Raw genomic sequence first — 52,301 nt, forward strand, 5'->3', positions numbered from 1 at the left:
TTTATGGCAAAGGCCGTTGGCATGCGAATGCAGCCATGCGACGCCGGATAGCCCGGCAGCACGCCGGCATGCAGCGCAATCCCCGACCAGGTGATGCGCTGCATGTAAGGCATCGGCGCGCCGCTGTAGATGTTGGAGCGGTGCATCTTGTGCTTCTGGATGACGCTGAATACGCCCATTGGGGTCGAATGACCCTTCATGCCCGTCGACACCGGGCTTTCGGCAAACAACCCGTTGGCGTCGTAGACGCGGACCTTCTGCTGCTCGATCGAGACCGCGATAATCAACGGCCCCTGCGGTTTGGCGTTGGTCTCCTTGATGACCGCCTCGGTCTTTGCTGACGGTCGCCGTACCTTCGGTTTGCGCGGCTGCATCGGCGGCAAGGGCCGGTAATAGCCCGGATCGGAATCCTGCCAGTAGAACAGGGCCGCGGCGTCGGCTTGGGGAGCGGCGACGACGATGCCTGCCGCGGTCAACATCGCAATCTGCCAAAATCGCTGCTTCGAAATCGTCGCGCCCGCAGTACTCGCACTGAAATACCGATGCCCGCTCACGCGCATAATCCTCAAATCCGGGTACTCGAATCCACTGTCTTGCCTATTCGTTTGTTGTCGCAAAGGCGAAAAGCGTTCACCAGCGTAAGCCTTCTAATTCCAGCCCTTTTCGCCCCGATCGTAGCAAAAAAGCCTCACATTCCGTTAAACCGCCTGCTTGATCAGACGCCATCCATAAGGCGGTACTGCGGCCTTCAAATCCGCTGCGGCCTTCCTGTTCCACTTTCTGGCACTACATAGGCGGCGAGCCCTTCAGCGGAGATATCAATGACATCCAAGGCCATCGTTAAGTGCGACAGGAAGTGGAGAAGCGTGGCCTTGGTGGTGTTGGCGCTGACATTGTGGCACGCGGGCCCGGCGTCGGCCGCCGATGAGCCCGACCTGATCTTTCGCCGCTCGACCGTATTCAAGTGGCTGAGCCCCAACGATAAGCTTGCGACCTATGCGGTCGACGACCCCGAGGTCGAGGGGGTGGCCTGTCACTTCACGGTGCCGGAAAAGGGCGGCTTCAAGGGCTGGCTTGGCCTTGCCGAGGAAGTCTCGGATATCTCGCTGGCGTGCCGCCAGATCGGCCCCATCAAGTTCAAGCACAGCCTGGAGCAGGGCGACGATATGTTCCGCCAGCGCCGCTCGCTGTTCTTTAAGAAGATGCAGATCGTTCGCGGCTGCGACGCCAAACGCAATGTACTGGTCTACATGGTCTATTCGGACAAGCTGATCGAAGGTTCACCCAAAAACTCCACCTCCTCAGTGCCGATCATGCCCTGGGGTGCCACTGAGGCAGCGGTTCAGAAATGCGGTGAATTCATCCAGTAAGTCCGATACCGCCCGGATCCGAGATCGGATCCAGGATGAGGGTATCAAGCTTACCGCTTGAGCGGATTGGAATATTGGCGGGCCTCCAGGCCGGGCCCGACCTTGCGGTCGCGGCAGCCGACCAGATGCACGAATTTCTGCGGCGCAGAGACATTGCCGCGAAATTCGCCGCCTTGTTGTGACATCGCGCCACAAAGGCTCACAGGATGCTCTGAGGCTTTTCCGTGGCGCTCTGTCTTCGAGGAAGGATTGATCCGCTGTTCGGAGCCGTTACTTCCAGACCAATTTTCACTTCCAGACAAATTTTCACCCACCGGCTGGCCGGGTTTGCGGGTCGGGGGTGCACTGTTGCCATTGCCCACGACTACTGTCCTTTGTTGAGGAAGGCTCACAACGCACAGGCACGCGGAAGGTTGCGTGGCATTCGCTGAGTCGGACGAATCGAAGCTTCGGTTCATCCGATCTGCCAGCGAGCGAGGCAGTTCTCGTCCATTGGACGGAGGCCAAAGTGGCCGCAATGGCCAGCTTGCGGAGTTCCGCCTGAGCATCTCAAATACGAGCGTCCCGGCTGAATTCATTGGATTTTTCCCGCTATTGTTTCGTCCGACAGGGCCGACGAAACAATTCTCCTGCGCGACGAAACCATTTTTCGTTTTTGGCGCAGATGTCTGGAAACAGCCGAGACCTATTAGGTGGCCAACGAGACGGCAGGCACCGCCAGCCACTGATAACCGGAGACAGTCAGATGCGGACCATCAGCTTCATCCTCGCCTTGGTCTTCATCCTGGCTGGTCCCTCGATGGCTGGTTCTTCGGATCAAGGCCTGCCGGGGATTGGCACCTTCGCCTATAACGGTTCGCCGGTTGCGGCTCCGATGGTCGTGGCGGCCAACTGAGCGTAGCGGATCCTTTGCAACGAGATCGCCGATAAAGGCTCGGTATGTTCGTACGCATCTGTTCTGCTGTAATCTTTGCGTCTCTTCTTCTCAGCGGCGCGGCGCAGGCTCAAGTCCAGTTTCAGCCGCCGCAGACCTCGTTCCGTTCCCTGTTCAAGCTGCCTGATCCGCGCGGCGAATTCGTGCGGCTCTGCGCGCCCCACATGGTCGGACGCTGGGCGCATCCCGAAAGGGTTTGCGGCTGCCTGCACGACTACGCCGCCGCGACCGTGGAAGATGCCGACCTGCGCGAAGCGCTGCTGCGCGGCATCAGCGAGACCGGGGTGCCGACGATCGAGACCGCGTGGGTGCCGGCGTCGAAGCGATCCGAGATCGGCCCGACCTTCACCAAGATCGCCAAGCCGACGCTGCAATGCATGTTCGAGCCGGCGACGAACCAGTAAGCGCGGCTCGCAAATACTTTCCGCCCTTAAGTCTACCGCGTAATAGCTGCTCAGAGCTATTCGCTCGGCGACTTCCTGGCACACCAGCGCGCGAACGCGATGCGCTGTGGCGCGGGGTCGTCGGTCGATACGGAAGCTGGTAGGTTGGGCTCCGTATCGAGACCGATTGCACAAGGGAGTTGTCATGAAATCTCTTTTTGTCGGCCTGATCGGCCTATTGTCGCTGGCCATATCTCCGGCGGTCGCCGCCGACGCTACGACACAGGAAGCCAACAAGAAGTCCGTGCTCGAATTTTACGATGCGGCTCTCAATCGGAAGGATTTTGATGCCGCGGCGAAGTTTTTCGGGCCGCATTACATTCAGCACAATCCGACGGCGCCGGATGGCATCGAGGGCTTCAAGGCCTTCCTCGGTTTCCTCCGCGAGAAATTTCCGGACTCCCGCAGCGAGATCAAGCGCGCTTTTGCCGATGGCGACTACGTGATCGTCCACGTCCATAGCGTGCGCGAGAAAGGCACGCGCGGCCGCGCCATCGTCGACATTTTCAGGCTGGAGAACGGCAAGATCGTCGAGCACTGGGATGTCGTGCAGGAAATTCCCGAGAAGGCCGCCAACACCAACGGCATGTTCTAGGCCGGTGCGATCGCCGCTAGCGCTTCTTCGTCCCCAGCCGCGGAATGCACTTGCGGGTGCGGAGCACGCCTGATGTCGTCATTTGCGAGCCCTGGACTTCCTTGATTTGTCCCGTCGGACACGATCCATCATCGACGAGGACGCGCTGGCCGAGCCTGAGGTCGACAATGTCCTGCTCGCGTGAGACCGTTTGGGCGAGGGCCGTCGTTGCATGGCTGACCACGCCTGCGATCAATGCACCGATGACGAGATACGAGACGTTGCGATGGCCGGGCATTGGGTATTTCCGTTCGTGAAGTTGATTTTGACTATCGAGCTTAGTGACGCGGCCGCGATTCTGATAGGGTGCCGGCCGGCGCGAGTGGTCACGTCACGGCCTTCAGCCGTTTGACCTTGCCAGTTCCAGCGTTGTTCGGCTTGCCGTTTGCCTGCAAGGCGGCCAGCGATGATTTCGCGAGTCGCTCGGCCGACGCGATCAGTTGTGGCAGCTTGTGGCCGGCAAAGCCGAGGACGAAGCCGGCAAGCGGGCGTGCGCGGAAATAAGTTTCCGCCAGCAGCCAACCTGCGACGCCGGCCTCGGCCTTTGCCTGTGCGGCAACCAGCGGATCGGTCGAGGGATCGAACCGCGCGACCAGATGCAGGCCCTGCGAGGGCACCGGCACCGATAGCGCTCCATTCGACGTGGTCGACAGGGTCGAAGCCAGCACGTCCCGCGCTTCGCGATAGATCCCGCGCACCCGGCGCAGGTTGGCCGCGAACGCGCCGGAATTCAGCATGTCTGCGACGGCGCCTTCGAGCAGCGTGCCGGGAAAGCGGTCGAGCGCGGCACGGGCTGTCGTCACCGGCCCGACGAGCCGCTCGGGCAGCGCGCAGTAGCCGATGCGCAATCCAGGGAACAATGTCTTTGCAAACGTGCCCATGTAGATGACGCGCGAGAGATGATCGATGCCGGCGAGCGACAGCAGCGGCGCGCCGTCATATCGAAATTCGCTGTCATAGTCGTCTTCAATCACGAAGGCGCCGGCATCCCTTGCCCAGTCGAGCAGTTCGAGCCGCCGCGCCATCGACATCTGCACGCCGAGCGGAAACTGGTGCGACGGTGTGACGTAGGCCGCGCCGGCGGCGGGCCCGAGCGCGCGGCCCCTGGCTATGATCATGCCGGAGGCGTCGACCGGCACCGAGATGGGGCGCAGGCCGCAATGCTCGATCGCCCTTCGTGCGGCGGGATAGCCGGGGTCTTCGCACCAGATCTGATCGCCGGATTTCAGGATCGCGCCCAGCACGATCCGTAAGCTATGCTGCGTTCCCGACGTCAGCATGATCTGGTCGGGATCGCAGCGCAGCCCACGCGCCGACAACAAGTGATCGGCGATCGCGGCGCGGAGTTCGCGGCTGCCCCTGGGGTCGCCGTATTGAAGGTGCTCGGTGCCGAACGCGCGCATGCGCCGGCCGGCAAACGACCTGAAGCGCTGCAGCGCCCGTTCGTCGATGTGCGTGCAGCCGAGCGCCAGCGGGCCTTGTTGCGGCGGCTCGATCGCGATCTTCGTCCTGCGAGCGTCATGGACGCGGGCGGGAATACGCGCGGCGACGAAAGTGCCGGATCCGACGGTGGCTACCGCAAAACCGTCCGCGATCAGGCGCTCATAGGCTGACGTGACGGCGTTGCGGCGGAAGCCGGTCTGCTTCGCAAGCGTGCGCGACGGCGGCAGCGGCTCGCCGGGCTTTGCAATTCCGCCCGTGATGGCGTGGCACAGCGCCTGATAGAGCCGGTGCGGGGCCGAGGCGCCCGGCGTCACGTGAGGGCCGGAGAGATCGAGCGCGAGCTCGGCCTTGCGTCGCGCCGGCGGAGAATTGGTCGGAATTTTTCGCATCGAATTGGCACTATCGCAGACCAAATTGGCCGGTACAACTCTCAACGACCGCTCACCGATCCAACAGGAGCTGCCGTGACCGAAGCCGTGACCGCCGACGTATATCCGTTATCGCCGCGCAACCAGGTGAAGCGCCGTCATGATCGCGGCTTCTACGACCACGCCACCGTGCACGGCCTGCTCGACGCCTCGATGCTGTGCCACGTCTCCTACGTGATCGACGGCCAGCCCTATTGCACGCCGACATTCTTCTGGCGGGAAGGGAGCAAGCTGTACTGGCATGGCAGCAGCGCCAGCCGCATGCTGCGAAACCAGTCCGAGGGCGAGAGGGTCTGCCTCACGGTTGCGCATCTCGATAGCCTGGTGCTGGCCCGCTGCGGCTTCAACCATTCGGCGGATTACCGCGCCGTGATGGCCTTCGGCATCGCCTATCTCGTCACCGATCCGGTGGAGAAGGAGCGCGCGCTCGTCGCCATGGTCGACCGGTTCTTTCCCGATCGAACCGCGACGTTAAGGCAAAGCACGGCACAGGAGATCAAGGCGACATCGGTGATCGCGATGGAAATCGAGCAGGCGTCCGCCAAGATCAGGTCGAAGGGTGTCGCCGACGACGAGGAAGACTATGAACTGCCTGTTTATGCCGAGCGTATTCCGGTGCGCACGGTGCTGGGCCGGCCGGAACCCTGTCCGCGGCTTCTCGACGGCGTCGAGCGGCCGGCCTCGCTGAACGGCTATTCAGAAGGCCGCCTGCTCGAAGATGCATTGCGGGATGCGCATTTTGCGCATTACGCCGGCGGCTGAGATCGGGGTAGGGTGCGCACTCCCGACTTCCTGGAATTCCTTTACTGGAGCTGCCGCATGACGACCGATACGCAACAAAGAATCCTCGACGCCGTCGACGCCGGCTTTGATGCGCAACTGGCGACGACGAAGGATTTCGTTGCGATCCCCTCGACCCGTGGCGCCGAAGGACCGTGCCAGGACATGATCGGCGATCTCCTGCGCCAGCGTGGCTACGAGGTCGACGATTGGCATATCGACGTCGAGGATTTGAAGGATCTGCGCGGCTTCGGCCCGATCGAGCATGATTTTTCCAAGGCGCGCACGGTGGTGGGTACGTACCGTCCCGCGAACATTTCAGGCAAATCGCTGATCCTGCAGGGCCATTGCGACGTGGTGCCGGCAGGTCCCCTCGACATGTGGGAAACGCCGCCGTTCTCGCCCGCCATCAAGGACGGCAGGATGTACGGCCGCGGCGCCTGCGACATGAAATCCGGCACCATCGGCGCACTCTATGCGCTGGATGCGATCAAGGCCGCTGGGCTAAGGCCAGCGGCGCGCATCCATTTTCAATCCGTGATCGAGGAAGAATCGACCGGCGTCGGCGCGCTCTCGACCTTGCAGCGCGGTTATCGCGCGGACGCCTGCTTCATCCCGGAGCCGACGGGCGAGACCATGGTGCGCTCGCAGGTCGGCGTGATCTGGTTTCGCCTGAAGGTGTGCGGCTTCCCGGTTCATGTGTTCGAGGCCGGCGCCGGCGCCAACGCGATCATGGCGGCGTATCATTTGATCCACGCGCTGCAGAAGCTCGAGGCCGACTGGAACGAGCGCGCCAGGGCGGACCGCCATTTCAAGGCGGTCGCCCATCCGCTCAACTTCAACCCCGGCATCATCAAGGGCGGCGACTGGGCCTCCAGTGTGCCGGCCTGGTGCGACGTCGATTGCCGCATCGCAGTCCTGCCGGGCTGGTCGATCGCCGAATGCCAGAAGGAGATTTTGGCCTGCGTGTCGGCGGCGGCGCGCGATCACCGATTCCTCTCCAACAATCCGCCGCAGGTCGAATGGTCGGGCTTTTTGTCGGAGGGTTATGAGCTGACGAACTCGGCTGAGCCGGAAGCCGCCTTCGCAAAAGCGTTCGACGCCGTCTATGGCGGCGTGGTGCCGGATCGCGCGTTCACCGCGCTGACCGATACCCGGTTCTACGGGTTGAATTACAACATCCCGAGCCTCTGCTTCGGTGCGAAGGGCGCCGCGATGCACGGCTTCAACGAATATGTCGAGCTGGACTCGTTGCGAAAGTCGACCAAAGCAACCGCGCTGTTCATCGCGGAATGGTGCGGTGTGGAGAAGGCTTAAACTGAGCCACGAAGTTCGATGTCGTCCCTGCGAACGCAGGGGACCCATAACCACCGGCGCTGATTGCAGCGGGAGGCAACTTCCACATCGCCACATTGACAGGCCGCGGCGTATGGGTCCCCTGCGTTCGCAGGGACGACGGCTAGATTGCCGGTCACCCCCACAACGCCTTCACAATCGCATCCAACCCATCCGTCAGCGCCGCAGGTCCCGGCTGCAGGATGATGGTCGACTTGATTTCGACAATGCGGTTGTTGCGCACGGCAGGAATCTCGCCCCAGCCTGGACGCTGCCGGATGCGGTCGGGCACGACTTTCTTGCCGCACCAGGACGCGAGGATCACGTCGGGCGCGGCGTCACGCAGCGTATCCGACGAAATGATCCGGTCCTTGGCGGCCTGCTGAAACCGCAGCTTCGGCAGCGCGTCCTCGCCGCCGGCGATCTCGATCAGCTCGGAAACCCAGCCGATGCCGGAGATCAGCGGATCGTCCCACTCCTCGAAATAGACTTTGGGCTTCGGTGCGGGCCGGGGCGTCGCGGCGATCCGCGCGAGGCGCTCTTCAAAGCCGCGCGCGAGTTGATCCGCGCGCTCCGCCGCACCGACCATAGCCCCCAGCGTCCGGATCATCGCGAGGATGCCCGCGATGTCGCGCTGGTTGAAGACATGGACGGCGACGCCCGTGCGCACGAGGTCGGCAACGATGTTTGCCTGCAGATCGGAAAAGGCGAGCACGAGGTCGGGCTCAAGCGCCAGAATCTTTGGAATGTCCGCCGATATGAAGGCCGAGACCCGCGGCTTGTCGCGACGGACGCCCGGCGGCCGCACCGCATAGCCGGAGACACCGACGATGCGGTCCTGCTCGCCGAGCAGGTACAGCGTCTCCACGGTCTCCTCGGTCAGACAGATGATCCGGCGGGGCGGGAACTGGCGCATGCCGACGGTATGCCGAATTTCGCGCGCCATGTCACGGCGGCCATTACCTCGGAGGTCATTGCCTGATTTACCGGCAGCCTCCATTCTGTTCAGGAAATCACTTCAAAGAAAAGCCGGAGGACGAATGACGCCGCTCGAAAAGATCCAGTCGATGAAGATGCCGTTTGCGGAACTGAAGGGGGTAACCTTCACCGAAGCCGGAATGGATCGGGTGGTCGCCAGGATGCTGGTGCGGCCGGACCTCTGCACGCTGCGGAATACGATTCACGGCGGCGCGATCATGGCCCTTGCAGATTCGGTCGGCGCTGCCGCGACCTTCATCAATCTGCCCGAGGATGCCAAGGGCACCACCACGATCGAGAGCAAGACCAATTTTATCGGTGGCGCCAAGGAAGGGTCTACGGTGATAGCGACCGCCACACCGGTGCATCGGGGGCGCCGCACCCAAGTCTGGCAAACGCGGCTGGAGACCGAGGACGGCAGGCTGATTGCGGTGGTCACGCAAACCCAGATGGTGCTGTAGCCTCAGGCCATCTCCACCGTCTGCACGGCGTTCAGCATTCCGGTTTGCGGGTGACAATCCACATATTCGAAAAGCTGTTCGTCGGCGCGGGCGACGGTGACCTCGTGGTACAGCCGTAGTTTTGCGGCCGGTCCCAGGGTCGACAGGTACTTCATGGCAGCGCCGAAAATCCTGACATGGGTCGGGTGCGATTCAGCCCAGCGCTCCAGCGCCGACAGGCTCTTCCACCAGCTCATGCCGTAGGACTTTTCGGCTGTCGCGCCGTCGGGGCCCACAACGGTCATGTAGCGGTTGGCGTAGCAGCCGATTAAACGTCCCTGGTCGCGGAGGAAATCCATGCCTTCGCGCAGCACCGGCTCGACATCGCCGAGGTACATCTTCCGCTCGGTGGCTTCGGTATCGCCCCAATCCTGGCCCGAGCGGATCAGGCAGATATTGTCATGCGGAATGATCCGGATGCGCGCGCCCTCGCGAATGGCTCGCGCGGAACCTGAGGGCGCCATCTCGCTGGTTTGGGACAACGGGATGCGGTCGCGCATGCCGCCCCAATAGGCATGCTCCAAAACCTCGCCGCTCATGCCGTCGGCGAGAACGGCGACGCCTTCGGGCCTTTCGAGCGAAGAGAACAGCGTCTCATAGCCCTCGACGGATGGGTAAAGCGCCTCGATGAAAGTCCCGCACCCGTTATTGGTGCGTTGCCCGCCAGTCCAGCGCTCGCGCACGGCGGGAAACCAGCGATCGAATTTTTGCCGGTCGTCCCAATAGGCCACCGTGACGACGTTGGTGAAACCGGCCTCGTCCATATAGCTCGCGCGGTCCCAATGGGACGGGCCATCCGCGGCTGCGAAATCCGAAGCGAGCCGGGCCAACGCCTGCTCCGCGGCTACCGGGAGCGCGCCGCGCGATTGGATGCCGAAATAGGCCATCACCACCCGCGTCACGCTTGGCTTGTGCCGCGCTACGAAGGACGGGTAGGGCGGCGCATAATCTTCACCGACGCGGCGGAGACGCGTTCGCGCGGTTTGCAGATGCGCAGGGATTGCGGATTCCATGGGCCTGCTCCTTCTCGAAAAATGAAGCGCCTCAGGCCTGCAGCCTGATTTCGCTCATGACCTCGGCATCGACAGGAAGCGAGAAGTGTTCGACGCGGTTGGCGCGCGTGGGGTTGAGCAGCAGCCGCGTGACGTCGGGCCGCGAATAATGGCCGGCCGGATCGGCGGCGTTCTTCGCTACCCCGATCATGCCGAGGTCGATGTCGGCGTACAGAATGCCTTCCTGGTCAGGCGGAAGTTTCTCGGCCAGCGAACTGCCGTCCGGCCCGTAGATCACGGCGTGGCCGCCGCCAACATGCAGGAAGGCATGTTTTTCGGGAGAGTCGCAGAGCTCATCGATCATGGCCAGCGAGACGACCGCGCAGGGGCCGAGGAAGAAGCACGAGCCTTCGACCGCATAGACCTTGCTGGCGGCATTGTTGACCTCATGGCCGAGCGCATGCGCGAACGGATCGTACAGCGAAAAACTCGGCCAGGCGCCGACATGGACCTGTTCGTTCTGGGCGTACATCGCGTATTTCGACAGCGGCTGCAGATGCTCCCAGCAGCACAAGGCACCGAGCCGTCCGATGTCGGCGCGGTCGTGGACGGCGAGATCGCTGCCGTCGCCTTCACCGAACACGGTACGTTCGGCATGGGTCGGCCGCAGCTTTCGACGCTTGGCGATGGTCTCGCCGTCGGGACCGATCAGCCATTGCGCGATATAGAGGCTTCCGCCGTCGCGTTCGGACAGCCCGAGCACGGCCGTTAGCTTGGCGCGCTTGACGGCTCGGCAGATCTTTTCCGCCTGTGGGCTGTCAAAGGCGAGCGAGTTGTCAAAGTAGCGCTGCACAAAACCGCGGCCGATCGCCCAGGCAGGCGCACCGAGCCAGATCTGCCACGGGTACCCGGGAATGAAGGTCTCGGGAAACGCGATCAGTTTCGCGCCTTTCGCGGAAGCTTCCTCGATCAGGTTGATGGTCTTGTCCACGGTTGCGTCGAGATCGAGAAAAACCGGCGCCGCCTGAACCACCGCCACCTTGTATTTCTGATGAACCAGACCCATCGAACTCATCCTCCCGCATTGATGACTGACACTCGCTGACCCCGAGCCTACAGCCATGGCAGCGCGTGCCGCTTGTCCGCGGCGGAACGAAAACTTGTCTTAACCGGCAGGTGGACAGCGCGCGTGGCGGCGTCAGATGCGTGCGCGCGACGGGAAAGGAGAGGGGCGGGAGGCGTTATTTGTGCTCGCGCCATTCGCGCGGCGAGATGCCGAAGCGCTGCTTGAAGATGCGGCTGAAATGGGCGAGGTCGTTGAAGCCCCAGGCGAAGGCGATCTCGCCGATGTGCCGGGCATGGTAGGCAGGGTCGGCAAGATCTCGCTTGCAGCGCTCCAGCCGTTGCGCCTGCACGTAGCTGCGGAACGAGGACCGTTCGGCGGCCATCAGATTGCTGGCATAACGCGGCGAGATTCCGACTGCGGCTGCAGCGCGCGGCAGCGATAGTTCGGGATCGGAAAGATGCGTCAGGATATGGTTCTTGAGGCGATAGAGCAACGCCGACCGGTGGGCCGATTGGTCCGGCAAGCGGGCATGCAGCCTTTCGGCAAGCGTCATCGCAAGCAGGTCGAGCGCCTGGTCGAGCAGGCGCGTTGCGGCGGCGGGATCAACCAGTTCGATCGTCTTGCTCACATTGTGCACGAAATCATATGTCAGCCGTTCGAGCGGACGATCGCCTGCAAACGTCGTCGCGGTCAGACTATCGAACGAGCCGACGCGTTGTTGCAGCAATTTCCGCGGCATCTGGAAGATCGTCTGCGAAAAGCTGTCGTCGAACCGCAGCTCGTAGGGGCGGGTGGTGTCGTAAATGACGAATTGTCCCGCAGAGACGACAGCCTCGCGGCCATCCTGGAACACGCCGTTCACGCCGTTGTTGCCCAGCGCCATCAGCACGAAATCTTCGCTGGCGCGGGCTATTCGCGACGGCGTGCGGAATACCCGCTGTGCCGTGGAATCGACCTGCGTGAGCGCGACCTGTCCGATTCTGGATTGCGACACCGAGCCCCAAAACGCGCCGCGCAGGTCCGATTTGCAGTCGAGCCCGACGAAGGTGTCGCACACGATGTCCTGCCAGACCGCAAGCCGGCGCTCCGGAAGGCAAGATCTGGTGTCGAGCACGACAGCCACAATGGGGTCTCCACGAGCCATCCCGGTACGTTGCCCGGGCCTTGGCGCATCCAAATAAGCAAGCTCCATGCCCACTTTGCGTCGGGTGACGAACCTTAACAATTGGTTAATGGCGGGTCGGCTAAGCTGCTGGAAATATTGCCGTTATTTAAGGCAGTATACGGAGCGATCCGGTCTTGAATTCGATGCTGCGCCGCACAATATGGGTGGTCTAGGGATTCGACGCCTCCTCGAGGGTTTTCTCAGAGGAGTTTTGGACTATGTACCTCACCGTTATTGCGGCTGCGCTTGCCGATAGCAGCGTGCGCACGCTGAGCCAGCAGGAAGAACTGCCGCTATTGCGCGATCACCTGCTGCGGCTCGACCGCACCAGCCGCCGCGATCGTTTCCATGGCTTCATGGACGACAGCTTCATCGAGCGCTACGCCGAGAAATGCGCCAATGACGGCACGACGATCATCGCCTTCTTTGAAAACGGCGTGGTTCGCGGAGCGGCGGAGCTGCATCCGCCGGACCAGTCACCGGATTCGCTTCCCGAGATCGCCTTCAGCGTCGAAACGTCCGTGCGGCGTCGCGGCGTCGGCAGCATCCTGTTCCGCAAGCTGATCAAGGAAGCACGCGCCAAGGCTATAAGAGCCTGCGGATCACCACCGGCGCGCAGAACGAGGCGATGCGGGCGCTCGCCAGCAAGTTCGGCGCACAGCTTGTATTCCGCCACGGCGAATCCACCGGCACGATCGATCTGACGAAGTATGATCAGGCCGAACTTGCGACGTCCTGGATCGAGAGCGTGGTGAAGACAACGCGGGCGGTGGTGAACTTCAACCGCGCTTACCGGCGAATGCTGCTTCGTATGGCCGGGACGGCCCCGTCCGAGTGGGGGGCCTCTTAAGCCGATCCGTACGTTCAATCTCGAGAATTGCCCAAAGCCTTGGGCAATTCTCTGTGCAATTCAGGCAATCGCGGCTGTTCAGGTGCCGGTACGCTTGTCGTTGCCAAAACGCCTGACGACGCGGCGCTCGACCACGACCGATCGCTGCGCGCCTTGCTCGCCCGTAATGACGCGGGTGGCCGATCGCGCCAGCGCGCGGCCGGTCTTCTTCACTTCAGCGAGCACTTCCTCATAGGGCAGCCCCATCAGCGCGGCGGCGATTTCCGCCTGCTGCTGCTGATCGTCGGTGATCCCGACCGCGGCGAAGATTGCCTCCTCCAGCGTCGGCGGATCCCGCCGGACGCGTCGTGTGCCGTATTTCGTGTTCCAGTCTTCGCTCATAAGGCGCCTCGCATTTGATTGCGGAGATACCTAGGTGCCCTAATGTTGCATTGCAATATGAATTTCGCTCGACAATACAGCCATGCATCCAAAATCTTTCAAGTCCGGTAGCGCTGTACGGTTCGGTGCCACCGTGCTTGCCATCAAGGCGAGGGATTACCGGCGGCAGCCAGATCCAGCGGCTGCTGTGGCCAGCGCTTCAGCGCGGCATGGCCGGCATCAGTCAGCACGTAGATGCCGCGCTCGGCGCGATCGAACCAGCCATAAACATTATGCAAGAGGATTTTTCCGGCATCGGGAATCTCCGTCCGCAAATCCCTGACGCGCCGCGGCCCGCCTGACAGCGCGGAGGCACAAGCCAGCGCCTGCTGGCGGTACGCCGTCATGATCGGCGCGCGCGTCGATCCACCCATGACGGGATCGCCCTTGCGCTTCTGGTGCTCCGCGATCAGCCGCGAGCGCTTTTTGGGATCGCGGCGGGGCGCTGATGTCGGCGGCTTGACGAGCACTTCCACATCGCCGGTATTGGTGACAGCGAGCATGCCGAAGCCAAGCCGGCGGCAAAGGTTGCGATACCGCGCGTCGCTTTCGCGGCCTTTGCCGCGGGCGGATAATTTAGCCGCAAGCCAGACCTCGTCGGCGGCGCTGGCGCGATCGACTGCCTGCAGGATCAGTTCCAGGTTGAAGGAGAGCTTCAGTTCGCCGATCACCACGATCGGCGGATCGTCGCCACTCAGCGCCACAAGATCGCAGCCGGCGACCTCGCCTTTGACGGTGAAGCCGAGCTTTTCGAGGAAGCGTTTGACGGGAAGATAAAGTGCGGTTTCCAAGGCAGGCTCCGGCGGCGCTGGCTGCCGCGACTCAACACGCCGAGCCTAGCCGGCAAAGCGTTTGATCGGATAGCCCCGGAGCGGCTATTGTCGGAGTGGGGACAAGGCCAGCGGCAATTTGAGGGAACCTGCGAATCGATCGTTCGCGGGGCACAGGCATTTGCCGCTCCCACAGCGAGTAGGCGTGTTGCAAGGGCTATACAAATTCCGCTTCACCACGGCGCGCGGCACGGGCAGTGGCGTGATGTTTGCGACATCGGGCGGCAGACTGTACGGCGGCGATTCCGGCTCTTCCTTTGTCGGCCACTTCACCGAAACCGATGGCATCGTCTCTTGCGAGGTGACGATGTCGCGCCATTATCACGATCCCAAATATGTTCCGATGTTCGAAGTTGAACATGCCGTGATGAATTTCAGGGGCGCGCCCCGCGGCGAGGAGTTTCATTTTGAGGGCAGCAGCGTGGCCTTGCCCGGCGTCTATTTCACGACCATTCTGAGCCCTATCGATGATACCGACGCGCCGCCGCCCGGTGCGGTCGGCCCTGACGGGATCGGAAACGGGCTCTATTCGATCCACATCCGTATGCTCGACGGAATCGATGCCGGCAACACCGGCGTCATGATGCTGCAGGACGGCCGCATCAGGGGCGGCGACGCGTTCTTCGACTATGTCGGGGCGTACACGGCGGCGAACGGCAGATGGAAGGGCGAACTCATCAACCGCGAGCATACCCCGGCCATGGGCGAACGGCCGGTGTTCGGCGGCCATGAAGTCGGCATCGGCTTTTCCGGCACGTATGACCGCGACAGTGCGGAAGGCGAAGCCACCGCGCTCGTCGGCAAGCGCAGCATCCGCTTCAAGGCGGTGCTGCGAAAACTGGTGGAGGTGGAGGGTTAAACCCTCCCGTTCACCGGCAGCAGCGCGCCGGTGACGGCGCTTGCGGCGTCGCTGGCGAGGAACAGGATCACGTCGGCCAGTTCCTTCGGCGTCACCCATTGGGTGAAATCGGCTTTCGGCATGCTGGCGCGGTTGGCTGCGGTGTCAATGATCGACGGCAGCACGGCATTGACCGTGATCTTGCCCTTGAGCTCGGCGGCGAGCGCCTCGGTGAGGCGGTGCACGCCAGCTTTTGAGGCGGCGTAGGCGCCCATGCCACTGCCTGCCTGCAGCGCGCCCATCGCGCCGAGATTGACGATGCGGCCCGCGCCCGATGCGGCGAGATGCGGGATCGCCGCGCGCGAGGCGTTGAGCGCGGTCATGACGTTGAGCGCGTGCATCCGTTGCCAGGTCTTGGGATCACCCTCCGCCACCGTCTCGAAAGCAAAGCCGCCGGCGATGTTGATCAGCGCATCTAGCTTGCCGAAATGCGCGGCGGCGGCGTTGATGGCCTTTTTGGCTACCGCGGCATCGGTGAGGTCGATGCCGCCGAGTTCGAACAGGTCCGCCGTGGCCGGGGCTTGCGTCGGGGCATGATCGACGCTTGCAATCCTGGCGCCCCGCGCCAGCGCCTCGTCCACGACCACTCGGCCGAGCGCACCGAGCGCGCCCGTCACGACAATGACTTTTCCGTCCATGAAGGGCCTCCGCATGCGGATGAGGGAGCGCACCCTATCAGGAGATTTTCAATCCCAATGCGGCGAATTTCTGCATGACCGTCGGTCTCGCCAGCCCAAATTGTTGCGGCCCAATTCTGGCCGGAGGTGGCGAGCTACGTAGAACTACGGGAGGTCAAGGGATGAGGCTAAATCGATAAAATTTGCCGGAGTTCTGTAAGCCGTTTGCAGAATCCATTCGGTACAACAGGACTCCAACAAGGCAGGGGGATTTGTCATGGGTTTGCCGGATCATGGTTTACCGCTTGTTCAGCTTAAGGAGCAGCGGCGCGACCTGGTTGTAGCGCTGCAGAATCGCAGCGGTCCGGTCTCGAGCTGGGAATTGATGCAGATCGCAGCGATCCAGCAGGCGATCTCGGCGTTCGAGGACGTCATCGCCGATCTCGACGCCGAACTGGAAATGGAAGCGGCGGCCTGAGCCGATAGCGCGCAGCTTTCCGGCCGCCACGGTCTGCTTTACGACTCGCGCGTGGCGGATAAGATAGCGCATGCGCTACGCTCTCGCATTTCCATTCGCTCTCATCGCATTGCATGTTCAGTCATGCGGGCGAACCGCTACGAACTGATTGCGGCCTGGTCACCGGACCGGGTGAAGGCTGATTAGATCAGCGCTGCAGATAGCGCGCCTCGAGATGGGCGCGTTCGGCTTTGCCGAGACCAAGACCATCGCGGAGATAGCTTTCGAGATCACCGTAGTCGGCGTCGATGGCCTCGAAGGCGGCGGCGAGAAACGAGGCCTGCACCGAGCCCAGCACCTGCTTGACGTTTTCGGGCAGGTCGCTGCTGTGATTTGGGTCCCGTCGGTAGAAGCGGTTGGTCAGCAGATAGTCTTCCGAGATGATGTCCTCGGAAACGCCGAGCGTATGCAGGATCAGCGCGCACGCAAAGCCGGTGCGGTCCTTGCCGGCGGTGCAGTGGATCACCAGCGGCGCGCGATCTTCCAGCAAATGTGCAAACAGGGTCCGGAAGTGCTGCGTATTCTTCTGCACATAGCTGCGGTAGGAGTCGCGCATCACCTCGACGGCGTGGTCCGTGGACAGCGGCGTGCCGGCGGCTCCGATGGCGCGCAGCGCCGCGACCACCGTCGGCTCGACCGGCAGCGAATGAACTGATATCTCGGGCATGCCACATAGGGCGGCGGTGCGCTCCTCGGTGCCGCGAAAATCGAACGCGCTGCGGACGCCCAGCTCCCGCAGCACGGAGACATCGCCTTCGGTGAGATGGCCAAGATGGTTGGAGCGAAAAATCTGCCGCCAACGTACGGTCCGGCCGTCGCTTGTGGGATAGCCGCCGAGATCGCGAAAATTGCTGGCGCCGGCAAGATTGAGATGGCGGGCAGGGGAGGCAGGGGATTCTGACATTGGCGGTTTGAACGATCTCGTGCTGCGGACAAACGACGGAAGGGCATGCCACTCGTTCCCGTCCCGTCTACACTGAACTTGTCAGGGGACGAAACATGAATTGTCGAACGATTACGATTTTTGGCGCTCGTTATGCGCCGCAGCGGCTGCTGCGACCGTTCCATGGGCGTGAACCCGCAAATTCAGTGGCTGGCGGACGGCCGCTTTGGTTAGCATTTCGGACTTAAATTCGGACCTCACAACATGTCCTCCGAGAGGCACCGATACGCACATTGTAGATTTTCTATGCGCTAGCCTTCATGAAGGGAAGGGATCGACAACCGAAAGCGGAAGAGGCCGCCTACTGAGGGCGGCCTCTGGGCTACTTCCGTGGCGGCAGCTTGACCGGGACATGAGGCGTGGTGCTAACCACCTTGACGCTTCCATCCGAAACAAAGCTCCTGAGCGTTTCCAGCACCAGGAAGAATTTCTCCGCGAGCATGGCGGGACCTCCTCCGGCTAGTTTGATTTGAGGAGGAGATTATCACCGCTGCAGGGCGGGGACCATACAACTTAGGAAAGCTGAGGCCGCCAACTGAGGCGGCCTGCAACCGGTCCCGCATATCCTGCGACGGCCGGATGGAGAGGCGGCGCGCCGCGAGACGTTGTCGTTGCGCAACCCTGTCGTGTGATCTTCTTCATTTTGCAGAGTGATCCTCTTGTATAGCTTGGATATGCCCTGTCATTGTCATAAAATATTCATACGGCATTCCGATGGAGATATCGTTGAACGCGCGGCAGCCAGTCGTGAGCGATTCTGGCGCAGCGACCGCTGTGCGACCGGCTGAACAGGCGGAAATCGAACTAAAGCTGCTGGCGCCGCCAGGATCCCTCGAAAAGCTGCGCGAGATGCCTGTCATCGTGCAGCATGCGCGCAACCGTGGCGCGTTTCGTCGGCTGGAAACGGTGTATTACGATACGGCGGAGCGCCTGCTATTCCAACATGGCATGTCGCTGCGCGTGCGACGCAGCGGTAAACACTTCATCCAGACACTAAAGCTTGCAGCCAATATCGGACGACCTCTAACCCGGCGGCAGTGGGAAGCGCCGGTTGGCGACTTCACCCCTGATCTGGCGCGGCTTCCCGCCGGCGAGGTCGGTGATCTATTGACGACGCTCGCCAACGACGCACTGGTGCCGGTTTTCGCGACGAGAGTCCGCCGGCACGCGCGGCAACTCGATCTGCCCGACGCGTCCGTTGCAATCGCATTCGACGAGGGGGCGATCGAGGCCGGTGGGCGCCAGGAAGTCCTCTCCGAAATCGAACTCGAATTGAAGAGCGGCAATGCCGGGGTCCTGTTCGATCTCGGAACGCAGTTGCTCGACGCTGCGCCGCTACAGGTCGGCACGCGCAGCAAGGCGGAACGCGGTTATGCGCTCGCCTTCGACGTCGTTCGGCCGGCGGCGAAAGCCGAGCCGTTGAGCATTACTGCAGAGGACGTCGTCGACGACGTCATCGCACACTTGATGGGGGCCTGCTGGCATCATCTTCTGAAAAATCACATGGTGGCGCAGGAGGGAACAGACCCCGAAGGCGTGCACCAGATGCGTGTTGCCTTGCGTCGCTTGCGGACGATATGCGCGCTGTTCCGGCGTGATATTCCGTCGCCTTCATTCCAGGCGATCAACAGCGAAGCGCGGTGGCTGATGCAGCAGTTCGGCCCGGCGCGGGATTGGGATGTTTTCGCCGAGACGACCGTCGCTCGCCTGGTTGCGGCGGCTCCGGATATCGACCTCGGCGCCCTGCATGAGGCGGTCGACCGGCAGCGCAAATCGAGCTACTACGCTTTACAAACGGTGCTCGCTGACCTCCGTTGCAGCCGTTTCCTGCTCTCGCTGGGACACTTGGTGGAACGCCGCGGCTGGCGCAACGAGATGGACAGCGAAGCGCTGGCCGTCCTGTCGCTACCGATGCCAATGCTCGCGGATAAGATTTTGGCGCGCTTGCATCGCAGGGCGCTCAAGCGTGGCGCGCATTTCCGGCAGCTCAACGTCGAAGCGCAGCACGATCTCAGAATCGATCTCAAGAAGCTGCGCTATGCGGCGGAGTTCTTCCTGCCCCTTTATGCCACGCGTGCGCCGGCCAAGCGCTACGTGAGGCGGCTCGCCAGGCTTCAGACCAGTCTCGGACGCGCGCGCGACATCGCAAGTACCCGCATTCTGCTCGACGCCATCAGGCGGGAGGGCCAGCCTTCGCTTCATCCCGCCATCGGCGCAGTGGCGGGTTGGCAAGCGCGCGATCGGATCGTTGTAACAAAAGCGCTCCGCAAGCGATGGCGGCGATTCAAAGCGACGCCCGCGTTCTGGGGCCGGTAGATCCGTCACTTCCTCCAGGCAATCTCGTACCGCGGACAAACGGTCGAAAGGGCATGTCGCCCGCTCTTGTCTCGTCTATACTCGACTGTGCGAGGGACGAAATATGAATTGTCGCAGAAATACGATTTTTGGCGCGGCGCTAGGCTTCGCCGCGGTTGCAACCATGCCGTCACCGGCGTCGGCGCAGTCCAGCTTCCGGAATTATCGTTGCGCCGACGGCTCGCAGTTCACGGTTGGGTTTTTTCAGTACGACAAGCGTGCCCATCTGCAACTCGACGGCAAGGCGGTAACACTGCCCAAGCGTTGGGTCTTGTCAGGGTCGCGTTACCAAGGGAAGGGCGTGACCCTACGGATCACCAAAGCCGGCATCACCACACTCAAGCACGCCAGGCGGCCGACCACGACGTGCGAGCAGACATGAAAAAGGGCCGAAACGATTTCGTTCCGACCCTTTTCTAGTTCTCCGTCCGCGCCTCGTTTGCCCGGCGCGTCCCTGCCAAACACCTCCCAAGCATCAGTGATCCCGCTCGGTCTTGGCGTCCTCGATCGCCGCGGCGTGGTACCAGCTATCGCAGCAGTCCGCGAGGTTGACCGGCTGGGCCGCAAACTCGGTCACGGCTTCGGTCTCGCCATAGCGACGTCCCCCGAGAGCCGCCCGGCCCCCGGCTGGGAATTGGTAGATCGTGGCTGACCCGTGATTCAAACTCGGATTCATCATTGTCTCCTTTTTTCGAAGCGCGAGCCTCCATGGTGCGCCCGACTCGTTCTCTACTGGTTACGTAAGGCGATATTGTCGGTGCCCCGGGCGGGTGCAAGTGACCAAGAGAGCGGCAGGCTTTGTCTATTTCGTAGGCAGTTTTGGCGGTGCATTCTGCAAGGCAGCGTTTGCATGACCAACGCGTGGGGCGACGGGATGGTTGCTCGGCGGAGTCGGCGTCCCACGTGGGGGCCTCAAAAGGATGCTGCACCTTTAAGCGCTTAGCGGCAGCGGAGCGAAAATGCCGGAAAAATGTGCTGGATTCGGACCGCTGGCCCGCCCCCAGACCGCCCGATTTGCGGGCCGGCCGCGCTCCTATGTCGCAGCTTCTATTTTGGGCCGCCGCCGGCGCGAGCCGTGGAAGGCCAATGCCGCACTGCAGCGATTGGCACGTTAAATGCTTAGAAGGGCGTGGCCTGACGTGGCCGGGTACACGCATGCGGGGACCTCCGGGGGCTGGGCGTCAAAGTCCAGAATTCAAGGTTTCGGTTTTCCGCATTTCATAGCAACTCAAGAGAGGCTCAATGACCAAGTACAAGCTCGAGTATATTTGGCTCGACGGCTATACGCCGACGCCGAGTCTGCGCGGCAAAACGCAGATCAAGGAATTCGACAAGTTCCCGACGCTCGAACAGCTTCCGCTGTGGGGCTTCGACGGCTCGTCCACCATGCAGGCCGAAGGCCACAGCTCCGATTGCGTGCTGAAGCCCGTCGCCGTCTATCCGGATGCTGCGCGGGAAAACGGCGCGCTGGTGATGTGCGAAGTCATGATGCCCGATGGCAAGACCCCGCACCCCTCGAACAAGCGCGCAACCATTCTCGACGATGAAGGTGCCTGGTTCGGCTTCGAGCAGGAATATTTCTTCTACAAGGACGGCCGTCCGCTCGGCTTCCCCTCGGACGGTTATCCGGGTCCGCAGGGCCCGTACTACACCGGCGTTGGCTACAAGAACGTTGGCGATGTCGCCCGCAAGATCGTGGAAGAGCATCTCAACCTCTGCCTCGCCGCCGGCATCAACCACGAAGGCATCAACGCCGAAGTGGCGAAGGGCCAGTGGGAATTCCAGATCTTCGGCAAGGGCTCCAAGACCGCTGCCGACCAGATGTGGATGGCTCGCTACCTGATGCTGCGCCTGACCGAGAGCTACGGCATCGACATCGAATTCCACTGCAAGCCGCTCGGCGATACCGACTGGAACGGCTCGGGCATGCACGCCAACTTCTCGACCAAGTACATGCGCGAAGTCGGTGGCAAGGAATACTTCGAGAAGCTGATGGCTGCCTTTGAGAAGAATCTCATGGACCACATTGCCGTCTACGGGCCGGACAACGACAAGCGCCTGACCGGCAAGCACGAGACCGCGCCCTGGAACAAGTTCAGCTATGGCGTGGCTGACCGCGGCGCCTCGATCCGCGTTCCGCACTCCTTCGTCAACAATGGCTACAAGGGCTATCTGGAAGACCGCCGTCCGAACTCGCAGGGCGACCCCTACCAGATCGCGTCCCAGATCCTGAAGACGATCGCGGAAGTCCCGACCGGCGCCAAGGCGGCCGCGGCCTAACGGACCGACGATACAATTCGGGCTTTCCGGGTTGCAAAGCTGATCCGCCAAGGCGTCGCCTTGGCGGATCATTGCGTTTTGATGACACGGCGCTTTGATAGCTTTGATTCAAATACGGCGGTTCAAGGCCGTTCCCCTGCGTTATGAACCGCGCTAGACAACGAGCCGGGTTTGCCGGGGTGACGGCATTGTTTGAGGGATTTTACAAAGTCAGGTTTCAGCTTGGCGCGGCGGTCGGCCGCAGCGTGATGTATGCGCGCGGCGGCAAGATGCTGGGCGGCAATTCGGCCTTTGCCCATATCGGCAGTTACGAAAAACGGGACGACGGCGTCGACATCGTGATCCAGACCGTGCGCCACAACCCGGACCCGAATTACCGCGCGATGGCCGGCACCGACGATGCCACCTTGCTGGCGAAGGGCAGGGCAGACGGCAATCTGTACCGCTTCGAAGGGGGCTTGAAGGAGTTGCCCGGCGTGGCGTTCCATTCGGTGATGACGCCGATCGAGCAGGAGGCCATCCCGATCGCCGGCAGCGTCGGCAAGGGCGGCATCGTCAACGGCCTGTATTCCATCCACGTACGCCTGCTCGACGGCGTCGAGGGCGGCCTGACCGGCGTGATGCTGCTCAATGACGGGCGCATCCTTGGCGGCGACGCATCCTTCTACTATCTCGGAACTTACACCTCGGAGAACGGCCGCTGGAAAGGCCAGATTCTCAATCAGGAGCACACGCCCGCCATGGGCGAGAATCCCATCTTCGGCGGGCATGAAGTCGGCATCGGCTTTTCCGGCTCCTGCGACGAGCAAGGCGCGCTCCTGGAGGCGACCGCGCTCGCCGGCAAGCGCAGCCTTCGCATGACCGCGGTGCTCAAGCTGATGCGCCGGGTATAGCGGCCGATGGTTGATACCGTGCGCATGCTCTCGACGCTGGCGTTGAAGGGCGCCGTGCAAAGCCTGGCCGGCCAGTATCGGGCGGCCGGAGGCGCACGCATCGACGCCGATTTCGCGCCCACACTGGCGCTGTTGGACCGGCTGCGCGCGGGCGAGGCCGCGGACGTCGTCATCCTGACCCGCGAGGGGCTGGACGAAGTCGCGCGCGAGCGGCGGGTGGTCACGGAGACGTGCGTGGACCTGGCCCGCTCCTTTGTCGGCATCGCCGTGAAGGCTGGGGCGGCCCATCCCGATATCGCGACCGAGGCGGCGCTGCGCGCGGCGTTACTCGGCGCGCGCTCGGTGGCCTATTCGCGGCTCGGCGCCAGCGGCATTCTGTTTGCAAGACTGATCGAGCAACTCGGCATTGCCGCCGAGGTCAATGCGAGAGCGCAGATCATCCCGCAGGGCTTTACCGCTGAGAAGCTGGTGACCGGCGAGGCCGATCTCGCCGTCCAGCAAATCAGCGAGTTGAAGCAGGTCGGCGGCATCGCGGTGGTTGGAGCCATTCCACGCGACTTGCAAACGCCCGCGGTGTTTTCCGCCGGGCGTATGGTAGCGAGCAACAAACCGGATGAAGCGGACCGGCTGCTGCGATTTCTTGCGTCGCCTGCGGTCGCACCAGCGTTGCGCGAGAGCGGGCTCGAGCCCTGAATTTCAATCCCGGATCAAGACGACACCGGCGATCAACAACACTGCGCCTGCGAGCCGCGCGGCGCTGACGGGATGCGGCGTCAGCCCGAACGCGCCGAAATGGTCGAGCGTCACCGCAGCGAGCACCTGGCCGGCAATGACCAGCGCAAACAGCGTCGCTGCACCGAGCGAGGGCAACAACAGGATCGCCAGCAGGATGAAGGCAGCGCCGAACACGCCACCGGACCACGCATACCACGGCACATCGACCATTGTTTTCCATGACGGCACGCGTTCGCCGAGCGCGATCACCGCGACGATCATGGTGATGAGGCCGCCCGCATAGCTGATCAGCCCCGCCCAGGCCGGCGAGCCCAGCGCCGTGCGCAGACTGCCATTGAGCACCTGCTGGGTCGCGACGCTGACGCCAGCCCCGAGCGCAAGGAGGTACAGGAAGAAATGTTGCACGGGGGCCCCATTCATTCCGTGCCGGCAGAGCGATCCGGCATCACAGGGCCAGAGACAACGCGAATAGCAGGACCGGAACAAGAGGGCCCGCGGCGCAATTATTGCGGACGGGGGCTCGCAAAAAGCGGTGCTTTCCATGATCCGAAAACTGCAATCGGGCGAATACCGGCTCTATTCCCGCAAAATCAATCCGAAAACGGGCAAGCGCCGTAACCTTGGAACCTTCAAATCGCGTGCCGCGGCGGAAAAGCACGAGCGCGCGGTGCAGTACTTCAAGCGGCATTAAAACGCGGCTGGTTCCGGGCTTCCGGCGGTGCTAAGCCCCCGCGAGATGATTTGACAAAGGCGGGACACCTTCGTTGCTGAACGGGCTCTACAAGGTCGAGTACGGCGTGAACGACGCGTTCGGCCGCAGCATCATGTGCATGCACAATGGCAAGCTGTTGGGCGGCAATTCCGCCTTTGCCCATCTCGGCACCTACCAGGAGACGGCTGGGGAAATTATCGGCGAGGTCATCACCCAGCGCCACAATGACGACCCCCACTACAAGCCGCTGATGGACACCGATGTCGCCGCCATCAGCGTGCGCGGCAGGCTGCAGGGCAACAAGATTCGTTTTGAAGGCAGCGCCGCGCCGCGGCCCGGCGCCCTGTTCTGGGCCGAGTTGACGCGGCTCGACGACGAGGCGCTGCCGCCGGTCGGCACCGTCGGGCCGGGCGGCATAGTCAACGGGCTCTATTCCCTCCAGCTCCGCGCGCTCGATGGTATCGAGGCCGGTCTGTCCGGCGTCATGCTGCTGCTGGACGGCCGCATCCTCGGCGGCGATGCTTTCTTCTATTACCTCGGGGCCTACGCTTCGGCCGACGGCCGCTGGAAGGGTGAGATCCTCAACCAGGAGCATACGCCGGCGAAGGGCGAAAACCCTGTGTTCGGCGGCCATGAGGTGGGCATCGGCTTTACCGGCACCTGCGACGAAGCCGGCGCTCAACTCGAAGCCATTGCGCTCGCGGGAAAGCGCAGCTTGCGGCTGGCTGCGACGCTCAAGTTGATGCGGCCCGCTTAGCCACGCTTGCGCCGCGCGAAAAACCACACGGTGAGGGCCACGGGCGAGCCAACGGCGATCCAGGAAAAATAACGGCCGGCGCCTTCCGAAAGCAGCGCCGTCAACAACCCAGCGACCGACAGCACCCCGATCAGCAGTGGACCGCCATACACGGTCCACCAATTGCCGCTGGAGCGCAACTTGCGTGCGTCGGTCATCGCGACGGCTGCAACGCAGGCTGTCCCGCGATCGCGTGGCTGCGGTGCTTGCGGCGTTTGACGACCCACAGATAGAGCCCGCTGACGATGACGACGATGGTCATGATGTCGAGCAGGGCCCAGATGATCTTCAGCGGCATGCCGCCATAGTCACCGAAGTGCAGCGGCTGCGAGACCAACAGTGCCTTGAGATAGACCGGAAGATCGCGCGCGTCGGAGACTTCTCCGGTTTCGCCATCCAGCAGCACTGGTTTGAGCAGCCGCGACGTCAGCGGCGTGTCGCCGCGCATGAACACCGCGAAATGATGCGAGCTCGTGAACGGCGTGCCGGGGAAGGCAACGAAGGAGACGTTCATGTCCGGCGCGGCCTTACGTGCATTCTCAAGCGCTACATCAAGCGAGGCGAGATGGACCGGCGGCGGCTTGCCGGCATAGGGTTTGACCATGTCGGCGAGTTCGTTGGCCTTCCACTGGCTCAGCATCACTTCCGCAAGCGTATTGATGACGCCGGTGGCGCCGACCACCAGCGCCCATGCGATGGTCACCGCGCCCAGAAGATTGTGCCAGTCGAACCAGGCAATGCGGCGCGACTTGTCCCTGAGGGTGCCGAAGCTCAGGCGGCGCGTGAACGGCCAGTACAGCACCACGCCGGAGACGATGGCGACCAGGAACAGGAATCCCATGGCGCCGAGGAACAGCTTGCCAGGCTGGCCCGCAAACATATCGACGTGGAGTTTGAGGAAGATCAGCATCGGGCCGCCACCGACCGAGCCGAGCGGCTTGGCGGTGTGTGCATCATAGGCCCTGAGCGTCGCGGCATCCGGATCGCCGTCGACCTTGTTGTTGGTGAAGGCGATCACGTTGTTCGGCTCGTCCTTGTCCCACAAGATATATTGCAGGACGCGACCGGGATCGTTCGCAAGCGCCGTGCGGGCGATCTCGTCAATGCTCCGCTTCACCGCGCCCGGCTGGGCGATCTCGGGCTTTGGATCGTAGCCGAGCAGCTCGTCGATCTCATGATGGAAGATCAGCGGCAGGCCTGTGATGCACAGCAGCAGCAGGAACAGCGTCGATATCAGGCTGCTCCAGGTGTGGACCACCGACCAGATACGAACCGTCCTCGCCTTCAGCGCAGCCTCCTAACTCGTCCCAGTTACCATTTGTAGGCGAGGCTCGCCGTCACGCGGCGCCGATCACCGTAGAAGCAGGACGTATCGGACGCACAACTGGCGACGTAGGTTTTGTCGGCAATATTGATGACGTTCAACGCCGCGCGCCAGTTTTGCCATTCGTAGTGGATCGCCGCGTCACCGAGCACTACAGAAGGAACGATTAGCGTGTTCGCGGTATCGGCAAAGGACTTCCCGACATAGCGCACGCCGCCCCCAAAACCAAAACCCCGCAGCGGCCCCTCTTGGAACGTGTAGTCAGCCCAGAGGGATCCTGTCTGTTGTGGCGTGTTGGTGGGTGTCAGGCCGATCAGGGCCGGATTCGCGTCCTTGCTGATAAAGAGATCGTAGGTGGTGAACGCGCCAACCATCTTCAGGCCAGGTGCGAGATTGGCTACGGCCTCCAGCTCGAGACCGCGCGAGGTGACCTCACCGGTCTGGTTCTGAAGAGTCGGTACGATGCCCGGCACTGTCGTCGGCACGTTTTTCCGCTTCAGATCGAACAGGGCAATTCCAAAGTGGCCGTTGAAGCCGGTGGGTTGATACTTCAGTCCGATCTCGGCCTGCTCGCCGGTTTCCGGCAGGAACAGTTGGTTCGACGCGTTCAGGCCGATGATCGGGTTATAGCTTGTCGCGTAGGCAACATAGGGCGCGAGCCCGTTGGCGAAATTGTAGATCAGGCCGGCACGGCCGCTGAACTTGCTGTCCTCGCGGTTGTACAGCGTGGCGCCGCTCGGACGATCGGCCTGACTGGTCGATACCCAGTCGTTACGGCCGCTCAGCACCAGCGTGAACCCGCCGAACTTCATCTGGTCTTGAATGTAGGTGCCGAGTTGATTCTGAGTCAGGAGGAAGTTGCGGAATGGCGCGACCGTGAACGGTATGTCGCCGACACCGTAGACCGGATTGAACACGTTGATCGAGGGCACACCGCCGAAGTCGAAGATTTGGTAGTCGTCGATCCGATAAGCTTTCAGATCGAGGCCGAATAGCATCGTGTGCTGCACTGGGCCGGTATCGAAACGATACTCCAACTGGTTGTCCAGATTGCCCTGGTTGGCGGTGTTCTTCGCGTACCAATTGTAGCGGGCGAGGTCACCGGTGGCGATGTTGGAATAGCTATTGCCGACCAAACCGCGATAGGTGATGTCAACATGCGCGTAGCGCGCATTCTGCCGGAATGTGACGCTGTCAGAGAGGTTGCGCTCGAATTGATAGCCGATCATCTCCTGTTCGCGCTTGAACGTATCGACGCTGGGGTCGCCGACGAACCGCTTTGTCGGAATACGCCCAAAGGGCGCATCGACCACCGTTCCGACATATGGCAGGAAGTTAATGCCGCGCGTATCCTGCTTCGACGCCGAAGCCAGCACGGTGAACGTCGTGTCTGCATCCGGCTTGTAGGTGACGGACGGCGCGATGAAATAGTTGTTGTCGGGGGTGAAATCGACCTGGGTGCCGCCGTTCTGGACCTGGCCGACCACACGGTAGAATAGCTTGCCGTTTTCGGGCGCGGTCGCAACCGGGCCGCCAAAATCGAAAGATAGATAAGCATTGCCGAAATTATTGACGCCGGTCTCGAGATAGCGGATCGGCTCCACCGGGGGCGTCTTGCTGACCGCGTTGACGATACCGCTCGGGCTGGAGCCGCCATACAATACGGCGGAGGGACCGCGCAGCACCTCGACGCGGGCGAGGTTGAACGGCTGCAATTTCCAGCTCGCATAGGACGTGTAGAAGAGCTGCAGCCCGTCGAGGAACAGGCCGACATCGTCCGACTTGAAGCCGCGGATCAGGAACCAGTCGTTGCGGGTGTCGGCGCCGAATGTCCCGGCGACGACGCCCGGGGTGTAGCGCAGGATCTCGTCGAACTTGCCGGGCTTCTGGTCGCGAATCTGTTCGCTGCCGATCACCGAAAGCGACTGCGGCGTCTCCATGATCGGCGTGTTGGTCTTGGTGCCCGCCATCGAGCGGCCGGCGACATAACCCTGGACGGCGCCGCGCGGGTTTTCGACGAAGCCGACGCCGCGTTGCGGCTGCGGTCGGTTGGATTGCGCTGCCTGCGTTGCGCGCCGTGTCTGGCGCCGTTCCGGCGCTGCGGCGCGACGGCGAGCCTCCGGCGAGGCGACGACGACGGGAGGCAACGACTGCGCTCCGGATTGCGACGAAGAACTTGATTGCGCGAACGTCGACTGCGGCCACAACGCCAATACGGACACGGTCGCCAACGCGACGATCCGGAACAAATCACGAGACTTCAAGGTTCACCCCAACCTGCGAGCACTCACGCCGCCTTCAGGAAGTCGGGCAGCGCAACGCGGTGACGCATACGCGAGGTATTACGATTCCTCTAATGGAATGGTTCTTAGAGGGGCTCTTAGAAGGCTTCCAGCAAACGCCCGAGAAATTGATGATGCAGCATCAACACTCGGAAGTTGTGACACGGGACAGCAATACTAGTTCCACGGCGTGCGCCAGATCAGGAATAGGAACAGGTATTCCGCTGAGGCATTAACAGCGTGAGCTGATGTTTGAAGGGAGAGACCCGTTCAGCCATGACCCGAAATCGCGAGCCCAATGGCGTCGAGCCCGAGAAGACGGAAGACGATATTCAGCGAGAGCAGCTCGGTCCGCGCGGCGTACCCGGGGCGCCCGATCCTGCGAGGATGACGCCTCAACGGGAGAAGAAGACGCCGAAGTACATCGATCCCGGACACACGGCATAGTGCGAAGCGGGAGCGCCCGAGTTCGAGGCGGAAAACTCCTGCGGCCTGCCCATCAGGCTAGTTCCCGAACGCAATCTGAACTCCCAGATTGGATTCAACCGATCCAGGAGTTCTGTCATGCCCGACCCGACCGCAGTTATCCTTCCGTCGTTATCTTCCGCCCTTGCCGATGTCGTCACCCGGACGAGGTCTGCGATCGTCTCGGTGCATTCGCACCGCTCGCGGGCCTCGGGCTTCATCTGGAAACCCGGCCTGATCGTGACGGCTGATGAAGCGCTGGCCGACGAAGGCGAAGTCTCAGTCAAATTTGCCGACGGAACGACGCAGTCGGCCAAGATCGCAGGACGCGATCACACCACCGATATCGCGCTGCTGCGGCTCGATACCAAGAGTGATGCCGGCAATACTGCCTCCGTCGCATTCTCTCCTGTTGTTCCGGATCTGGGCTCGCTGATGGTCGTGGTCGCTGCCGAGCATGGCGTTCCCACGGCGGCGCTCGGCGTCGTCTCGCTGGTCGGAGGCCGCTGGCGCAGCCTTCGTGGCGGTGAGATCGATGCCAGGATCGAGCTCGACGTGCGGCTGCGCAGCAATCACGAGGGGGGACTTGCCGTCAACGCCTCCGGCGAAGCGATCGGCATGGCCGTCCAAGGCGTGCGACGCATTCTCGTGATTCCCGGCGCGACGATCAACCGGATCGCGGGAAGGCTTGAAACCCATGGCCGGATTGCGCGGGGCTATCTCGGGGTTGGATTGCAGCCGATCAAGCTCGACGATGGCGTCGGAGCGATGGTGATGAGTGTCGACAAGTCAGGTCCCGCGGCCGCCGCCGGTATCCTGCAAGGCGACGTGATCATTGGATGGAACAACGAGAAGCTGACCAGCATGCGCTCGCTGATCCGATCGCTTGGGCCCGACAGTATCGGCTCCGTCGTCGACATCACAATTCGCCGCGCCGGCCAACCGCTGCAAGTCAAGCTCACGATCGGTGAAAGGCCGGAACCGTGAGCGAAGCGGCATCGCCGGTCATTGTGGTAGCTATCGAGATCGCCGATCCGGCGCTGGCGGACCGGCTCGCGTCTCTGCTCGGCGGCGTGTCCGGACTTCGTCTGGCGGCGCCCGGAGAGGCAGCGACGGTCGCGCTCATATCACGCGACGCGCCGACGGCCGTCGACGCGTCCGATATCGATCTCACGCCACGCGAGCGCGACGTGCTTGTCCTGATGGCCGAAGGCGCATCCAACAAAGCCATTGCGCGCCAACTTGGAATATCCGTACATACCGCCAAATTCCATGTGGCTTCGCTGCTTGCCAAACTTGATGCCACCGGCCGCACCGACGCCGTGACACATGCCGCGCGACTTGGCGTGATCAATCTGTGATTTCTACGCGCGGACGGCAATCTCTCTCCTTACCCGCGGCCCTTGTTTGCGGCGTGGTCTTTCAACTGTTCGGTTTGGGACCATTTGCTGTCCTGGCCGCGATCGCGCGAATGCTCGGTCTTGTCGCGGTTGGAGAGCACCGCGTTGTCGCCGATCAGATCGTTCTGCACGTCGGTCATAGCGCCGGTCCCGGCGCCTTTGCCCTTCGCGCCAGGGCCGAGATGCTTGCCGTCTCCGTGTGCTCCACGTGTCATGACACTATCCCTATGGCTTTTGAGGCTTGTGGCCGGACTGGCCCGGACGATTGTGCTTGTTGTGCTGGCTTTCCTGGTTGAGTCCGCCGCGGCTTACTGGAAATTCCGATTGGCGTGCTTCGCGCTTCGCTATTTTGGCGCCGCCAGGGTGCTGGGTCTGCGCAATCTCCTCCATCTGTCTCGCGTCGGGCACATCGGGCTTCCGTTCAAGAATGCGCATTTGCTGCTCGTGCGTCTTCTTCCCCTGCAGCGGCATTCGCCGCGGCCCGCTATCCCGATCGTTTTGCGGCGGCCCGCGGCGGCGGTCGCGAACTTCTGCCTTAGTGATACCACCCTGAGGATTCGTATCATTCTCGATGTCGCCCTCGAAGGTATTGGCGCCCTCGAATTCCTCAAGCTCGTCGGACGTTACCTGCGCCATCGATGTTCCCTTCGAGCCTCCGATCAGCGGATTTCGAACAAGATCGACGTTAGTCGGTCGGTTCAGTTTCACATGCTTGGTGCTCATGACGCGTCCTTCGATGCGGGATGGGTGCCGCCGCCCTTTCGCTCCGGCTCGTGAGTGTGGTGGGTGTCATGTTCGCCGCCGCCGCCGGACACCTTGCTGTGCCGGCGCTGCGGATCATCGGCGGGCGGCTTTTCGACGTGAAGCGGCGCCTTGGCGTTTTCATGGGAAGCACCCGGGCCGCCCTGGCGAATGCTCGCGCGCGTATTCGTTGAAGTCGACATGGTACTCGCTCCTGACTAGCGATCCTGCTGATAGCCCTGATGAGTCGTGTTCTGAGCGGTGTTGCCCTGTTGCCCCTGCTCACGGGTATTTTCAACGCGGCCGCCCTTCCGAACTTCATGGGCGTTGCCGGATTTCGGATCGCCTGTACCCTTGTGGCTTTGATTGTCCTGCGGCACGGGCGGAGGTCTGGTCATTGCTCGCTCCCGTTGTTGATTGCTTTTGTGCTGCAAGACAACGCCCGGCGAACATCAGGGTTCTTGTCGATCTTCGGAACCGCGATCAGATGCCGCATCAGGCCGCCGATGAAACCCGATTGTTACGGGGCCACAAAGCCTGAACGTCTTCCGGAAGCGCGTGGCGCACCTTCTCGACCTGATTTGGATCGACATGATGGTTCAGAACGCGGAACACCGCCTGCGCTGCATCTTTGGAATCGACCGGTTTCTGCGAACTAAGTTCTGCCGAGACGATGGAGAGAAACTCGTCTGCCGATCGCCATGCCTTCGGCGTTTCACTTGGCCGCCATTGGTCGTAATACGTGCCGCGCACCAGTAGTGGGAGCTGCGCGCCGAGATGGGCGGCAAGATTGACCGGAACCCGGTCGCGGATGGTTCGCAATACCGATCCCAGAATATGCCACGCCAGCTTGCGATCGCGCGGCAGGTTGGTCATCACTTCGTCCAACCACGTGTTGGTGATCTGGAGCGTTCTGTCGAATACTTCGAGACCTGTTGCGCTCATGGGAACTCTCCGTCGGTTCAATTGGAGCTAACGGGCTAACGATGCCGGTACAGATCGGTTCGCAGCGCTGGAAGGTTTTACCGCCCATACGCGAGATCATTCGGCCCCTGGTATATGTCTCCTGGGATGCAGTTGTGTCGACAAGCCAAAACACCGTCAGGTAGCTTGGCTCGTTGCGGCGGGAATATTTCGGAACCGCTTCCACAAGCACGCCAGATGTCCTAAGCAGCGGCCACATCGATTTCCTCCCTTCAGGGCCCAATGATCCGTCTCGATAACGTCAGCAAGCAAGTCGGCCACCAGATTCTCTTCATCGAAGCCTCCGCAGCCCTTCAGAAGGGCGAGAAGATCGGCCTCGTCGGCCCGAACGGGGCGGGCAAGACCACGCTTTTCCGGATGATCTCGGGCCAGGAACTACCCGACGAGGGCCAGGTCTCGCTCGATCGGGGGATCACTATCGGCTATTTCAGCCAGGACGTCGGCGAGATGTCGGGCCGCAGCGCCGTAGCCGAGGTGATGGACGGCGCCGGACCTGTCAGCGTCGTGGCAAACGAGCTCAGGGAGCTCGAGGCCGCCATGGCCGACCCGGATCGTGCCGACGAGATGGAAGATATCATCGCGCGCTACGGCGAGGTGCAGCACCGCTTCGAGGAGCTCGACGGCTATGCGCTTGACGGCCGGGCTCGCGAGGCGTTGTCGGGCTTAGGCTTCAGCCAGGAGATGATGGAGGGTGACGTCGGCGCGCTTTCCGGCGGCTGGAAGATGCGGGTCGCGTTGGCACGCATCCTCCTGATGCGGCCTGACGTGATGCTGCTGGATGAGCCGAGCAACCATCTCGATCTCGAGAGCCTGATCTGGCTCGAGCAGTTCCTGAAGGGATACGAGGGCGCGCTGTTGATGACCTCGCATGACCGCGAGTTCATCAACCGTATCATCAACAAGGTCGTCGAGATCGACGGCGGGACGCTCACGACATATTCCGGCAACTACGAGTTCTACGAGCAGCAGCGCGCGCTGAACGAAAAGCAGCAGCAGGCCCAGTTTGAGCGCCAACAGGCGATGCTGGCGAAGGAGATCAAGTTCATCGAGCGCTTCAAGGCGCGCGCTTCGCATGCGGCGCAGGTGCAGAGCCGGGTGAAAAAGCTCGACAAGATCGAGCGCGTCGAGCCGCCGAAGCGGCGACAGACGGTGGCGTTCGAATTCCTGCCGGCGCCGCGCTCGGGCGAGGATGTCGTCAGCCTGAAGAACATCCACAAGGGCTATGGCAGCCGCACCATCTATCAGGGCCTTGATTTCATGATCCGCCGCAAGGAGCGGTGGTGCGTGATGGGCGTCAACGGCGCCGGCAAGTCGACGCTGTTGAAGCTGGTGGCGGGCTCGGCCGAACCCGACGATGGCATGGTGGCGATCGGCGGCAGCGTGAAGATGGGCTACTTTGCCCAGCACGCCATGGACCTGCTCGACGGTGAGCGCACGGTGTTCGAATGGCTGGAAGATTCCTTTCCGCAGGCGGGACAAGGTTCGCTCCGCGCGCTCGCGGGCTGCTTTGGTTTCTCCGGCGACGACGTCGAGAAGAAGTGCCGCGTGCTCTCGGGCGGCGAGAAGGCGCGGCTGGTGATGGCAAAAATGCTCTACGATCCGCCGAATTTCCTGGTGCTGGACGAGCCGACCAACCACCTGGACCTCGCGACCAAGGAAATGCTGATCAATGCGCTGTCCGAGTTCGAGGGCACCATGCTGTTCGTGTCCCACGACCGGCATTTCCTCGCGGCGCTCTCCAACCGCGTGCTCGAGCTGACGCCGGAGGGCATCCACCAATTTGGCGGCGGTTACACCGAATATGTCGCGCGCACCGGGCACGAAGCGCCGGGCTTGCGGAGTTAGCCTCGCAGCCTGGATGGAGCGAAGCGCGATCCGGCAACAGCCTATTTGCCTACCAGTGGGGCGATGGCCTCAATCTCATTGGTCCAGATGCCGCCGGAATAGTTTTGCGGCAGCCGCGCGAACTGCTCCGGCGTATCGATCCCGGTCGAGAATTCGCCGCCGCGATAGGGGCCAAGCACGAAAACCTCGCTGTTGGCCGCCTTCATGCGGTTGAGGAAGCGGTCGGGCCAACCCCACATCCACGGCGCGACGTTGATCGGCAGCATCACTATCGCGTTGCTGCACGCTTTCGGCACGATGCCGGTCCAACCGTACCCGATGTAGCCGAGCAGGCAGCTCTTGATCGTGGCGCGCGAGATCGTCCGGACATCCGGAAGGCGCTGGCGCACGATCCCGACCGGCTCGTCGCCGCCATATACCATGATCTGCGCCCGGCGTTCGGCGGAGAGCCTGCCCAGCACGGCCGCCAGCTTCTCCCCCTCGGACGGGTCGCGGCCCTTTACGTTGATCAGGAGCCGCTGCTGCGGAAGGGTCGCCAGCACCTCGGTGAGTGTCGGCATCAGGCCGATGCCCTTGCCGCGAAACGGAAAGGTCTTGCTACCATCGGCTGTATAGCCATGGCCGATATCGAGCTTCTTCAAATAGGCCATGGAGTGTTCGCGCGTGACGCCGTGCCCGTCGGTGCGGCAATCCAGCGTCCAGTCGTGAAACACCGCGAATTCGCCGTCGGTCGTCGGGTGAACGTCGAACTCGACGACATCGGCGCCGGCCGCAAGGCTGGCTCGCATCGATTCGATCGTGTTCTCCAGATAGTGATGGCTTGAAGGCAACATTCGCGCCGCCGTGCAGGTGTCGTTCTTCAGCTCGCGCTCGTCGAAGCGCTGAGCAATGCCGCGATGCGCGAGCAGGACGGGCTTGCCCTCCTGATGGGCAGCGAGATGATCGGTGTTGTTGAGGTAAATGGCTGCGCCAAAGACGGCGATCGCCGCCGCCGCATATTTCAGTTTCTTGTTCAAGGCTTGCCCCCGCGTAGGAGGCGGATCGCTAGGCATGATTTTTGGTCTATTTGCGGCAGCGGATGCGGGGAGGCACGAAACGCATGGCGCTGCGCATCGCGCCGGCTTGTCGGCGCTGAAGCTGCCCGTTACCGTGTTTCAAAGCGCCGACCGTCGGCCTGATCACGGCTGACGGCGACCGCTTCGATTATCGATTCAAACGGGCCTGACTGACGATGGGAATGCAACGGATGGATTTCGAGACGCTGGTTCAGACCCGCAAAAGCGTGCGCGGCTTTACCAAGGAGCCCGTCTCCCGCGCCGTCATCGAGGACATCATCGAAGTCGCCAAGCGCGCACCGTCGTCGATGAACACACAGCCCTGGCACATCCATGTCCTGACCGGCGAACCGCTGGAGGAGGTGCGCCGTCGCAACATGGAGGAAATGATTGCGGGCGCCAAGCCGAAGCGCGATATTATCAGCCATGGCGAATACCAGGGCGTGCACCGCGGCCGGCAGGTCGATATCGCCAAAAAGCTGTTCGCCGTAATGGGCATCGCGCGTGACGACAAACCGATGCGGCAGGACTGGGTGCTGCGCGGCTTTCGCCAGTTCGACGCGCCGGTCTCGCTGGTCCTGACCTACGACAAAATTCTCGATCCTGGCGCGGTCTGCCACTTCGATCTCGGCGCACTCTGCTATGGCATCGTGCTCGCCGCCTGGGACCGCGGGCTTGGCAGCGTCATCAACGGGCAGGGAATCATGCGCTCGGACATCGTGCGCGAGGTCGCCAATATCCCCGAGGACGAGGTCATCATGACCTGCGTCGCCGTGGGCTATCCCGACGACAACTTTCCCGCCAATGCCGTCCGCTCCGACCGCGAGCTGAACAGCGATTTCGTCCGCTATATCGGCTTTGCCGATTGACGAGCGAATTTACGCCGCCCGCACCTCCGAGAGGAAGCGGTTGACCTGCCCGGCGAGGTCCTTGGACTGCGAGGATAACTGCTCGGCCGCACCGAGCACCTGATTGGCGGCAGCGCCGGTATCGTCGGCGGCCTTCTGGACGCCGGTGATGTTGGAATTGACCTCCTGGGTGCCGCGCGCGGCTTCCTGCACGCTGCGGGAGATTTCCTTGGTCGCGGAGCCCTGTTCCTCGATCGCGGCGGCAATCGCGGTTCCGATCTGGTCGATCTCGGCGATCACGTTGGCGACGTTCTGAATCGCCGTCACGGTCTGATCGCTCGCCGCCTGAATCGACGCGATCTGCTCGGAGATTTCCGTGGTCGCCTTGGCAGTCTGGCCGGCCAGCGATTTGACTTCGGAAGCGACGACCGCAAAGCCACGGCCGGCATCGCCGGCGCGCGCGGCCTCGATGGTCGCGTTCAGTGCCAGCAGGTTGGTCTGCGCGGCAATGCTCTGGATCAGCGTCACGACGTCGCCGATCTTCTGCGCGCCCTCGGCGAGCGAGCGGGCGGTCTCGCCGGTGCGCCGCGCATTATCGACGGCGCGGGCGGCGATTTCGGTCGATTGCGCGACCTGGCGGCCGATCTCGGAGATCGAGGAGGTCAATTCTTCGGTGGCGCTGGCAACCGTCTGCACGTTGGCCGAGGTCTGCTCGGAAGCGGCGGCAACGATCGCCGCCTGGCGGTTGGTGGCGGTCGCCGTCGACGACATCGACTGCGCGGTGTCTTCCATGACGGACGAGGCGGCCGAAAGTCCGCCCACGAGTTCGGTGACCTTGGCTTCGAACACGCGCGTGAGTTCGTCAAGCACCTGGGCGCGGCGCATCTTGCCGTCGTTCTCGGCGGCCTTCTCGGCGGCAAGACGTTCCGCCTCGATCATGTTGTCCTTGAAAACGCGCACCGCCGATGCCATCGCGCCGATCTCGTCGCCGCGGCCGGCGCCGGCGATTTCACCGGATACGTCGCCGCTGGCCAGCCGCGACATGGTGGTGGTGAGGTCGACGATCGGCATGCAGACGCGGCGGCGCACCATCACGATCAGCGTGGCGCTGGCGGCGACAACCGCGATCAGGCCCGCCAGCGCGATGAGGAAGCTGAAGCGCGCGGAGGAATAGGCCTCACCGAGCACCTGCTCGGCGTTGTCGTAGAACGCGTCGCGGACCGTAATGATGGACGCAAGACCGAGTTGAGTCTCCGCGTAGTAGGTTTCCATATCATGTTCATACTTGCCACTGATGGCGCCATCCTTGACGAGCTTCAGCTCTTTGCCGAAGCGATCGACATAGGCCGCGTTCATCTTGTCGAGCGCCGCGGCCACATTAGCCGGCGTAGAGGGATTGCCGCGCAATTCCTGCAGCGACATCAGAATCTGATCGTTTCTCCCTTGCGAGCGGCTGATCTCCATCTTCTCGGCTTCGGTGGCTACCCGGTTGGCGCCGATGAGATTCTTGTGCAGGCTGGAGTTGAGACCGCCGACGTCGCGTAGCGTCCAGGCGACGTTGGCGTAGCTTGCCTGCCGGTAGGCCGTGCCGTCGAGCAGCGCGATCTTGCGCACCTGCTCGTCGAGCAGCGTCGTGACAGCCTTGTTGAAGACGGAGTTGTCGGAGACGATTTTCCTGGCAGCATCGCGGCGGGCTTCCGGCGGACCGGTGAGGGCCTTGTCGATGCCTGCGCGCAGCGCGGCGAACTGGGTATTCAGGGCATCGATGCTGCTTCCGACGGCAGCACTGTCTTCGATCGCGCCCGCCAAGGTCGCCTTGACCCGGTTCATCTTGTCGCGCGCCCCATCGGTGTTCTTGCGATATTTGTCGAGTTCGGCGAGCAGTTTCGGATCCACGGTAGGAGGTCCGAACATGATGTTGGTGGCAAAGCCGCGCTCGGGATTCATGTAGCGCGGGATGTCGCCGACCGCACGCACCACCTCCAGCCGGCTCTGCGCGACCGAGACCTTGTCCATGGTCTGGTACTTCGAAACCGCCACATAGACGGCGAGCCCGCCGCCGACTGCGGAAAGCGAAACGATGGCAGCGGTGAGGAGGGTGCCGATTTTCATGGGATTTTAGGCCATTTGCGCTGGTAACGGATGTGCGGACTGCCAGTATAGGTGGTGCAAATTAATCCAGGGTTACGGTTGCACGTGTCACACCGACCCGTTCCAGTTGGTATTGGCGATGGCGCGTGGTGCCGCGGCCTTAGCGACAGAGGAGCGAGGAAATGAAGATCGTCATTATCGGCGGTACAGGTCTGATCGGTTCGAAATTGGCCCCGTTGCTCGCCTCGCGCGGTCACGAGGTGCTGCAGGCGTCCCCGAGCAGGGGGATCAACGCCGTGACCGGGGAGGGGCTGCAACCGGCGCTCGTGGGAGCCGACATTGTCGTCGACGTCTCGAATTCGCCCTCGTTCGAGGACAACGCGGTGCTGCACTTCTTCGAGAGCGGAACACGCAACCTGATTGCGGCGGCGAAGCAGGCCGGTGTGCGGCACTGCATTGCGCTGTCGATCGTCGGTACCGACCGGCTTGAGAGCAGCGGGTATTTCCGCGCCAAGCTGGCGCAGGAGCGGCTGATCGAAAATTCCGGGCTGGCCTACACGATCCTGCGCGCCACCCAGTTCTTCGAGTTCGTCGGCGCAATCGCGGATTCCGGGCGCAGGGACGGCGAGGTTCACGTTTCCAGCCAGTTGATGCAGCCATTGTTGTCCGATGAGGTCGCGCAAGCGCTGGCCGACGTGACGCTCGGCGAGCCTGCCAACGGCATATGCGAGGTCGCGGGTCCCGAAGCGGCGCCGCTTGCGGATTTCGTCGGCCGCTGGCTCCGCAAGCAAGGCGATACCAGCAAGATCGTGGCGGGCGTAGACGTGCCGTATTTCGGCGCGCCACTCGCGTTGCGCACGCTGGTGCCGGACGACGGCGCGCGGATCATGCCGACGCGTTTCGACGATTGGCTGGGTAGGACTGTCAAAATGGCGTGAGCTGTCCGAAGTTATATCGTCGTCCCTGCGAACGCAGGGACCCATAGCCACCGCTCTCGCTTGCCGATGGGATAGCGGGCCCCAGCTTCGCGTCACAATCAACATTTGTGGTTATGGGTCCCTGCGTTCGCAGGGACGACGTGACATCGCGATCTCGCGGTGCATTGCGCCCGAGGTTTGCTATCAACTTCCGGCCCTCCTGATTCAGAGGGCGCAGGGAAGACCGGATGCTTGCCGCACCCGCGGTCTCGTGTGCAAAGTGCGCAAAAGAACACGCACACGAGCATACAGGTACAGCGGGAGCATCCCGGCCTTCCCTGCGCAATGGCTTTACGGCTTATGCCGTGCTCCCCGGCGAACGGCTCTTTTGCCACCGTCGCTGCGCGAGAATAGCCCCACGCAACTTGATGCCAGCACCGCGACATCAGGACCACACGACTTCGCCGTACGCTTCCTGCGCGTACGTCTAGCGCGCATTCAGCGTCCACCGCATCTCACCGCACGTTCGTGACGATCGCGAAGCGCCCCTCCATCGGGTGAGACGGACGGAGTTATGCGACTGATTTGCCCCTCGCGTTAAGCGAAATATTTTAGATTCTTTTTGATTCCTGGGCTTGACGCCATTTCTGAAAATCAGAAGTGATTTGCCTGCGGCGGATTGCACTGGAGGTCCGGCTCCATCAGTCGCCGGCTCAGCACTCAGCGCGTTTCCTCTTCCGCGTTCTTCGATGCGGATTTCGGCTGCGGCGCCTTTGAACCCGTTTCCTGACAGGGCAGTTGCGTCCATGAGCCGTCGGTCGCCTGCTGATAGGCATGGCAGGAGGCGGAAGCGGGCGCTTCGCTCGTCTTTGCCGGTTGGGAATTCGTGTTGGAGTTCGTGTTGGAGTTTCTGGCGAGCGTCGGCGCTGCCAAAGTGAGGAGGGCGGCCGCCGAACCGAAAAAGATCGCTTGCCCTAACCGCATGGGAAATTCTCCTTTGTCGAAAACAATGTGTTCTTCCTAAAAAGGATTGTGGAATTTTTTGGGAATGCCGATGGAGGTACCGGCACTTGCTTAACGTTTTGCAAACGCCTGAAGGCCGCCGATGCGCTGCAGCGCAAGGCGAATTCTATTCTCGCGGTATGGAACCAGTTTCTTCGGCCGTGCGTTGGCTTGGCATCATGCCGAGAGGCACGGCCTCCATGCGTCGGGAAAAGTCACTCTTCAATGCGCTGCTCACCCATTTTCTGATGGGCGTGGCGCTTGGACTAACGCTGGTCCTGTTGCTCGGCCTCATCGATGCCTTCCATGTCAGAGACCTCGTCGCCAAGAGCGGCGCACCTGTTCAGACCACGGTGATGCTGGTGACAACCTACGGGCTAATGTTCGGCATCGGCGCGGCGCTGACCGGTTTGGTGTTGACGCTGGAAGACGAGAGCTGAGGTCGGACGGAGCGCTCGATCAGCGGCGCAGGCGGGCCATCGTACCGGCGGTAATCTGCATGGCGACGCCGACCACCCATCCGGCCATGATCATCCAAATCCATGCCAAATGCGGATCGTGGCGCAGCACGATTAGGCCGACGCAAGCGAACGCCGACAACGCCGCGAGGAAGGTCCCGATGGAGCTTAGCAGGTCCGGCGTGTCCACTCTGTCGACCCAGGCGTCATCGGGAGGCCGGTCGTTCGACGCGGTGACGCGCAGCGGCGTATCGATTCCGAGATAAAAGCCGATGGCGCCACCGACCATCATCAGCAGCAGGAACGCCTGATTGGTGAGTGCGGCGTGGCTCGTCCCTACCAGAGCCGCCACAAACAACCCGCTCGCCGCGCCTGCCATGGCAAGCCCGACGCGTTCCAGAACGTGGGCGACCTTTCGAACGCGGGTTTGCATGACGGTGAGCCCGCCCATTATGAAAGGGAGCTTAAGACGGTTTCAGGCAAGGTGAAAGCAACCTAGCGATGCAGATGGCGCGCCGAATTGATACAGCGCAAGATGCGGTCGGTCTGTAGAATTGGCTATGCCTGTTTCGATGGGAGACGCGAACATGAGCCTGTTGGGTATGCCATTCGATCCCGCGCGCGAGGCCGCGCTCGTCACCGGCGCGGGCAACGGGATCGGCCGCGCAATTGCGCAGGCGCTGGTGGGCGAGGGCGTCCGCACGGTGTTTGCCGATGTGAACCGGGACACGGTTACGGCGGCAGCCAACGCGTCGCCGCGGCCGGAGCTGGCACTGCCCTGGGTCGGTGATCTCGCCGATCCCGCGGCGCGCGAGGCGCTGCTGGCTGACGCCGCGTCTGCCGTCGGGCGCGTGACGCATTTCGTGCACAGCGCCTCGCCACCGCGGCGCGAAGCCGATCATGCGCTCGGCGTCACCACGGAGATTTGGGCGCAGATGCACGCGGTGAATCTGGACGCCGGATTCCACCTCTGCCGCGAACTGGCGCGCAAGCTGATCGCCGACAAGACGCCCGGCTCGTTCCTGCTGCTGACCTCGCTGCATGCCGGCACGCCGCGCAACCTGCCGCATTACTCGACGGCGAAGGCGGGGCTTTCGATGCTGGTGAAGGAATTGGCCAAGACGTTCGGCCGCTTCAACATTCGCGTCAACGCCTTGGTGCCGGGCGCGATTGCGGCCGGCGGCTTCGTCGCCGATCCCGCGCTCGCAAGACACATTCCGCTCGGCCGGCTCGGCCAGGCCGAAGAGCTTGCGCCGCTGGCGCTGGCGGTGCTGTCGAACCGGATATCGGCCTATGTCACGGGCGCGGCGATCGCGATCGATGGCGGGCTGTCGCTGACGAACTGGTTCGAGCCGCCGGAGTTGGGGGATTTGTGAGAGGGCTGTAGGGTGGGCAAAGGCGCTCTTGCGCCGTGCCCACCATATCGCCGCGGCGGCGCACTAACGGTGGGCACGCTTCGCTTTGCCAACCCTACAAGACTACAAGACTACGCGACTCCTACGCCGCCTTGATGCTTCTCGTGCCATTTTGGGCCGGGGCCGCGCATGTAGTGCAGCTCGGGGCGATAGGGGTTGCGGGCAAGGTCGAGCAGAACCTGCAATCGCGCGGCGACCTGGTTCAGATATCGAAGAAGCGATTGCACGGCCAGCATGGCGACCTCTCAATGCGGCTCGCCGAGCACGGACGAAAACGGCAGGGCGAAGATTTCGACGTCGAGATCGTCGCTCGCATGCAGTGTCCAGTCGCGCCAGTCTTCCGGGCACTGCGCCGTAATCAGCGACTGCACGACGCGGGCGGCGTGGTCACGCGCTTCGGCCAGATTTCCGACGGCAAGGCCACGCTGAACGATGCGTACGCCCTCGGAATTGGAGCAGTGGAAATAGACTAATGCCATGTCCGACTCCCGCGATTGCGATTCACGCTGAAAAAATATCAGGCGGACGACCGGCTTGATATTCGGGGAGATTGCGGGCGGGATATTACGGGGGAGAGCCGCCCCGGGTGGAACCGCGCGATCCCAAGATTTGTCCTAAAATTATCTACTGCGGCAGGAGGAACGAGATTTTCGGTTCGGCCGTTTTGACGAGGAAGCCGCGACATTCGAATCACTGCGGCGAGGACGGATGCAACCCCGGGAGAGCAACATGATGTCGGAAATGCAGATCCACACGATTGCACGCCAGATGATGGAAAAGCACGGCCTCACCGCGATCGCACAAGCCGCACACAATGCACAGGCTTGCGAGAGCAGTGGCGATATCGAGGAAGCCAAGGAATGGCGTCATATCGAAGACGCCATGAAGCTGATGCGAGGCCCGCATCAGAGCTAGCGGATTTGTCCCGGATGCGGCGCGGCACAGCGCGCGGCATCCGGGACACAGTTACTTACCGCAGCGGCATCGGCGGGCGGACCACCGGCTCGCCGTCATCAGCCATGGTTTGCTGCGGCGGTGCCGGCGGCAGCGGCGCGGGGGCGGCGGCTGGCGGCGGAGGGGGGACATAGGCGGCTTGAGCCGGTGGATAGTAAGCCGGCTTCGGCTTCCGGACAGGCGCGACAGGCGCATTCGCGGATCGGGGCGGTGGCGGCGCGGCTGTTACCCTCGGGCGAAAATTCTGTTCGGGTCGGACCTCAGCAGCCCTCGCTTCCGAAGCTTTCATTTCGGCAGCCTTGTCGGTAGCCTTGGCAAATTCCCGCGCCATTTGCGCCTGGCTTGCCTTGAGCTGCGCGATAGTCGCCTTCAGCTCCTCGACCTGCTGGCCCATCGCGGCGAGATCCTGTGCCATGGATTGCAACTGGGCCGATTCCGTGGAGGGAGCAGCCGCGGCAGTAGCCGTGGGTTCGGGTTGAGCCGGTGCTGCCGTTGCCGCCGGCTCCGCTGCGGCCTGATCGGTTGCGGCGGCTGGAGCAGCCGGCGCGCTCGGTTGCTCGGCCACGACGGGCTTGGCTGCCGAAGGCAAGGCAGCCAGCACGAAGGGCGGCGCCCATTCGGCAGCCATCGCCTTGGCCTGATCGCCATAATGCTGCCAGGCGGCGGCACCAATGGCGCCGACCAGGGCCAACAGCGCCATCATCACGCGCTTCGTCCATTTGGCCATCGGCCGCTCGCCGGCGGCGTTCAGGCCATCCAGCTTGATCTCCTCGCCCGGTCTGATGTTGTCGGCTTGGACATCACGCATCTGGGCATCGCGCATGTCGGTGGTGCGAAACGTCGGTTCGACCTGCGGGGTTGGCGCGCTGATCGAAATCGCGGGCGCGACGTGAACCTGCGGCTTGGCCGCGGCTTGGACTTGCGGCGCAACATTGACCTGCGGCGCCACCGGTTGGACTTGCGGCGCTACGGGAGCGGTGGCCGGATCGTGGGCCAGCGGCGGCGCCTTGTGGGCGTGCGCGGCCAGCACCGATTCGATCGCAAAAACGTCGTGCGGATCAGCCTCTTTCAGTGTTGGCGTGGATTGCATTGGCGGTCCCTTGCTCAGTCCAATGTCACCCGAATCGGGGCGGCAAGCATGCTCTGCTGCGTGGAAAACCTCTGCCCTGGCCACCACACGGCCAGCGAGGTTTGACCAAAGCAAGGCGAGAGCGTGGAGAGGTTGGGGCTGTGGCTCCCCCCGCCGGACTGGAACCCGGGCGCAGCGATCATGCCTGCAGGCGGCCGGGCACGGGCGCGGCGCCTGTCATCGGGCCGCGCTACGCGCAGACCCGTTGGCGCTCCTCATGATGAGGAGCTTACGACGCAGTGAGGTTAGAGGACGGCGCCTGCGCTGCCTGCCGGATGCCTGGCGTGCCACTTTGGGCCGGGGCCGCGCATGTAGTGCCGCTCGGGACGATAGGGGTCGCAGGCGCGCTCGATCAGGTGGTGCCACCGTGCCATGATCGCATCTAGGCGGCGGAGCAACATGGCAACCTCTCAGTGCGGCTTGCCGAGGACGAAGGCGAAGGGCAGAACGAAGATCTCCTCGTCGAAATCGTCGCTGACATGCACGACCCAGTCGCGCCAGTCTTCCGCGTCCCGCCCCATGATGAGCGATCGAACGATGCAGGCGGCGCGGTCACGCGCCTCGGCGAGGTCGCTCACCGCTTCGCCGGATCGGTCGAGCCGGACTTCCCGGGAGTTTGAGCAGTGGAAATAGACCTGGGTCATGTCGGGCCTCCTGTTGCAGGCGATCTTCATTGTTGGTCGCAGGCTAGCCGGACAAGGTTCTGGCGCTCCGTGATGCACGTCACGGTCGCGTATTAGGATTTTGTTAAGACTGTAATGGTCAAATTTTAGGCATGGAATCGCAGCGGAACCGGACCTCCCGAGCCGGCAGTTGCAAGAGAAGGCCGGCGGCGTAACGCCCGTCGGCCTTTTCTCTTTGCGATCCGCAGCAAATCGCCGCTGATATTCACGGCGCTGTGAATTCGCCTCCGGAACCAGCATCTTACCTGCCCGTTCGCTCTTCATGTTCACATTGGAGAATGAGCGATGACAAAACTCACACTGCTCGGCGCGGCCGCCATCCTTGCGGTAGGGCTCGCGACGCCTGCGCTCTCGCAGGAAGCCACCCAGGAGCCCGGCATGATCGGGTTCTCCCACCCGAACTCCGACTATCTGCTCGGCGGATACGGCGTGCGAACGCCAAGCCGTTATGACTACAGCTATTACTACGGCCCGCGTGTGTATGGCCCGCGCGTGTATTATCGCCCGGGCTATGTCGGCGGACCGGTTGGCGTGGCAGTCGGAACGGCGGCTGCAATCGGCGGGTGCGCCGTACGTCGATTCATATGCCTATTATGACGGGCCCGGCTATTGGTAGAGCCGGACTAGCAATTTCAAAAAAGCGGCCGCAAGGCCGCTTTTTTGTTGGCTGCTTGAATCTTCAGCGGGTGGCTGCGGCATAGGACGACAGCAGCGCGAGGAAGATGCGAGGAAGATGATCGTGTTCAGCACGGTCGCGCCGAGGATGAGTTCGATCGCCTTGCCAAGGCCATCGAGGCGGCTTCAGGCCTTGCATGAGAATGGCGCGCATGGTTCCAGTGTCATCATCCAATGTCCTGAGGGCTGAGGTCTCATGAGCAACCGTATTCTCGTCCTTTACGGCTCCTACCGTTCCGACCGCATGGGCATTCGTCTCGCGCAGTTCGTCGTCGAGGGGTTTCGCGCGCGCGGCGATGATGTCGAGTTGATCGACGCCAAGGCGATCGGCCTGCCGATGCTGGACCGGATGTACAAGGAGTATCCGAAAGGTGGTGCGCCCGCGGCGCTCGAAGAACTTGCGGGAAAGATCCGCAGCGCCGACGGCTTTGTGTTGGTGACCGGCGAATATAATTGGGGCATGCAGCCGGGGCTGAAAAATCTCACCGACCATTTTCTGGAAGAATGGTTCTGGCGGCCGGCGGCGATCGCGAGCTATTCGGCCGGCCGCTTCTCCGGCGCACGTGCCGCGCTCGCCTGGCACGGCACGCTTTCGGAAATGGGCATGGTGGTGATTTCGAGTTCGGTCGCGGTCGGGCCGATCGCGCAGACGCTGAGCGAAGACGGCAAGCCGATCGGCGAGGGCGGCAAGGCGCTGGCGCACGCGTTTCCGCGCTTCGCCGATGATCTCGTGTGGTGGATGGAGGCGGCACGGGCGCAGCGGGAGCGCAAGAAGCCGCCTTATTGAGGGGCACATCTCCCATGCCCCGAACGGAGCGCAATGTTGGCGAAAACGCACCCACTTTTCGCCACGGCTGGACAGCAGATTGCGAATTGCCTGCCATCTTCCGCCTTTCTTGAGCTGCCGCAGGCAGCTCATCCATTTGCTTCATGCACGGGTAGAATTGATGTCGCCAACGAAAGCGCGCTGCGGCCTGCTTGTTCTTGTGTTGATGGCCGCGCTCTCCGGCCCGGCTGTCGCGCAGAATCTCGATCAGGGCAAACCGGCGCCGAAACTGTTTGCCGAAGGTTGCGCGTCCTGCCATCGCAGCCCGCGTGGGCTCACCAAGGGCCGCTTTCACCTCACGCTCTATTTGTTTTTACAAAAACACTATTCCACCGGCGCGAGCTCGGCCTGGGCGCTGACGTCCTATCTGGAATCCATCGATAGCGAAAAGCGCGCCGCGGCGAAGCCGCAGGCAGCGTCAGCCAAGTCGCGATCATCGATGCGTCCGCCGGCGCCGGTGCCGTCGCGATAGGCCGCGTCGCCATCGCTTGCTCACGGCAACGCTGCGAAATCTCCCCGACGCGGCCATCTTTTCGACTTTTGCCGGCATAGCATCATCAGCATGTGTGGTGGCGGGGAGTAATGACGATGGTAGTGGCTGAACTTCAGACCAAGGTGGAGAAGTACGAGAGCCGGGCCGGCAAGTGCGAAGCAAAGGCCAAGGAGGCCACGGACAAGGCGCAACAGGCCTTCTACGAAGGGCTGGCCGGCTACTACGCGAGCCTCGCCACGGATTTCCGCAAGATTCTCGAGAAGCGAACCGCGTAGGCGGCACCATTGGCGGATTACGCCTTCGGCTAATCCGCCAAATCTACGCTCTACGAAATGGCATACGCGTATTCACGCGCCGCCGATGGCGCGGGTGATCGTTCCGCCGCCGCCGCAATTGGGGCAGGGAGAGCCGTTGATGCGGCCCTTGCCGTGACATTCGGGGCAGATGTCGTCGCCGGTGCCGGGCGTCCCGGGGGCTGCTTCATCGCCGGGATTGAGCATTGAGTTGGCCGCCTGCATCTGGGCGTTCGAGCGCGTTTTGGTGCTTTGCGAATTTGGCGCCTTGTTCCGCATGGTGCGTGCCTCCTTGAGAGATTTGCGACAACGCCGTTGCGGGCAGGAGGTTGCGAGGATGCGCAACCTTCGCCGCTGCGAAAGCGTTGCAACGACATGACGGAACACCCGACGATGCACCCCATGACGAGCTTCAACCCATCGGAGCCCGCCGTCCTGCACGACCTCGCAAGCGACCAGATCATCACCTGGATCGGCGATGAGGCCGACGATTTCCGCCGCTTCAGCCGCGCGCGAGACGACGGCACAGTGGCGTGGCGGGAATATGTGTTCGACGGCTGGGGAAATGTGATGGGCGGGTGAGAGCGCGCCAGACCAGTGTGCGCGGCATGCAGCCCGCTACTGCCGTTGCCGCGATATCTCCTTGCCGCGTTCGGCGAGCTTCACCATCACCTGCAGCGCCTGATTGGTCGGCGTCACGATGCCGAGTTCGGCGCCCTTGCGCACCACATGGCCGTTGAGAAAGTCGATCTCGCTGGGCTTGCCGCGGGCGAGATCCTGCGCGGTGGACGACATCTGGTTCGGCATCATGGTGGGGATGTTCAGGATATGCTCGAGGAGGTCGTCGGGAATCGAAACGCCGCACGCGCGGGCGACGGATATCGCTTCCTGCACCGCGCTTGTGACGACATCCCGGGTGCCTGCGACGTCCAGCATCGGCCCGTAGGAAATGCTCGCCACCGCAGACAGCGCGTTGAAGGCGCAGTTGATGATCAGCTTGCTCCACAGCGTCCGGTCGATGTCGTCGGCGATCGTGATGCCGATGCCGGCGGCCTGAAGCATTTCGGCCAGCGCTGCGCTCGCGGCCGAGGGGCCGATGGCGAGATCGCCGCCGCCGTGATGCCTGACGTGGCCGGGACCGGCCATCTCGCTGCCGACATAGACGACGACGGGAATGACAGCGTGGCCGGTGACGGCAGAGAGGCGCGGTGCGTTGTCGACGCCGTTCTGCAGGCTGAGCACGGAGGTTTCCGGCCGCAGTCGTCCGGCGAGCGACCGGCCGGCCAGTTCGGTATCGGCCGACTTCACGCAGACCAGCACCAGATCGGGCGAGGCGAGGGTAGTCGTGTCGGTCGCGGCGCGGGCGGGCAGGTACTCCCTGAAACTCGTGGTGTCCAGCAGCAGGCCATGCGTGTTGATGGCGTCGACATGCGGCGGCCGGCCGATGAACGTCACGTCATGCCCGGCTTTGAGCAGCAGTCCGCCATAGTAGCATCCGACCGCACCGGCTCCGACGACTGCGACTTGCATGTTTCTCTCCCTTCGGCTGAGTGGGTCGGGTAGCTGATCTGAGCCGATGTCGCAATTCTGGCTGAACTCCTAATTCCTGTGACCCAATCACCACACTCGAACCAAATTGCGCTGAGGAAGCTGTGCCTGATCGGGTCCGGTCACGCTTCCGCCCAGATTCGGTCCCGCGATGGACGCGTGTTGGTTTTCGGCTTGGGCTGGGGCGCGGGCGGGGAAATGCAACATGTCTTCCATTGGCTGCACCAGTACTTCGTGCGTCGACGTCCGGGCAGGCCGGACTCAACTTGAAGCGCGATCAATCACGGCCGGGCGCGCAGGGAGATTCATACGACTGCTTGCTGTCACGCTGGGAGCGGCATCGCTTGCGGCTTGCGCGCAGTCCTCGGTCGTCACCCAAAAATCCGAGCTTCGCGCCAGCCGGCAGGCGTCGCTGGACCAGGATCGAACCACATCGTCCATGATGAAGAGGCGCGTGGCCGCCGTGAGAAAGCACACCCGGTCTGCGTCGCGCAGGGATGCAGGCGGCACCAAGACGGCCTCGCATGGGGTTGCCAGCTTCTACACCGAGGGAACGAAGACCGCGAGCGGCGAAAAGTTCAATACGATGGAAATGACCGCCGCCCATCCGACATTGCCGTTCGGCACCAAGTTGCGCGTGACAAACGTCGCGAGCGGCCAGTCGGTGACGGTACGGGTCAACGACCGCGGTCCCTACGTTCGGGGGCGCGTTGTCGACGTCTCCTATTCCGCAGCCGACGCGCTGGGAATGGTGGGGAAAGGTGTTGCCAAGGTCAAACTCGACGTCGTGCAGTAGCGGGTGAGTCGAGCGGGCTAATCGGCCTACGATCCGCTGATAGCGATGGGGTCGAACCGGCGCTTCGGATCAACAAGTGACGCTGCGCTCTCGACGATGCGCATTTCCTCCATGCCGCTGGCCGCGGTGCGTTCCAGCACGGCGAAGATGGCGGAGGCGGCGTGGCTGAGCGCTTCCGGCGTGTTTGCGCCGCGGAGGCGGGTGGATACCAACAGCGCGGCAAAGAGATCGCCGGTGCCGTTCGGACTGATCGGCAGTTTCGGCGTGCGCACGCGCCACGCCTTTGCGCGCTCGATGGCCAGCGTCTCGATCTCGCCTTCCGGCGTATCGGCCAGCTCGGCGCTGGTGACCACGACGGTCGACGGGCCGCGCGCCATCAGCGCGCGCGCCGCCGCGATTGCCTGATCGATCGTCGCAGCCTTCGTCCCGCACAGCCATTCGAATTCGAAATGATTGGGCGTGATGACATCGGCTAGCGCGCAGAGATGATCGCGCACCAGCGGGGGGATGTCGGCGTGGACGAACAGGCCGCGGTCGCGATCCCCGAGCACGGGATCGCAGCAATAGCGCAGCGTCGGATTACGAGCCTTGGCGCGCGCGACGAAGTCCGCAACCACGTTGGCGTTCTCGGCCGAGCCGAGATAGCCCGACAGGATCATCTGCGCGGCGTCGATCGCACCGCGCTCCTCGATGCCGCGCAGCAGATCGGCAACGAGATCTGCAGCGAGCACGCGGCCGCGGATGGTCGGATAGCCCGGCCGGTTGGAAAGCAGCGTGGTCGGCACCGCCACGACGTCGATGCCGTGCATCTGCATCGGAAACACCGCGGCGCTGTTGCCGACATGGCCGAAAGCGACCTGCGACTGAATCGAAATCACGTTCATGCGGATAAGTCTGGGAAATGGCGAATTGCCGGGCGGGAACCTGCCGAGGTTAACACATTGGTTATTTGTTTGCGGGCATTTTCACGATCCTATTCAACAAAGAGGCACCATGTCTGACATCACCATTCCCGGCGGGCGGATTCGTTCTTTCGTTGAGCGGATCGAGAACATCGACAGCGAATTGCAGGAGCTGAACGAGCAGAAGAAGGAAGTGTTTTCGGAGGCCAAGGGCGAAGGGTTTGACGTGAAGATCCTCAAGGAGATCATCAAGCTGCGCAAGCAGGACCAGGACGAGCGCGACGAGCGCGAAAGCCTGCTCGATCTCTACATGCGCGCCATGGAAACCGCGCCGCCGGAGAAGGAAGCGAAGGCGGCCTGAGACAACGCTGGCCGAGCTTGTCCCGGCCCTCCACGTCTTTCGACTTCATCGTGTAGATAGCGGCCCCGCCAATTCATCGCGAGAGCGGCGGATTACGCGGCACAGCACGAGAGGGCGGAGCTCGCGGCTTACCCCTCCCCCCAACGCTCCCCCGCAAGGGGGGGAGGGAGCCTGACGAGCGTGCTCATCTAACAGAACCATACAGTTGTTCTGGTCTGCACCGTCAGGGACGCAGCGTGGATGGGTTCCCTCTCCCCTTGCGGGAGAGGGTTAGGGAGAGGGGTGCCGCTTGCTCCGCTGCCAAATGGAGCCTCCGGCTTGCGCCGCACCTTCTGATTTCCTGGCTGCAACGCGGAAAATTCCGGCGAACCTTTGCGACTGATCGCGCGACCAACGGCCGGTTCCGCATTCTATCCTCGCATGTGTGCATTGCAACAATGTGCTATTGCAGCGCAGCAAAATGACTATTAGGTCCGTATTTCAAGCTACCTATGGAGAACTGAGGTGAAGAAGATTTCCCTGTCCATCGCTGCCGCCGCTCTGCTCGCGATTCCGGCTGTGACCTCCGCTGTCGCGGCCGAGTTGCCGGCTTTTGAAAAGGCGGGCTTTCCGGTTTCGGCCGCGCAGGTTCAGGCGCTGGGCGCTGAAAACGTCCAGGAAGCGTCGCCGGTCGCAAATTCGGCCACGCCGTTTCAGCTCAGCGTCCTGACGCCGCGGAACAGGATCACGACCGCACAAGGCCAGACCGATACCACCGGTCGCGCCATTCGCTGAGCACAGCCGTTTGATCGGCGCTTGAGCTTAGCTTGTTACTGCAAGCCGTACACAGGCGCTGACGAGCGACCCACTAAGTCCCAGCCTTGCAAAAAAGCCCGCGATGTCGTCGCGGGCTTTTTCGTGATGAGCGCGTGCGTCGTCGGCGCGCAATCGCGAAGCAAACGCGTTGTTAAGAATTGGCTCGCGCTGATTTCTCGCGATTCCGATTCGTTCTTTGCGAACAAAGTGGAGTCGGATGGAGAACAAAGCTGTGGTGCTGCTTTTTCTTTGCTGGCACCGACGCGCCGATTGGATGCGAGCGAAGCGGCGGACTGCGCGGAGCCTGTCATCACTACGCGAGCGCTACTGCGCTCGTCGCGGGCCGCGCGTCGCATGAGCCGACGGGTCGAGCACGCATCCGTGCTACGCAAGCACGAAGCAAAACGCGTTGTTAAGAACTGGCTCGCGCTGATTTGCACGATTCCGATTCGTTCTTTGCGAAGAAAATAGAGTCGGATGCAGAACAAAGCTGTGACGCTGCTTGTCTCTCTGCTTCAGGTAAGCATCGGCTGGCGCTATGATCATCCGACCGAGCAGGGCGCGAATTCATGGCGAAGAAAACGGGCAAGCGGGCGTCGCGGCATACGGTCCTCGTGATCGACATCGGTGGTTCGCGCGTGAAGGTCATGACGAGCAGGGAGCGAACCAGGCGCGCGTTTGCGTCCGGTCCCGAGCTATCCGCGAAAGTGATGGTGAGGAAGGTCAAGGCTCTGACGAAGGACTGGTCCTATGACGTCATCGCCGTCGGATATCCCGGACCTGTGGTCAACAACCGGCCCTTGTCGGAGCCTCACAATCTCGGTCTCGGGTGGGCCGGTTTCAATTTCGAAAAGGCCTTCGGCCGCCCGACCAAGGTCGTCAACGATGCGCTGATGCAGGCGATCGGCAGCTACCAGGGCGGCCGGATGCTGTTCTTAGGGCTCGGAACGGGTCTTGGCTCCGCGATGATCGTGGATGGCATTCTGGAGCCGATGGAGCTCGCTCACCTGCCGTACCGCAACGGCAAGACGTTCGAGCAATGCGTCGGTGCCGCAGCCCTCAAGCGCGTTGGCAGGAAGAAATGGCAACGCGCGGTCGATGACGT

General features: G+C 62.6%; 69 protein-coding genes and 1 pseudogene (2 of these 70 running past the window's edge). 36 read left to right on the top strand and 34 right to left on the bottom strand.

What is annotated here, in order from left to right; all coding sequences use genetic code 11:
- On the bottom strand, window positions 1-479 hold the beginning of the coding sequence (locus V1273_RS15970) for a L,D-transpeptidase (RefSeq protein WP_334410185.1). It extends 973 nt beyond the left edge of the window; only the first 479 of its 1,452 coding nucleotides appear in the window; the start codon lies at window positions 477-479; its stop codon lies beyond the left edge, outside the window.
- A 342-nt stretch (window positions 480-821) separates the two neighbouring features.
- Here V1273_RS15970 and V1273_RS15975 point away from each other — a divergent pair, with 342 nt between their 5' ends.
- A complete protein-coding gene (locus tag V1273_RS15975) occupies window positions 822-1,370 on the top strand; it encodes a CreA family protein (RefSeq protein ID WP_334368567.1) in 549 nt (182 codons plus the stop codon).
- 50 nt (window positions 1,371-1,420) lie between these two features.
- Here the strand turns inward: V1273_RS15975 and V1273_RS15980 are convergent, their stop codons facing one another.
- Complete coding sequence (locus tag V1273_RS15980; RefSeq protein ID WP_334382417.1) at window positions 1,421-1,732, bottom strand: hypothetical protein; 312 nt, start codon at window positions 1,730-1,732, stop codon at window positions 1,421-1,423.
- Between the two features lie 383 nt (window positions 1,733-2,115).
- On the opposite strand from V1273_RS15980, the gene V1273_RS15985 reads away from it, so the two are divergent.
- The 3 genes from V1273_RS15985 (at window position 2,116) to V1273_RS15995 (ending at window position 3,342) form a co-directional block, all read left to right on the top strand.
- Window positions 2,116-2,265: a hypothetical protein gene (locus V1273_RS15985; protein WP_334368569.1), complete on the top strand. Its 150-nt coding sequence runs from the start codon at window positions 2,116-2,118 to the stop codon at window positions 2,263-2,265.
- A gap of 44 nt (window positions 2,266-2,309) precedes the next feature.
- Window positions 2,310-2,708, top strand: coding sequence for a hypothetical protein (locus V1273_RS15990; RefSeq protein WP_334368570.1), 399 nt, complete (start codon window positions 2,310-2,312; stop codon window positions 2,706-2,708).
- A gap of 184 nt (window positions 2,709-2,892) precedes the next feature.
- Window positions 2,893-3,342, top strand: a complete 450-nt coding sequence (locus V1273_RS15995; RefSeq protein ID WP_334368572.1) for a nuclear transport factor 2 family protein — start codon at window positions 2,893-2,895, stop codon at window positions 3,340-3,342.
- A 16-nt stretch (window positions 3,343-3,358) separates the two neighbouring features.
- Here V1273_RS15995 and V1273_RS16000 read toward each other — a convergent pair whose 3' ends face one another.
- Together V1273_RS16000 and pdxR are read right to left on the bottom strand one after the other, a co-directional pair.
- A complete protein-coding gene (locus V1273_RS16000; RefSeq protein WP_334382415.1) occupies window positions 3,359-3,619 on the bottom strand; it encodes a DUF6719 family protein in 261 nt (86 codons plus the stop codon).
- Between the two features lie 88 nt (window positions 3,620-3,707).
- Complete coding sequence (gene pdxR, locus V1273_RS16005) at window positions 3,708-5,213, bottom strand: MocR-like pyridoxine biosynthesis transcription factor PdxR (RefSeq protein WP_334384247.1); 1,506 nt, start codon at window positions 5,211-5,213, stop codon at window positions 3,708-3,710.
- A 75-nt stretch (window positions 5,214-5,288) separates the two neighbouring features.
- On the opposite strand from pdxR, the gene V1273_RS16010 reads away from it, so the two are divergent.
- Window positions 5,289-6,014: a pyridoxamine 5'-phosphate oxidase family protein gene (locus tag V1273_RS16010; protein WP_334382414.1), complete on the top strand. Its 726-nt coding sequence runs from the start codon at window positions 5,289-5,291 to the stop codon at window positions 6,012-6,014.
- Between the two features lie 57 nt (window positions 6,015-6,071).
- A complete protein-coding gene (locus tag V1273_RS16015) occupies window positions 6,072-7,349 on the top strand; it encodes an ArgE/DapE family deacylase (protein ID WP_334410187.1) in 1,278 nt (425 codons plus the stop codon).
- A gap of 154 nt (window positions 7,350-7,503) precedes the next feature.
- Here V1273_RS16015 and V1273_RS16020 read toward each other — a convergent pair whose 3' ends face one another.
- Window positions 7,504-8,283, bottom strand: a complete 780-nt coding sequence (locus tag V1273_RS16020; protein WP_334384246.1) for a cobalamin-binding protein — start codon at window positions 8,281-8,283, stop codon at window positions 7,504-7,506.
- A 124-nt stretch (window positions 8,284-8,407) separates the two neighbouring features.
- On the opposite strand from V1273_RS16020, the gene V1273_RS16025 reads away from it, so the two are divergent.
- The gene (locus tag V1273_RS16025) at window positions 8,408-8,806 is read left to right on the top strand and encodes a PaaI family thioesterase (protein ID WP_334375739.1); all 399 of its coding nucleotides are present in this window, start codon (window positions 8,408-8,410) and stop codon (window positions 8,804-8,806) included.
- Window positions 8,807-8,808: 2 nt separating this feature from the next.
- Here V1273_RS16025 and V1273_RS16030 read toward each other — a convergent pair whose 3' ends face one another.
- The 3 genes from V1273_RS16030 to V1273_RS16040 all read right to left on the bottom strand — a co-directional run bounded on the left by V1273_RS16030 (window position 8,809) and on the right by V1273_RS16040 (window position 12,026).
- Complete coding sequence (locus V1273_RS16030; RefSeq protein ID WP_334410188.1) at window positions 8,809-9,858, bottom strand: phenylacetaldoxime dehydratase family protein; 1,050 nt, start codon at window positions 9,856-9,858, stop codon at window positions 8,809-8,811.
- A gap of 31 nt (window positions 9,859-9,889) precedes the next feature.
- Window positions 9,890-10,903, bottom strand: a complete 1,014-nt coding sequence (locus V1273_RS16035; RefSeq protein WP_334410189.1) for a carbon-nitrogen hydrolase family protein — start codon at window positions 10,901-10,903, stop codon at window positions 9,890-9,892.
- A gap of 175 nt (window positions 10,904-11,078) precedes the next feature.
- On the bottom strand, window positions 11,079-12,026 hold the full coding sequence (locus V1273_RS16040; protein WP_334410191.1) for a helix-turn-helix domain-containing protein: 948 nt from the start codon (window positions 12,024-12,026) through the stop codon (window positions 11,079-11,081).
- Between the two features lie 260 nt (window positions 12,027-12,286).
- On the opposite strand from V1273_RS16040, the pseudogene V1273_RS16045 reads away from it, so the two are divergent.
- Window positions 12,287-12,918 (top strand): annotated as a pseudogene (locus tag V1273_RS16045) (GNAT family N-acetyltransferase).
- 78 nt (window positions 12,919-12,996) lie between these two features.
- Here V1273_RS16045 and V1273_RS16050 read toward each other — a convergent pair.
- Window positions 12,997-13,299, bottom strand: coding sequence for a hypothetical protein (locus tag V1273_RS16050; protein WP_057846498.1), 303 nt, complete (start codon window positions 13,297-13,299; stop codon window positions 12,997-12,999).
- 143 nt (window positions 13,300-13,442) lie between these two features.
- Window positions 13,443-14,129 carry a DUF2161 domain-containing phosphodiesterase gene (locus V1273_RS16055; RefSeq protein WP_334410193.1) on the bottom strand — a complete coding sequence of 229 codons (687 nt, stop codon included), beginning with the start codon at window positions 14,127-14,129 and terminating at the stop codon, window positions 13,443-13,445.
- A 184-nt stretch (window positions 14,130-14,313) separates the two neighbouring features.
- Between V1273_RS16055 and V1273_RS16060 the strand changes: the two genes are divergently transcribed.
- Window positions 14,314-15,027: a GrlR family regulatory protein gene (locus V1273_RS16060; protein WP_334410194.1), complete on the top strand. Its 714-nt coding sequence runs from the start codon at window positions 14,314-14,316 to the stop codon at window positions 15,025-15,027.
- On the opposite strand, the gene fabG is transcribed toward V1273_RS16060, so the two are convergent.
- A complete protein-coding gene (gene fabG, locus V1273_RS16065; RefSeq protein ID WP_334410195.1) occupies window positions 15,024-15,704 on the bottom strand; it encodes a 3-oxoacyl-ACP reductase FabG in 681 nt (226 codons plus the stop codon). The genes V1273_RS16060 and fabG overlap by 4 nt on opposite strands.
- Window positions 15,705-15,960: 256 nt before the next feature.
- Between fabG and V1273_RS16070 the strand changes: the two genes are divergently transcribed.
- Window positions 15,961-16,161, top strand: coding sequence for a hypothetical protein (locus V1273_RS16070; protein ID WP_028346392.1), 201 nt, complete (start codon window positions 15,961-15,963; stop codon window positions 16,159-16,161).
- A 187-nt stretch (window positions 16,162-16,348) separates the two neighbouring features.
- Here V1273_RS16070 and V1273_RS16075 read toward each other — a convergent pair whose 3' ends face one another.
- Window positions 16,349-17,104, bottom strand: a complete 756-nt coding sequence (locus V1273_RS16075; RefSeq protein WP_334410196.1) for a tyrosine-protein phosphatase — start codon at window positions 17,102-17,104, stop codon at window positions 16,349-16,351.
- A gap of 786 nt (window positions 17,105-17,890) precedes the next feature.
- On the opposite strand from V1273_RS16075, the gene V1273_RS16080 reads away from it, so the two are divergent.
- A complete protein-coding gene (locus V1273_RS16080) occupies window positions 17,891-19,459 on the top strand; it encodes a CYTH and CHAD domain-containing protein (protein WP_334410197.1) in 1,569 nt (522 codons plus the stop codon).
- A gap of 163 nt (window positions 19,460-19,622) precedes the next feature.
- The gene (locus V1273_RS16085; protein WP_334410198.1) at window positions 19,623-19,880 is read left to right on the top strand and encodes an MliC family protein; all 258 of its coding nucleotides are present in this window, start codon (window positions 19,623-19,625) and stop codon (window positions 19,878-19,880) included.
- 93 nt (window positions 19,881-19,973) lie between these two features.
- Here V1273_RS16085 and V1273_RS16090 read toward each other — a convergent pair whose 3' ends face one another.
- Window positions 19,974-20,174 (bottom strand): DUF2735 domain-containing protein, encoded by a 201-nt coding sequence (locus tag V1273_RS16090; protein ID WP_442893742.1) that lies wholly within the window; start codon window positions 20,172-20,174, stop codon window positions 19,974-19,976.
- 566 nt (window positions 20,175-20,740) lie between these two features.
- Here V1273_RS16090 and V1273_RS16095 point away from each other — a divergent pair.
- The 3 genes from V1273_RS16095 (at window position 20,741) to V1273_RS16105 (ending at window position 23,364) form a co-directional block, all read left to right on the top strand.
- The gene (locus tag V1273_RS16095) at window positions 20,741-21,778 is read left to right on the top strand and encodes a glutamine synthetase beta-grasp domain-containing protein (protein ID WP_057846503.1); all 1,038 of its coding nucleotides are present in this window, start codon (window positions 20,741-20,743) and stop codon (window positions 21,776-21,778) included.
- A 188-nt stretch (window positions 21,779-21,966) separates the two neighbouring features.
- Window positions 21,967-22,671, top strand: coding sequence for a GrlR family regulatory protein (locus V1273_RS16100; RefSeq protein WP_028346387.1), 705 nt, complete (start codon window positions 21,967-21,969; stop codon window positions 22,669-22,671).
- A 6-nt stretch (window positions 22,672-22,677) separates the two neighbouring features.
- On the top strand, window positions 22,678-23,364 hold the full coding sequence (locus V1273_RS16105) for a substrate-binding domain-containing protein (protein WP_334410199.1): 687 nt from the start codon (window positions 22,678-22,680) through the stop codon (window positions 23,362-23,364).
- 3 nt (window positions 23,365-23,367) lie between these two features.
- Here V1273_RS16105 and V1273_RS16110 read toward each other — a convergent pair whose 3' ends face one another.
- Window positions 23,368-23,811 (bottom strand): DMT family transporter, encoded by a 444-nt coding sequence (locus V1273_RS16110; protein WP_065744974.1) that lies wholly within the window; start codon window positions 23,809-23,811, stop codon window positions 23,368-23,370.
- A gap of 136 nt (window positions 23,812-23,947) precedes the next feature.
- Here V1273_RS16110 and V1273_RS16115 point away from each other — a divergent pair, with 136 nt between their 5' ends.
- Window positions 23,948-24,097, top strand: coding sequence for a hypothetical protein (locus V1273_RS16115; RefSeq protein ID WP_141686549.1), 150 nt, complete (start codon window positions 23,948-23,950; stop codon window positions 24,095-24,097).
- A 73-nt stretch (window positions 24,098-24,170) separates the two neighbouring features.
- A complete protein-coding gene (locus V1273_RS16120) occupies window positions 24,171-24,875 on the top strand; it encodes a GrlR family regulatory protein (protein WP_334368606.1) in 705 nt (234 codons plus the stop codon).
- On the opposite strand, the gene V1273_RS16125 is transcribed toward V1273_RS16120, so the two are convergent.
- The 3 genes from V1273_RS16125 to V1273_RS16135 are packed head-to-tail and all read right to left on the bottom strand — an operon-like array spanning window position 24,872 to window position 28,502.
- Complete coding sequence (locus tag V1273_RS16125) at window positions 24,872-25,072, bottom strand: hypothetical protein (RefSeq protein ID WP_334368608.1); 201 nt, start codon at window positions 25,070-25,072, stop codon at window positions 24,872-24,874. The genes V1273_RS16120 and V1273_RS16125 overlap by 4 nt on opposite strands.
- A complete protein-coding gene (locus tag V1273_RS16130) occupies window positions 25,069-26,172 on the bottom strand; it encodes a PepSY-associated TM helix domain-containing protein (RefSeq protein WP_334410201.1) in 1,104 nt (367 codons plus the stop codon). Before V1273_RS16130 ends, V1273_RS16125 begins: the two co-directional genes overlap by 4 nt.
- A gap of 53 nt (window positions 26,173-26,225) precedes the next feature.
- Window positions 26,226-28,502 (bottom strand): TonB-dependent siderophore receptor, encoded by a 2,277-nt coding sequence (locus V1273_RS16135; RefSeq protein ID WP_442894094.1) that lies wholly within the window; start codon window positions 28,500-28,502, stop codon window positions 26,226-26,228.
- Window positions 28,503-28,796: 294 nt separating this feature from the next.
- Here V1273_RS16135 and V1273_RS16140 point away from each other — a divergent pair, with 294 nt between their 5' ends.
- The 3 genes from V1273_RS16140 to V1273_RS16150 all read left to right on the top strand — a co-directional run bounded on the left by V1273_RS16140 (window position 28,797) and on the right by V1273_RS16150 (window position 30,346).
- Window positions 28,797-28,967: a hypothetical protein gene (locus V1273_RS16140; protein WP_334368613.1), complete on the top strand. Its 171-nt coding sequence runs from the start codon at window positions 28,797-28,799 to the stop codon at window positions 28,965-28,967.
- Window positions 28,968-29,084: 117 nt separating this feature from the next.
- Entirely contained in the window at window positions 29,085-29,972 is an 888-nt protein-coding gene (locus V1273_RS16145; protein WP_334410202.1) for a S1C family serine protease, read from the top strand.
- Window positions 29,969-30,346, top strand: a complete 378-nt coding sequence (locus V1273_RS16150) for a response regulator transcription factor (RefSeq protein WP_334410203.1) — start codon at window positions 29,969-29,971, stop codon at window positions 30,344-30,346. Before V1273_RS16145 ends, V1273_RS16150 begins: the two co-directional genes overlap by 4 nt.
- Window positions 30,347-30,375: 29 nt before the next feature.
- Here the strand turns inward: V1273_RS16150 and V1273_RS16155 are convergent, their stop codons facing one another.
- From V1273_RS16155 to V1273_RS16175, 5 genes are all read right to left on the bottom strand, one after another.
- Complete coding sequence (locus V1273_RS16155; RefSeq protein ID WP_065744967.1) at window positions 30,376-30,600, bottom strand: hypothetical protein; 225 nt, start codon at window positions 30,598-30,600, stop codon at window positions 30,376-30,378.
- Between the two features lie 10 nt (window positions 30,601-30,610).
- Window positions 30,611-31,108 carry a hypothetical protein gene (locus V1273_RS16160; protein ID WP_334410204.1) on the bottom strand — a complete coding sequence of 166 codons (498 nt, stop codon included), beginning with the start codon at window positions 31,106-31,108 and terminating at the stop codon, window positions 30,611-30,613.
- A complete protein-coding gene (locus V1273_RS16165) occupies window positions 31,105-31,329 on the bottom strand; it encodes a hypothetical protein (RefSeq protein ID WP_334410205.1) in 225 nt (74 codons plus the stop codon). Before V1273_RS16165 ends, V1273_RS16160 begins: the two co-directional genes overlap by 4 nt.
- 15 nt (window positions 31,330-31,344) lie before the next feature.
- Complete coding sequence (locus V1273_RS16170; RefSeq protein WP_334410206.1) at window positions 31,345-31,524, bottom strand: hypothetical protein; 180 nt, start codon at window positions 31,522-31,524, stop codon at window positions 31,345-31,347.
- Between the two features lie 97 nt (window positions 31,525-31,621).
- On the bottom strand, window positions 31,622-32,071 hold the full coding sequence (locus tag V1273_RS16175; RefSeq protein ID WP_028346376.1) for a DUF2267 domain-containing protein: 450 nt from the start codon (window positions 32,069-32,071) through the stop codon (window positions 31,622-31,624).
- A gap of 261 nt (window positions 32,072-32,332) precedes the next feature.
- Between V1273_RS16175 and V1273_RS16180 the strand changes: the two genes are divergently transcribed.
- Window positions 32,333-33,955 (top strand): ABC-F family ATP-binding cassette domain-containing protein, encoded by a 1,623-nt coding sequence (locus V1273_RS16180; protein ID WP_334410207.1) that lies wholly within the window; start codon window positions 32,333-32,335, stop codon window positions 33,953-33,955.
- A gap of 41 nt (window positions 33,956-33,996) precedes the next feature.
- On the opposite strand, the gene V1273_RS16185 is transcribed toward V1273_RS16180, so the two are convergent.
- Window positions 33,997-34,971: a glycerophosphodiester phosphodiesterase family protein gene (locus tag V1273_RS16185; RefSeq protein WP_334410208.1), complete on the bottom strand. Its 975-nt coding sequence runs from the start codon at window positions 34,969-34,971 to the stop codon at window positions 33,997-33,999.
- A gap of 230 nt (window positions 34,972-35,201) precedes the next feature.
- Here V1273_RS16185 and V1273_RS16190 point away from each other — a divergent pair, with 230 nt between their 5' ends.
- A complete protein-coding gene (locus V1273_RS16190) occupies window positions 35,202-35,879 on the top strand; it encodes a nitroreductase (protein ID WP_334368631.1) in 678 nt (225 codons plus the stop codon).
- Window positions 35,880-35,888: 9 nt separating this feature from the next.
- Here the strand turns inward: V1273_RS16190 and V1273_RS16195 are convergent, their stop codons facing one another.
- On the bottom strand, window positions 35,889-37,970 hold the full coding sequence (locus V1273_RS16195) for a methyl-accepting chemotaxis protein (RefSeq protein ID WP_334368632.1): 2,082 nt from the start codon (window positions 37,968-37,970) through the stop codon (window positions 35,889-35,891).
- 161 nt (window positions 37,971-38,131) lie between these two features.
- Between V1273_RS16195 and V1273_RS16200 the strand changes: the two genes are divergently transcribed.
- A complete protein-coding gene (locus V1273_RS16200; protein WP_334368634.1) occupies window positions 38,132-38,887 on the top strand; it encodes an SDR family oxidoreductase in 756 nt (251 codons plus the stop codon).
- A 699-nt stretch (window positions 38,888-39,586) separates the two neighbouring features.
- On the opposite strand, the gene V1273_RS16205 is transcribed toward V1273_RS16200, so the two are convergent.
- On the bottom strand, window positions 39,587-39,850 hold the full coding sequence (locus V1273_RS16205; RefSeq protein WP_334368636.1) for a hypothetical protein: 264 nt from the start codon (window positions 39,848-39,850) through the stop codon (window positions 39,587-39,589).
- A gap of 218 nt (window positions 39,851-40,068) precedes the next feature.
- Here V1273_RS16205 and V1273_RS16210 point away from each other — a divergent pair, with 218 nt between their 5' ends.
- A complete protein-coding gene (locus tag V1273_RS16210; RefSeq protein ID WP_063830275.1) occupies window positions 40,069-40,308 on the top strand; it encodes a hypothetical protein in 240 nt (79 codons plus the stop codon).
- 19 nt (window positions 40,309-40,327) lie between these two features.
- Here V1273_RS16210 and V1273_RS16215 read toward each other — a convergent pair whose 3' ends face one another.
- Window positions 40,328-40,759, bottom strand: a complete 432-nt coding sequence (locus tag V1273_RS16215; RefSeq protein ID WP_334369274.1) for a hypothetical protein — start codon at window positions 40,757-40,759, stop codon at window positions 40,328-40,330.
- Between the two features lie 154 nt (window positions 40,760-40,913).
- On the opposite strand from V1273_RS16215, the gene V1273_RS16220 reads away from it, so the two are divergent.
- Window positions 40,914-41,702 carry an SDR family NAD(P)-dependent oxidoreductase gene (locus V1273_RS16220; protein WP_334368640.1) on the top strand — a complete coding sequence of 263 codons (789 nt, stop codon included), beginning with the start codon at window positions 40,914-40,916 and terminating at the stop codon, window positions 41,700-41,702.
- 110 nt (window positions 41,703-41,812) lie between these two features.
- Here V1273_RS16220 and V1273_RS16225 read toward each other — a convergent pair whose 3' ends face one another.
- Window positions 41,813-41,977, bottom strand: coding sequence for a hypothetical protein (locus V1273_RS16225; protein WP_334368642.1), 165 nt, complete (start codon window positions 41,975-41,977; stop codon window positions 41,813-41,815).
- Window positions 41,978-41,986: 9 nt separating this feature from the next.
- Window positions 41,987-42,220, bottom strand: coding sequence for a DUF6894 family protein (locus tag V1273_RS16230; RefSeq protein ID WP_334368644.1), 234 nt, complete (start codon window positions 42,218-42,220; stop codon window positions 41,987-41,989).
- A gap of 250 nt (window positions 42,221-42,470) precedes the next feature.
- Here V1273_RS16230 and V1273_RS16235 point away from each other — a divergent pair, with 250 nt between their 5' ends.
- Complete coding sequence (locus tag V1273_RS16235; RefSeq protein ID WP_028346367.1) at window positions 42,471-42,656, top strand: hypothetical protein; 186 nt, start codon at window positions 42,471-42,473, stop codon at window positions 42,654-42,656.
- A 55-nt stretch (window positions 42,657-42,711) separates the two neighbouring features.
- On the opposite strand, the gene V1273_RS16240 is transcribed toward V1273_RS16235, so the two are convergent.
- From V1273_RS16240 to V1273_RS16250, 3 genes are all read right to left on the bottom strand, one after another.
- On the bottom strand, window positions 42,712-43,785 hold the full coding sequence (locus V1273_RS16240) for a hypothetical protein (RefSeq protein WP_334368647.1): 1,074 nt from the start codon (window positions 43,783-43,785) through the stop codon (window positions 42,712-42,714).
- Window positions 43,786-44,069: 284 nt separating this feature from the next.
- Window positions 44,070-44,225 (bottom strand): hypothetical protein, encoded by a 156-nt coding sequence (locus V1273_RS16245; protein ID WP_334368649.1) that lies wholly within the window; start codon window positions 44,223-44,225, stop codon window positions 44,070-44,072.
- 9 nt (window positions 44,226-44,234) lie between these two features.
- The gene (locus V1273_RS16250) at window positions 44,235-44,468 is read right to left on the bottom strand and encodes a DUF6894 family protein (RefSeq protein ID WP_028346366.1); all 234 of its coding nucleotides are present in this window, start codon (window positions 44,466-44,468) and stop codon (window positions 44,235-44,237) included.
- A gap of 324 nt (window positions 44,469-44,792) precedes the next feature.
- On the opposite strand from V1273_RS16250, the gene V1273_RS16255 reads away from it, so the two are divergent.
- The 4 genes from V1273_RS16255 to V1273_RS16270 all read left to right on the top strand — a co-directional run bounded on the left by V1273_RS16255 (window position 44,793) and on the right by V1273_RS16270 (window position 46,776).
- Window positions 44,793-45,104 (top strand): hypothetical protein, encoded by a 312-nt coding sequence (locus V1273_RS16255; protein ID WP_334410209.1) that lies wholly within the window; start codon window positions 44,793-44,795, stop codon window positions 45,102-45,104.
- Window positions 45,105-45,378: 274 nt separating this feature from the next.
- Window positions 45,379-45,969: an NADPH-dependent FMN reductase gene (locus tag V1273_RS16260; RefSeq protein WP_334368654.1), complete on the top strand. Its 591-nt coding sequence runs from the start codon at window positions 45,379-45,381 to the stop codon at window positions 45,967-45,969.
- Between the two features lie 160 nt (window positions 45,970-46,129).
- Window positions 46,130-46,480 carry a hypothetical protein gene (locus tag V1273_RS16265; protein WP_334368656.1) on the top strand — a complete coding sequence of 117 codons (351 nt, stop codon included), beginning with the start codon at window positions 46,130-46,132 and terminating at the stop codon, window positions 46,478-46,480.
- A gap of 116 nt (window positions 46,481-46,596) precedes the next feature.
- Window positions 46,597-46,776 carry a hypothetical protein gene (locus V1273_RS16270; RefSeq protein WP_028346363.1) on the top strand — a complete coding sequence of 60 codons (180 nt, stop codon included), beginning with the start codon at window positions 46,597-46,599 and terminating at the stop codon, window positions 46,774-46,776.
- 72 nt (window positions 46,777-46,848) lie between these two features.
- Here V1273_RS16270 and V1273_RS16275 read toward each other — a convergent pair whose 3' ends face one another.
- Entirely contained in the window at window positions 46,849-47,073 is a 225-nt protein-coding gene (locus tag V1273_RS16275; RefSeq protein WP_334369300.1) for a hypothetical protein, read from the bottom strand.
- 123 nt (window positions 47,074-47,196) lie between these two features.
- Here V1273_RS16275 and V1273_RS16280 point away from each other — a divergent pair, with 123 nt between their 5' ends.
- Window positions 47,197-47,376, top strand: a complete 180-nt coding sequence (locus tag V1273_RS16280) for a hypothetical protein (RefSeq protein ID WP_334368658.1) — start codon at window positions 47,197-47,199, stop codon at window positions 47,374-47,376.
- Window positions 47,377-47,412: 36 nt separating this feature from the next.
- Here V1273_RS16280 and V1273_RS16285 read toward each other — a convergent pair whose 3' ends face one another.
- Window positions 47,413-48,324: a ketopantoate reductase family protein gene (locus V1273_RS16285; RefSeq protein ID WP_334410210.1), complete on the bottom strand. Its 912-nt coding sequence runs from the start codon at window positions 48,322-48,324 to the stop codon at window positions 47,413-47,415.
- A gap of 298 nt (window positions 48,325-48,622) precedes the next feature.
- On the opposite strand from V1273_RS16285, the gene V1273_RS16290 reads away from it, so the two are divergent.
- Window positions 48,623-49,138: a septal ring lytic transglycosylase RlpA family protein gene (locus tag V1273_RS16290; protein WP_442894157.1), complete on the top strand. Its 516-nt coding sequence runs from the start codon at window positions 48,623-48,625 to the stop codon at window positions 49,136-49,138.
- A gap of 26 nt (window positions 49,139-49,164) precedes the next feature.
- On the opposite strand, the gene pdxY is transcribed toward V1273_RS16290, so the two are convergent.
- Window positions 49,165-50,022 carry a pyridoxal kinase PdxY gene (gene pdxY / locus V1273_RS16295; RefSeq protein ID WP_334410211.1) on the bottom strand — a complete coding sequence of 286 codons (858 nt, stop codon included), beginning with the start codon at window positions 50,020-50,022 and terminating at the stop codon, window positions 49,165-49,167.
- Between the two features lie 109 nt (window positions 50,023-50,131).
- On the opposite strand from pdxY, the gene V1273_RS16300 reads away from it, so the two are divergent.
- The 4 genes from V1273_RS16300 to V1273_RS16315 all read left to right on the top strand — a co-directional run.
- Complete coding sequence (locus V1273_RS16300; RefSeq protein ID WP_028346359.1) at window positions 50,132-50,401, top strand: DUF2312 domain-containing protein; 270 nt, start codon at window positions 50,132-50,134, stop codon at window positions 50,399-50,401.
- Window positions 50,402-50,905: 504 nt separating this feature from the next.
- Complete coding sequence (locus tag V1273_RS16305) at window positions 50,906-51,175, top strand: hypothetical protein (RefSeq protein ID WP_334410212.1); 270 nt, start codon at window positions 50,906-50,908, stop codon at window positions 51,173-51,175.
- 126 nt (window positions 51,176-51,301) lie between these two features.
- Window positions 51,302-51,667 carry a hypothetical protein gene (locus tag V1273_RS16310; protein ID WP_334410213.1) on the top strand — a complete coding sequence of 122 codons (366 nt, stop codon included), beginning with the start codon at window positions 51,302-51,304 and terminating at the stop codon, window positions 51,665-51,667.
- Between the two features lie 98 nt (window positions 51,668-51,765).
- Window positions 51,766-52,301: the 5' portion of an ROK family protein gene (locus tag V1273_RS16315; RefSeq protein ID WP_334410214.1), read on the top strand. It continues 178 nt past the right edge of the window; the window shows 536 of its 714 coding nt (coding positions 1-536); the start codon lies at window positions 51,766-51,768; its stop codon lies off the right edge, out of view.

The sequence above is a fragment of the Bradyrhizobium sp. AZCC 1721 genome (genome assembly GCF_036924715.1).
Classification (GTDB): Bacteria; Pseudomonadota; Alphaproteobacteria; order Rhizobiales; family Xanthobacteraceae; genus Bradyrhizobium.

What these genes read in the sequence shown, in the direction of transcription:
- V1273_RS16175 (WP_028346376.1), bottom strand. Translation starts at nt 32,071, where the DNA reads ATGAGCGCAACAGGTCTCGAAGTATTCGACAGAACGCTCCAGATCACC.
- fabG (WP_334410195.1), bottom strand. Translation starts at nt 15,704, where the DNA reads ATGGACGGAAAAGTCATTGTCGTGACGGGCGCGCTCGGTGCGCTCGGC.
- V1273_RS16085 (WP_334410198.1), top strand. Translation starts at nt 19,623, where the DNA reads ATGCCGTCACCGGCGTCGGCGCAGTCCAGCTTCCGGAATTATCGTTGC.
- V1273_RS16160 (WP_334410204.1), bottom strand. Translation starts at nt 31,108, where the DNA reads ATGAGCACCAAGCATGTGAAACTGAACCGACCGACTAACGTCGATCTT.
- V1273_RS16145 (WP_334410202.1), top strand. Translation starts at nt 29,085, where the DNA reads ATGCCCGACCCGACCGCAGTTATCCTTCCGTCGTTATCTTCCGCCCTT.
- V1273_RS16285 (WP_334410210.1), bottom strand. Translation starts at nt 48,324, where the DNA reads ATGCAAGTCGCAGTCGTCGGAGCCGGTGCGGTCGGATGCTACTATGGC.
- V1273_RS16165 (WP_334410205.1), bottom strand. Translation starts at nt 31,329, where the DNA reads ATGTCGACTTCAACGAATACGCGCGCGAGCATTCGCCAGGGCGGCCCG.
- V1273_RS16275 (WP_334369300.1), bottom strand. Translation starts at nt 47,073, where the DNA reads ATGCGGAACAAGGCGCCAAATTCGCAAAGCACCAAAACGCGCTCGAAC.
- V1273_RS16155 (WP_065744967.1), bottom strand. Translation starts at nt 30,600, where the DNA reads ATGACACGTGGAGCACACGGAGACGGCAAGCATCTCGGCCCTGGCGCG.
- V1273_RS16235 (WP_028346367.1), top strand. Translation starts at nt 42,471, where the DNA reads ATGATGTCGGAAATGCAGATCCACACGATTGCACGCCAGATGATGGAA.
- V1273_RS16240 (WP_334368647.1), bottom strand. Translation starts at nt 43,785, where the DNA reads ATGCAATCCACGCCAACACTGAAAGAGGCTGATCCGCACGACGTTTTT.
- V1273_RS16230 (WP_334368644.1), bottom strand. Translation starts at nt 42,220, where the DNA reads ATGGCATTAGTCTATTTCCACTGCTCCAATTCCGAGGGCGTACGCATC.
- V1273_RS16030 (WP_334410188.1), bottom strand. Translation starts at nt 9,858, where the DNA reads ATGGAATCCGCAATCCCTGCGCATCTGCAAACCGCGCGAACGCGTCTC.
- V1273_RS16280 (WP_334368658.1), top strand. Translation starts at nt 47,197, where the DNA reads ATGACGAGCTTCAACCCATCGGAGCCCGCCGTCCTGCACGACCTCGCA.
- V1273_RS16260 (WP_334368654.1), top strand. Translation starts at nt 45,379, where the DNA reads ATGAGCAACCGTATTCTCGTCCTTTACGGCTCCTACCGTTCCGACCGC.
- V1273_RS15995 (WP_334368572.1), top strand. Translation starts at nt 2,893, where the DNA reads ATGAAATCTCTTTTTGTCGGCCTGATCGGCCTATTGTCGCTGGCCATA.
- V1273_RS16050 (WP_057846498.1), bottom strand. Translation starts at nt 13,299, where the DNA reads ATGAGCGAAGACTGGAACACGAAATACGGCACACGACGCGTCCGGCGG.
- V1273_RS16070 (WP_028346392.1), top strand. Translation starts at nt 15,961, where the DNA reads ATGGGTTTGCCGGATCATGGTTTACCGCTTGTTCAGCTTAAGGAGCAG.
- V1273_RS16125 (WP_334368608.1), bottom strand. Translation starts at nt 25,072, where the DNA reads ATGACCGACGCACGCAAGTTGCGCTCCAGCGGCAATTGGTGGACCGTG.
- V1273_RS16035 (WP_334410189.1), bottom strand. Translation starts at nt 10,903, where the DNA reads ATGGGTCTGGTTCATCAGAAATACAAGGTGGCGGTGGTTCAGGCGGCG.
- V1273_RS16015 (WP_334410187.1), top strand. Translation starts at nt 6,072, where the DNA reads ATGACGACCGATACGCAACAAAGAATCCTCGACGCCGTCGACGCCGGC.
- V1273_RS16245 (WP_334368649.1), bottom strand. Translation starts at nt 44,225, where the DNA reads ATGTTGCTCCGCCGCCTAGATGCGATCATGGCACGGTGGCACCACCTG.
- V1273_RS16310 (WP_334410213.1), top strand. Translation starts at nt 51,302, where the DNA reads ATGAGCGCGTGCGTCGTCGGCGCGCAATCGCGAAGCAAACGCGTTGTT.
- V1273_RS16140 (WP_334368613.1), top strand. Translation starts at nt 28,797, where the DNA reads ATGACCCGAAATCGCGAGCCCAATGGCGTCGAGCCCGAGAAGACGGAA.
- V1273_RS16190 (WP_334368631.1), top strand. Translation starts at nt 35,202, where the DNA reads ATGGATTTCGAGACGCTGGTTCAGACCCGCAAAAGCGTGCGCGGCTTT.
- pdxR (WP_334384247.1), bottom strand. Translation starts at nt 5,213, where the DNA reads ATGCGAAAAATTCCGACCAATTCTCCGCCGGCGCGACGCAAGGCCGAG.
- V1273_RS16020 (WP_334384246.1), bottom strand. Translation starts at nt 8,283, where the DNA reads ATGCGCCAGTTCCCGCCCCGCCGGATCATCTGTCTGACCGAGGAGACC.
- V1273_RS16195 (WP_334368632.1), bottom strand. Translation starts at nt 37,970, where the DNA reads ATGAAAATCGGCACCCTCCTCACCGCTGCCATCGTTTCGCTTTCCGCA.
- V1273_RS16180 (WP_334410207.1), top strand. Translation starts at nt 32,333, where the DNA reads ATGATCCGTCTCGATAACGTCAGCAAGCAAGTCGGCCACCAGATTCTC.
- V1273_RS16225 (WP_334368642.1), bottom strand. Translation starts at nt 41,977, where the DNA reads ATGCTGGCCGTGCAATCGCTTCTTCGATATCTGAACCAGGTCGCCGCG.
- V1273_RS16205 (WP_334368636.1), bottom strand. Translation starts at nt 39,850, where the DNA reads ATGCGGTTAGGGCAAGCGATCTTTTTCGGTTCGGCGGCCGCCCTCCTC.
- V1273_RS16075 (WP_334410196.1), bottom strand. Translation starts at nt 17,104, where the DNA reads ATGTCAGAATCCCCTGCCTCCCCTGCCCGCCATCTCAATCTTGCCGGC.
- V1273_RS16265 (WP_334368656.1), top strand. Translation starts at nt 46,130, where the DNA reads ATGTCGCCAACGAAAGCGCGCTGCGGCCTGCTTGTTCTTGTGTTGATG.
- V1273_RS16255 (WP_334410209.1), top strand. Translation starts at nt 44,793, where the DNA reads ATGACAAAACTCACACTGCTCGGCGCGGCCGCCATCCTTGCGGTAGGG.
- V1273_RS16300 (WP_028346359.1), top strand. Translation starts at nt 50,132, where the DNA reads ATGTCTGACATCACCATTCCCGGCGGGCGGATTCGTTCTTTCGTTGAG.
- V1273_RS16170 (WP_334410206.1), bottom strand. Translation starts at nt 31,524, where the DNA reads ATGACCAGACCTCCGCCCGTGCCGCAGGACAATCAAAGCCACAAGGGT.
- V1273_RS16270 (WP_028346363.1), top strand. Translation starts at nt 46,597, where the DNA reads ATGGTAGTGGCTGAACTTCAGACCAAGGTGGAGAAGTACGAGAGCCGG.
- V1273_RS16200 (WP_334368634.1), top strand. Translation starts at nt 38,132, where the DNA reads ATGAAGATCGTCATTATCGGCGGTACAGGTCTGATCGGTTCGAAATTG.
- V1273_RS16210 (WP_063830275.1), top strand. Translation starts at nt 40,069, where the DNA reads ATGCGTCGGGAAAAGTCACTCTTCAATGCGCTGCTCACCCATTTTCTG.
- V1273_RS16250 (WP_028346366.1), bottom strand. Translation starts at nt 44,468, where the DNA reads ATGACCCAGGTCTATTTCCACTGCTCAAACTCCCGGGAAGTCCGGCTC.
- V1273_RS16090 (WP_442893742.1), bottom strand. Translation starts at nt 20,174, where the DNA reads ATGAATCCGAGTTTGAATCACGGGTCAGCCACGATCTACCAATTCCCA.
- V1273_RS15975 (WP_334368567.1), top strand. Translation starts at nt 822, where the DNA reads ATGACATCCAAGGCCATCGTTAAGTGCGACAGGAAGTGGAGAAGCGTG.
- pdxY (WP_334410211.1), bottom strand. Translation starts at nt 50,022, where the DNA reads ATGAACGTGATTTCGATTCAGTCGCAGGTCGCTTTCGGCCATGTCGGC.
- V1273_RS16115 (WP_141686549.1), top strand. Translation starts at nt 23,948, where the DNA reads ATGATCCGAAAACTGCAATCGGGCGAATACCGGCTCTATTCCCGCAAA.
- V1273_RS16220 (WP_334368640.1), top strand. Translation starts at nt 40,914, where the DNA reads ATGAGCCTGTTGGGTATGCCATTCGATCCCGCGCGCGAGGCCGCGCTC.
- V1273_RS16095 (WP_057846503.1), top strand. Translation starts at nt 20,741, where the DNA reads ATGACCAAGTACAAGCTCGAGTATATTTGGCTCGACGGCTATACGCCG.
- V1273_RS16000 (WP_334382415.1), bottom strand. Translation starts at nt 3,619, where the DNA reads ATGCCCGGCCATCGCAACGTCTCGTATCTCGTCATCGGTGCATTGATC.
- V1273_RS16025 (WP_334375739.1), top strand. Translation starts at nt 8,408, where the DNA reads ATGACGCCGCTCGAAAAGATCCAGTCGATGAAGATGCCGTTTGCGGAA.
- V1273_RS15985 (WP_334368569.1), top strand. Translation starts at nt 2,116, where the DNA reads ATGCGGACCATCAGCTTCATCCTCGCCTTGGTCTTCATCCTGGCTGGT.
- V1273_RS15990 (WP_334368570.1), top strand. Translation starts at nt 2,310, where the DNA reads ATGTTCGTACGCATCTGTTCTGCTGTAATCTTTGCGTCTCTTCTTCTC.
- V1273_RS16105 (WP_334410199.1), top strand. Translation starts at nt 22,678, where the DNA reads ATGGTTGATACCGTGCGCATGCTCTCGACGCTGGCGTTGAAGGGCGCC.
- V1273_RS16215 (WP_334369274.1), bottom strand. Translation starts at nt 40,759, where the DNA reads ATGCAAACCCGCGTTCGAAAGGTCGCCCACGTTCTGGAACGCGTCGGG.